This window comes from Luteibacter sp. SG786 (assembly GCF_011759605.1).
Classification (GTDB): Bacteria; Pseudomonadota; Gammaproteobacteria; order Xanthomonadales; family Rhodanobacteraceae; genus Luteibacter.
On the sequence record NZ_JAAOYX010000001.1, the window covers coordinates 2253379 to 2308312 of the forward strand.

Consider the following 54934-nt stretch of genomic DNA (forward strand, 5'->3'; position numbering starts at 1 on the left):
GCGGCCTTTTTTTGTCGTGCATGTTGACGGATTGACCTGGCCATTACATGTACCCGGAGAGGATGCGGCCCATGGCCCATAGTCCCAAGCTCGTCGTTTACGCCGCGCTCGCCGCGAATGTCGGCATCGCGATCGCCAAATTCGTGGCCGCGGCCATCAGCGGCAGCTCGGCCATGCTTTCCGAGGGCGTGCATTCGCTGGTGGACAGCGTCAACGAGGTGCTGCTGCTCCACGGCCTGCGGCGCTCGCAACTGCCGCCGAACCGGGAGAACCCCCTGGGTTACGGGCGCGAGCTCTACTTCTGGAGCTTCATCGTGGCCTTGCTGGTGCTGGCACTCGGCGCGGGCTTTTCCCTCTACGAGGGTGTCAGCCATATCCGTTCGCCCGAGCCGCTGCGCGATCCCACCTTGAACTACATCGTGCTCGCTGTGGGCGTGTTGTTCGAGGGCACGTCGTGGTGGCTGTCGCTGAAGAGCGTGCAGCGGAAGAAGGGCAGGCTGGGCTATTTTGAGGCGTTCCGCAGCACCAGGGATCCAACCACGTTCACCGTGCTGTTCGAGGACACCGCGGCACTGCTGGGCCTCGCCATCGCCGCGCTTGGCATCTACCTGTCGCACGCCACCGGCGACGCGCGCATCGACGGCTGGGCCTCGATCGGTATTGCCGTGGTGCTTGCGCTGGCGTCGGCGATGCTGGCGCGAGAGAGCAAGGCCCTGCTCATCGGCGAACCGGCGACGCCGAACCTGCTGGCGAAGGTGTGCGGCATTGCCGGGCGCGTCGAGGGCGTGGAGGCGGTGAACGGGGTACTCACCTTGCAGGTGGGCCCGGACCACGTGCTGGTGGCGATTTCCGCGGCTTTCGACGACCGCCTGACGACCGTGGAGATCGAGGAAGTGGTGCGCATCATCGAGGCGCGCACCAAGGAAGCCGGCCTGCCCATCGTGGCGCTGTTCATCAAGCCGCAGACGCCCGAACGATGGCGCGAGCGTCTGCGGGAACTGGACGGCAACTGACTGCTTCAGGGGGCCGGCTCTGTGTTGGAACCGGTTCTGTGTGAATGCGGGCTTTGTGTGGGAGCCGCTTCAGCGGCGATGGGTGCTCGCGGCAGGGTGGCCCGCTGCCGCGGGATCGCCGGCAAAGCCGGCTCCCACACAAAGCCTGCTCTCACAAGGAACAAGGCTCCTACAAAGGAACAAGGCTCCTACAAAGGAACAAGGCTCCTACAAAAGCCAGGCTCCCACAAAGAGCCCGGCTGCCCGATATGCCCTCAGGAGTGCTCGCCTTCCTTCGGCGGCTTGCCACGGCCTTCGATATGCCCGCCGAAGCCCATGCGCATCGCGGAGAGCAGGCGCTCTGCGTACGTGTGGTCCTGGCGCGAGCGGAAGCGGGCGAAGAGGGCGGAAGTGAGCACCTCGGCCGGCACCGCCTGTTCGATGGCAGCGTTGACCGTCCAGCGGCCTTCGCCGGAATCGTCGACGTAGCCGGAGTAGTTGTCGAGTTCCGGTCCCTTCGCCAGGGCGCTGGCGGTAAGGTCGAGCAACCAGGAGGACACCACGCTGCCACGGCGCCAGACCTCGGCGATGTCGGCCATGTCCAGTTCGTAGCGCTCGCGTTCCGGAAGGTGTGCGGCGTTGCGGTTCTTCAGGATGTCGAAGCCTTCCGCGAACGACTGCATCATGCCGTACTCGATGCCGTTGTGGATCATCTTGACGAAGTGACCCGCACCGGCCGGACCGGCGTGCATGTAGCCGTTCTCGACGCGCGGATCGCGGCCCTCGCGGCCTTCCGTGCGCGGGATGTCGCCGGCACCGGGGGCCAGCGTCTTGAAGATCGGGTCGAGGTAATCGACCGTGGGCTTGTCGCCGCCGATCATCATGCAGTAGCCGCGCTCCAGGCCCCACACGCCGCCCGAGGTACCTACGTCGACATAGTGCTGGCCCTTGGCGGCAAGGGTTTCGGCACGGCGTGCGTCGTCCTTGTAGAAGGTGTTGCCACCGTCGATGACGATATCGTCCTTGCCCATCAGGTCGCTGAGCTTCGCGATCGTGGTTTCGGTGATCTCACCCGCGGGAAGCATGACCCAGACCACGCGCGGCGACGGGAGCGCCTGCACCAGGGCCTCGAGCGAGTCGACCGCCTCACCGCCATCCTTCGCCAGCGATTCGCGCGCGGCGGGGTTGTTGTCGTAGACCACGGTCTGATGACCGTCCCTCATCAGGCGGCGAGCGATGTTGCCGCCCATGCGGCCGAGTCCGATCAAACCGATTTTCATGCGTGGGGTCCTCGATGTATGAACGTGGGGAATATGCGGATACCCCGGCCGTATGCAAGGTATACGTTGGGATGCACTCGCCAATAGTGCGTTCTGCGGCGCGCGAAGTCGACCTCGAATGCCTCGCCGTGCACCGGGCCGCAAGGCTCGGAGGGGCGATGTGAGGGCGGCGTCGTTCCGTGGCATCCCGCGCTTGACGAGCCCTTGAGCGGCGGGATGGGACGGTGTGGCTCATCTCTCACAGGAGCACTGCCATGGCCGATACCCGCCAGGACGAACTGGATCGCATCTGGTCCCTCATCAAGGATGCCCGGGTCGCGATGCTGACCAGCGAACGCGACGGCAGGCTCTACAGCCGCCCCATGGTCGCTTCGCAAAAGGGCTTCGACGGAAGCCTGTGGTTTTTCACGCGGAAGAGCTCGCCCAAGGTCGCAGAAGTGGAAGGCCACCGCGAGGTGAACGTCGCTTATGCCAGCGCCGCCGACAACAGCTTCGTGTCGCTCTCCGGGAGGGCCGTGATCGTGGAAGATCGCGCGGCCGTCGAGGCCCACTGGAATGCCTGGGTGAAAGCCTGGTTTCCCGACGGCAAGGACGATCCGGACCTGGCGTTGCTTCGTGTGGACGTGGACACCGCGGAATACTGGGACGCGCCCTCGTCGAAGATGGTGCTTGCCTTCGATTATCTGAAGGCCAGGGTCACCGGCGGGAAGCCCGAGGTGGGAGAGAACCGCAAGGTCGACCTTCGTTGACCTGACTTCCGGCACGCTGGAGTCCGAAATCGGCTGCCGGTTACGCTCAAGGGTCGTCCCCCCGAGAGTAGCCGATGAAATTCCTCGCCCGTGCCTGTCTCGCCGTGGCCGCCTTCGTCGGCGCCTGCGGCGCGATGGCTGCCGACTTCGACCCGCGCGAGACCTTCGCGCCGTTCTCGTATCCCCAGCCGGTGAACGCCTATCGTTCCGGCAGCGGCATGCCCGGGCCGATGTTCTGGCAGAACCGCGCCGACTACGAGTTGGCGGCAACGCTGGACCCGGTCAGGAACACCTTGAGCGGCAAGGCGATCATCCGCTATACGAATAACAGCCCCGACGCGTTGGACGTGCTCTGGCTGCAGTTGGACGAGAACCGTTTCACCGCCGACGCCCGCGGCAATTTCACCTCGGACAAGACCGAGAAGAGGCATACCGACGGCTACCGTATCGCTTCGGTGACCGTCGACGGTCGCAAGGCCGAGTACGTCGTCAGCGATACGCGGATGCAGGTGCGGCTGCCCGCGCCGCTGGCGGGGAAGGGCGGCAAGATTTCGCTGACCATCGTTTATTCCTACGATCTTCCGGGCGACTTCGGCGGACGCACAGGGTTCGCCCCGTCGAAGAACGGCAACATCTACGAGATGGCGCAGTGGTATCCGCGCATGTGCGTCTACGACGACCTGCGCGGATGGGACACCGCGCCTTATCTCAATAGTGAGTTCTATCTCGAGTACGGCGATTTCGATTATGCGATCACCGTGCCTTCCAACATGATCGTCGCCGGCTCGGGCGAACTGGTGAACCCCGACGACGTGCTGACGGCCACGCAGCGCGAGCGCCTGGCCAAGGCAAGACAGAGCGACAGCACGGTGATGATCCGCACGCCGGCGGAGGTCGCCGATCCGGCCAGCCGTCCAAAACAGGGCGGCACGCTCACCTGGAAATTCCGGATGAAGAACACGCGCGACGTCGCCTTCGGCGCGTCCACCGCGTATGTGTGGGACGCGGCGCGCATCAACTTGCCTGAGGGCAAGACGGCGCTGGCGATGTCGGTCTATCCGGTGGAAAGCGTGGGCCAGGACCGCTGGGGCCGCTCGACCGAATACCTGAAGGCCGCGGTGGAGCACTTCTCCAGCAAGTGGTATCCGTACCCCTACCCGGTGGCGATCAACGAGGCGGGCACCGCAGCGAGCGGCATGGAATACCCGGGCATCGTCTTCGATCCCATGGAGGCGCCGGCGAAGCCCTTGCACATGGTCACCGCCCACGAGATCGGCCACACGTGGTTCCCGATGATCGTCGGCAGCGACGAGCGCCGTAACGCGTGGATGGACGAAGGCTTCAATACCTTCATCGACGTATACGAGGCCGATGCCTTCAACCATGGCGAGTTCGCGCCGAAGCGCGACAGTGAATATGCGCCGAAAGGCGGCAATCCCGTGGACGAGATTCTGCCCCTGCTGGCCGACCGGGACGCGCCCTCGCTGCTGATCGGCGCCGACATGGTCAAGGAGAAGTATCGCCATCCCGCCACCTACTTCAAGGCAGCGCTGGGGCTCGTGCTGTTGCGCGAGCAGATCATCGGGCCGGAGCGCTTCGATCCCGCGTTCCGCAAGTACATCGCCACCTGGGCCTACAGGCACCCCTCGCCATCGGACTTCTTCCGCCTGATGGAAAGCGAAGCGGGCGAGGATCTTTCCTGGTTCTGGCGCGGTTGGTTCGAACGGAACTGGCAGCTGGACATGGCGGTGGAAAAGGTCGATGGATCGGTGGTCACCCTATCGAACCTGGACCAACTGGTGATGCCGGCCACGCTGCGCGTGACGCTGGACGACAAATCCACGCGCGACATCCGCGTGCCCGTGGAGACCTGGCAGCAGCACAAGCGCTTCGATATCGAAGTGCCTGGCGGGCGCAAGATCGTTCGTGCCGAAATCGACCCGGACCACAAGATTCCGGACCGCGATCGCGGCAATAATAGGTGGCCCCGCTGACGGACCGCTCCATGTCGCCCCGAACCGCCGCCGTCTCCGACCTGTTCGCCATCATCGTCGCGGCGGTGGCCTGGCCTGCGCTCGTATTGCAATACTGGCTGATCGTCTGGTCCGGTTCGCTGGGCGCGGTGACGGTGCGTTACTTCAGCTTCTTCACCATCCTCTCCAACCTGCTGGTGGCGCTGGTCGCCGCATCCGCGGCGACGGGCGGCAACTGGGCGCCGCTGCGCATCCTGCGCACACCGCGCATGCGCGGCCTCGCAGCGCTGTGCATCGCGGTGACCGCCCTGGTGTACGTCACCGTGCTGCGCTCCCTGTGGCATCCGCTGGGCCCGCAACTCATCGCCGACCGGTCCCTGCATTACGTGGTACCCGCGCTCTACCTCCTCTGGTGGTTCGCCCTGCTGCCGCACGGCACCCTCGTGTGGCGCGACGCGGCGCGCTGGCTCTGGTTTCCCCTGGTGTTTGCCCTGTGGACCTTCGCTCGCGGGGCCATCGTCGACGAATACCCGTATCCGTTCCTCGACGTGGGCCGCCTCGGTTACCCCGCGGCCCTGCTCAACGTAGCGGTGGTGGCGGTGCTGTTTGTGGCGCTCGGGCTGGGCCTGGTGGCTGCTGACAAGGCGCTCGCTCCCGGACACGCGGCCCCCTGATTTCGCCTGGACCAGCGTTCATGGCCGCCACGGTGGCGGGGAAGGACTAGAATGCGCGGATGATCTTTCGCTGGTTCGAATCCCTTATCGACATCTTCCGCGAGGCGCCCGATCGGGTGCCGCCGAAGGGCGTCGTTCGCTTCTACGCCTACTACCTGCGTCAGGTGTGGAAAATTTTCGTGGCCACCCTAGTGGTGGGCCTCGCGGTAGCGCTGGTCGAAGTGGCCTTGTTCGACTTCCTCGGCCGCGTCGTGGACATGGCGCAGAAGACGCCGGCGGCGGTGTTCTTCCAGACGCACTGGCGCACGCTCGCCTGGATGGGCTTCGTGGTGGTGCTTCTGCGCCCCCTGGCCATGGGGCTGCACGATCTGCTGGTGAACCAGGCACTGAACCCGGGCATGACCACCATGGTGCGCTGGCAGCACCACCGTTATGTGCTGAAACAGAGCCTGTCGTTCTTCCAGAACGACTTCGCCGGGCGCATCGCCAACCGCATCATGCAGACGGCGCCGTCGCTGCGCCAATCCGCGGTGCAGGTGGTGGACGCCCTGTGGTACGTCACCGTATACGCCGGCACCTCGGTCTACCTGTTCGCCAGGGCGGACGTCAGGCTGGCGTTGCCTCTGGTGGCGTGGATCGCCTGCTACATCGGCATGCTGGTGTTCTTCGTGCCGAGGGTGAAGGAGCGCTCCTGGCGCGCGTCCGAGGCGCGTTCGAAGCTGATGGGCCGCATCGTGGACGGCTACAGCAACATCATGACGCTGAAGCTTTTCGCGCACACCCATCGCGAAGAAGCATATGCGCAGGAGGCCATGCGCGAACAGACCGACAAGGTGCGGTCGTCCAGCCGCATGGTCACCGGCATGGATGTGTCCATTACCTCGCTCAATGGCCTCCTGATCGCGGGCACGAGCGCCCTGGCGCTCTGGCTGTGGGTGCGGGGCGCCGTCTCCACCGGCCAGGTGGCGCTGGCAGTGGGCCTGGTGATCCGCATCAACAACATGTCCGGCTGGATCATGTGGGTGGTCAACGGCATCTTCGAGGACGTGGGTACCGTGCAGGACGGCATCACCACGATTTCGCAGGAACGCACTGTGCTCGACCGCGACGACGCCGTGCCGCTGCGGGTCACGCGCGGCGAGGTGCGTTTCGACAACATCCATTTCCACTACGGCAAGGCGGGCGGCGTCATCGCCGGGCTCGATCTCATCGTGCGCCCGGGCGAGAAGATCGGCCTCGTCGGGCCCTCCGGTGCGGGCAAGACCACGCTGGTCAATGTGCTGCTGCGCCTCTACGACCTGGAGGAAGGGCGCATCGCCATCGATGGCCAGGACATCGCCAAGGTGACCCAGGAATCGCTGCGCTCGCACATCGGCGTGGTGACCCAGGACACCTCCCTGCTGCACCGGTCGATTCGCGACAACCTGTTGTACGGCCGTCCCGATGCGACCGAGGCCGAACTGCTCGCGGCCGTGCGGCAGGCGCGCGCCGACGAGTTCATTCCCGGGCTTTCCGATGGGGACGGGCGCACGGGCTTCGATGCGCACGCGGGGGAGCGCGGTGTCAAACTTTCCGGCGGCCAGCGCCAGCGCATCGCCATCGCGCGGGTGCTGTTGAAAGACGCCCCCATCCTGGTGCTCGACGAAGCCACGTCGGCGCTCGACTCCGAAGCCGAAGCCGCGATCCAGGAAAGCCTGGAGGTCCTCATGCGCGGCAAGACGGTGATCGCCATCGCCCACCGATTGTCCACCATCGCGAAAATGGACCGCCTGGTGGTCATGGAGCGGGGCGCCATCGTGGAGACAGGCACGCATGCCGAGCTGATCGCCCGGGGCGGCCTGTACGCCCGGTTGTGGGCCCACCAGACCGGCGGCTTCGTCGGGGTCGAATAGGCCCCCACCCGCAGGGATGAATCGGATGAGAGGCTGCCTTGCAAACGTTGCGCTTGTCGGGCGCTCCGTTCCGGCGACAATACGTGTCAAACATTCTTGAGGTTCCGTATGTCGTCCGTCGCAGAGACCCCAGCCGATTCGCTTGTCGCCACGGGTCCCCGAGACTGGCGCACGCCGGCCGAACTCGTGGCCCTCGGTGCGATCTGGGGCGGCTCGTTCCTCTTCATGCGCGTTGCGGCGAAGGACTTCGGACCGTTTCCGATGGTGGCGACCCGCCTGGCTTTCGGGTCGGCGATATTGCTGCCCCTTCTGTGGCGGGCGCGCTCCGTCATCCGCGTCGCCCACCTCTGGAAGATGCTGGCGTTGGGCGCGCTCAGCGCGGCCATTCCGTTCACCCTGTTCGCATGGGGCGCGGAACGCGCTCCCGCAGGCATCGGCGCCATTGCCAACAGCATGACCGTGCTCTTCGCCGCCCTGGTCGCCTTCATAGGCTTCGGCGAGAAGATCGGCACGCGTAAGGCCATCGCGCTGGTGGCGGGATTCATCGGCGTGGTGATCCTGGCCAGCGGCCGCACCGCGGGTGAGAACGTGGCCCCCGCCGCGCTCGCCGGCGCCGCCGCGTCGTTCTGTTACGGGCTGGCGGCCAATCTCATCAAGAGGTACCTGTCGGACATCGCGCCGACCGCGGTGGCGGCGGGCTGCCTGCTCGGAGCCACCCTGCTGATGGCGCCGCTGGCCGTGTTCACCTGGCCGGAGGCGCCGATTCCCGCCAGGTCCTGGGTGGCCGTGGTGGCGCTTGGCGTGCTCTCGACGGGCCTCGCCTATGCGTTCTATTTCCGCCTTATCCAGCGTATCGGTGCTCCGCGCGCGGCCACGTCCACGTACCTCGTGCCGCTGTTCGGCGTGGGCTGGGCATGGATGTTCCTGGGCGAAGCATTGACTCCGACCATGGCGATCGCCGGCGCCATCATCCTGGGCAGCGTCATCTTCAGCCAGAAGCGCAAGGCCTGAGCGCTCCCTTTCGCCGGGGGCGCCGCTTCGACTAGTCTCGGCTCTCTCCAGATGCAGGGACTGTCCATGTCGCGCCTTCGCCAATGCCTCGCCTTCGGCGTCGCAAGCTTCGTTTTCGCGCTCGCCGCGCAAGCCCAGGAAGCCGATGCAACCGCTTCCGCCGCCGCTTCCGCCCCCGCCGCCCGGCCGGCGGCTCTCGCCGACTTCGACGCCTACGTCGATGCGACACGCAAGCAGTTCGACGTGCCGGGTATCGGCGTGGCGATCGTGAAGGACGGCAAGACCGTTCTCGAGATGGGCTCCGGTGTCCGCAAGCTGGGCGAACCGGCGAAGGTCGATGCGCATACGCAGTTCGCGATCGCGTCGAACACCAAGGCGTTCACCGCCGCGTCGCTGTCGATCCTGGCCGACGAGAAAAAGCTGGACATGAACGACCGCGTGATCGACCGGTTGCCGTGGTTCCAGATGTCAGACCCGTACGTGACGCGCGAGATGCGTATTCGCGATCTCCTGGCGCACCGCAGCGGGCTCAGTCTCGGCGCCGGCGACCTGTTGTACTGGCCGGCCACCACCTATACCACGCAGGAAGTGGTGCAGCGGCTCCGGCACGTGCCACTCACCAACAGCTTCCGTGCGGAATACGCATACGACAACATCCTCTTCGCCGTGGCCGGTCTCGTCATCGAGCAGGTTTCAGGCAAGCCGTGGGCCGACTTCGTGCGCGAGCGCATCTTCGCGCCGCTGGGCATGACCGAATCGCAGACCCATGCGCCCGACAGCATCGGGCCGAACGACGACATCGCCACCGGGCACGCCAAGTTCGACTTCAAGGACCTGAAGGCGGTAGCGCCCATGTCGTGGAACAACAACCAGGCCGCGGGCGGCATCTACTCCAGCGTGCACGATCTCTCCAAGTGGATGAACATGCAGCTGGCGGGCGGCACCTATACCGATGCCTCGGGCAAGGAACAGCGGCTGTTCAGCGCGAAGCGACAGGCGGAGATGTGGTCGCTGCTCACGCCCATTCGCATCAGCGAACCGAGTGTGCCGGAACTCAAGGCCACCAAGCCCAATTTCTACGGTTACGGCGAAGGCTGGTTCGTTTCGGATTACCGCGGCCACAAGCTCGTATGGCACACCGGCGGCTGGCCGGGCATGGTGTCGCGCGTGACGCTGGTGCCGGACCTCAAGCTTGGCATCGTGGTCCTCACCAACCAGGAATCCGGTGCCGCCTTCCAGGCCGTGACCATGCGTGCGCTCGATGCTTTCATGGACGCGCCGAAAACCGATTGGAACGCGGCCTATGCGGCAAGCGTGAAGAAGGCCGAGGCCAACGCCGACGAGAGCATGAAGAAACACGAGGCGGCGCGCATGAAAGGCGCGAAGCCCTCGCTCCCGCTCGATCGCTATGCCGGCACGTATCGCGATCCCTGGTACGGCGACGTCAAGGTGACGAAGGAGGGCGGGAAGCTGGTGATGAGCTTCGCCAAGACGGCACAGCTCAAGGGCACCCTCGAGCCCTGGCAGCACGACACCTTCATTGCCCACTGGAACGATCGCTCGCTCAACGGCGACGCCTTCGTCAACTTCTCGCTGGATCCGGACGGCAAGGTGCGGGAAGTGCGCATGGAGCCGGTGTCGCCGCTGACCGACTTCAGCTTCGACTTCCAGGACCTGCGCCTGACGCCAGTCACCGACTGACGCAGGCGCATCAGGGCTACGCGTCGGGGTCTGTCGAGGCCTTCGGCGCGTCGGCCCCGGTCGGGCCGACGAGGTCGCCCACGCTGCCGCCCGAGCGCAGCACCAGGTCCTGCGGGCGCAGCAGCGGAATGCCCGCATCGCGCAGGCGCGCGATGATGTCGAACAGCAGGTCGCTTTTCACGCCGCCCGTGTCGCGGGGGCTGCCCACGTAGCAGATGGCCATGAAGGTCATCGCGGCATGGTCCACGTTGTCCAGCATCACCAGCGGCGAGGGAGTCTCCTGCACCGAGGCGTGGTCGTGCATGGCAGCGAGCATGAGTTCGCGTATCGCGAGCGGGTCACTGTCCAGGGGCATCGGCATCTTGAACAGCACGCGTCCCTGCGGGTTCGCCATCGTCATGTTGCGTACGGGCTTGGTGATGAAGGACGAGTTCGGCACGATGATGGTCGAGCGGTCGGCTACCTGGATCTCCGTGGCGCGGACATTGATCCGCCGGATGTCGCCCTCGGCATCGTCAAGCACTACCCAGTCGCCCACCTTGACGGGCCGTTCCGCCAGCAGGATCAAACCGGAAATGAAATTCTGCACGATGGCCTGGAGGCCGAAGCCGATACCGACCGAGAGAGCGGACGCCACCCAGGCCACGTTCTGCACGGAAAGGCCCATGGCGAGCAGGGCGATGGCCACCACGATCACGATGCCGACGTAGCCGAGCAAGGTGGTGAGCGAACTGCGCATACCGGGATCGAGGTTGGTCCGCGGCAGGTATTGCTCCGACATCCAGTTCTTGATCACCCGCACCGCCAGCAGGCCCAGGAAGAACAGAACGATGGCGCTGAGGATCTGGCTGGGTTTGAGTTCGACGTTGTAGATCTTCAGCGATTGCAGCTTGCTGCCAAGCGCGAGGATGTCCGAAGCCCCTGCGCCGAAGCCCGACATCACGGCGGTCAGGCCGAACAGGAACAGCGCCAGGCGTACCACGCCCGACAGGAGCACGCCGGCCTGGTCGAGCAGCTTCGGATGAGTGCCGAATACCGCCTGCGCACGGGCGCTCATCGGGCCCTTCTCGGAGAGAAGGGTTTCGAACAGATCGTCGACGAGGCGCATCGTCAGATAGGTGGCGGCAATGACGATCGCCGTCCATACGACCTGGCCCGCCATGAACGAGGCAAAGGCGATGAAACCCGTGAGCAGCCCGATCCACGAGGCCACGATGGCGATCCACGCGGCCGCGATGAACAGGCTGGCCCAGATCGGCCGCGGGGGCGGCGGCGTGCCGTCGACATCGTGGTGGTGCGTGCGGCTGAGCCGCAGGAGTGCAACGGCCGCGAGCAGCGTCAGCACGATGGCCTGCAGGCTGCTGGTGACCACGGTGGCGGCAAGGCTCGTGCCGATCGTCCGGTTCAGTTCCTTCAGGAAATAGAACAGCACCACCGCGAGCGAGATGAGCATGGGAAACCGGCGCAGCGCCAGCGCCGTTTCGTCCGGTATGGCCGGCAGGCGCCATGAAGGGCGCTTCGCCGAGATGAGCGCGCGGCCGAGGCCGGCGACAAAGGCACCGAAGAACACGATGCGCACGAGTGCGCGGGCCATCTCGTCCGTGTCCTCACTGAAGACGTCGTTCCAGTTGAGGCCCGTGTACAGGAGCTGCGTGCCCAGCCCGGTGGTCAGGGTGGACGTGAGCGCGATGCCCACGATCAGGGCAGAGCGGCGCAACCGCCCCGGCGGCATGCGGTTGGCGGTAAGGCTCCGCACGCGCGATTCGATATAGAAGCGCACCACCGTCATCAGCAGCAGGCCCAGCACCACGCAGGAGATCAGCACCGTGCGGTTGCCGCTGCTCCAACTGGTCGCGACATCGCTCTTCACGGTGTCGGAGAACGCACGCAGGTTCGCCAGGTCGCGCGGGAACGCGGCCGCCGGTTCGGACCAGAAGGGGCGCGACAGCGGTGAGTTCGTGCGCTGCGAAATGGTTTCCTGGAATCGGGTACGGCGCAGGTTGATCAGCTGGTTGGCGGTCTGCTGGGCCTCGAGCGCGATGCCGTCGGCCGTCTTGATGCGCGCATCGACCGTGTCGAAGGCCTTCTGTGCGTCCCTTCGGGTGGCCGCCAGCTCCGGCGCTTCCTTTGTACCGGCCGCCGGGGGCGGGCCCAGCTGATCCAGGCGTGCCTTCGCCGCGTCGCGGTCCGGTTGCAGGGAGCTCGACACCTTTTGGGCAGCGTCCGCCACGTCCGAGACTTTTCCGCGGAGGCTGTCGAGGTCCTGGTTGGAAGCCTTGTCGTCCTTCATCGCCTTCTCGATCGCGTCGAGCTGGCTGCGAAGGGCGTCGATCTGCTGAGCCGGGGTGGCCGGGGACCCTTCGTCCGTCTGCGCCAGCGCGCCGCCGGAGCAGACCAGGAGGAGGGCGATAAAGAAAATTCGTAAGGTGCGCATGGGGCGATGATCGAAGCCGGTATCCATCAGGTCAAATGCCCGACCGATGCGTTACGCTCCGTGAACGGGCCCCCGGACCCTCCATGCGGCAATGCAGCTTTGCCCGGGAGGGGGCCGCCGCTATCCTGCCGCCCCTTTGCCCACGCCTGGAAGCTCCCATGCGCAAGAAGCTGGTCGCCGGTAACTGGAAGATGCATGGCTCACGCAGCATGGCCGACGCGCTTGTGCGCGAGATCGTCGAGAACCGTCCCGACGGCGTGGACATCCTGGTTTTCCCGCCGGACGTGTACCTGGCGGAGCTGACCAAGCGCTACGGCGACCGGGGCCTTGAATTCGGTGGGCAGGATCTTTCCGAGCATCACGTGCCTGGCGCCTACACCGGTGAGGTGTCCGGCGGCATGCTCGCGGATGTCGGGGCCACGTGGGTCCTGGTCGGGCACTCGGAGCGCCGCCAGTACCAGCACGAAAGCGACGACCTGCTGACGAAGAAATTCGCCGCGGCACGCAAGGCCGGGTTGAAACCCATCCTGTGCGTGGGAGAAACCCTGGAGGAACACGAAGCAGGGCAGGCGGAGGCGGTGATCCAGCGTCAGCTGGGGGCCGTGCTCGACAGCTGCGGGGTGGAGTGTTTCCGCGAAGCGGCCATTGCCTACGAGCCGGTCTGGGCCATCGGCACCGGGCTCACGGCCACGCCCGAGAAGGCGCAGAAAATTCATGCCGCCATCCGTAGCCAACTGGCAAAAAAGGATGCTAATATCTCGCTCCTGACCCGGGTGCTTTACGGCGGAAGCGTCAAGCCGGCCAATGCGGCCGAACTTTTCGCCCAGCCGGATGTGGACGGGGGACTCATCGGCGGTGCTGCACTTGTGGCCTCCGATTTCCTGGATATATGCGCCGCGGCGCGTCGATAATCGCGACACGGCAAACCAAGAAGACATGTTCATTCTCTTCAGCGTTTTCTATATCCTGATCGCCGCGGCGATGATCGTGCTGATTCTCATGCAGCGCGGTGCCGGCGCGGAGGCAGGTTCCGGCTTCGGCGGCGGCGCGTCCGCCACGGTGTTCGGTGCACGTGGCTCGTCGAGCTTCATGACGCGCGCCACGGCGGTGCTCGCCACCCTGTTTTTCCTGCTCAGCCTCGGCATGGGCATTTACCTCGGCCGTACGGGCAATCCCCAGCCGGCCGCGGATCTTGGTGTGATGTCGGGTGTCACCACCCCGGCCGCTCCCGCCAACAACGCTCCGGTAGCCCCGGCCGCGTCGGACGTGCCCAGCGCACCCGCCGCCACGGCGCCCGCAGCGAACAACGATGTTCCGGCCCCGAAGCAGGAAGCCACGCAGGCTCCCGCCGAACCGGCCAAGAAGTAATCGCAACACGCAGTAAAAGTTATGCCCAGGTGGCGGAATTGGTAGACGCACTACCTTGAGGTGGTAGCGGCTTAGGTCGTGGGGGTTCGAGTCCCCCCTTGGGCACCAACGCAAGATCCGGACAACCTCAACCGGATCGCAATGAAACCCGCGAAAGCGGGTTTTTTTGTGCGCGCTTTCCGCTTGCCCTAATCTCCTGTGCTCTTACTCGTTTCGAAGCGGTGCGATGAAAACGCCAGTACTTATCGTGCTACGCGGTAACGCAGGGTCGGGCAAGAGCACGGTCGCACGACTGCTCTGCGATCGATGGCGGCCACACAGCGCTTGGATTGCCCAGGATCATGTGCGGCGCACGATCCTGGGCGAGAAGGACACGGCGCTCCGCGACACTCCCGAATTGATGTCCCTCATGGCTCGTTACTGCCTGGAAGCAGGGCGGCACACCATCGTGGAGGGAATTTTGCATGCCGGACGGTACGCGCCGATGCTTGAAACCCTGCGCAACCAGCACCGCGGTCCAAGCCTGTTTTACAGCTTCGACCTGTCGTTCGAGGAAACGCTTGCGCGCCACACGACCCGCCATTCGCCGGACATAGACGAAGAAATGATGAGGCGGTGGTACGTCGGTTGGCAGCCGTTGCCGTTCTGTTCGGAAGAGCGAATTCTGGCCGACGAAACGCTCGACGCAATCTTGGACCGCATCGAGTCCGACGTGAATCGCCTGGCGAGCCGGCCCTGGATCGCATAGAGCGTTTCTTTGCGTCCGAGGGGATGGAAGGCGGACCGGTACCCAGGATGGCAGCAAGAGGCCTCCAGGGCGCTGCTGCATCTGATCGTCGGGACATTCGCGGACGGTCGAGCAGGAGCGAAGCCGATGGCGTACGATGGCCGGTCTGTCGCCCTTGGGAAGCTTTCGATGGAAGAGACGCAGAATCCGGTAAACCGCCTGTTCGGTTTCATGGTCGAGTTCGCCGAGCAGATGCTGGCCAAGAGTGGCGAATTCTTCCCGTTCGGGGGATCGATCACGGAGGCGGGGGAAATCGCCGCGGCCGCTGGCGAGCCTGACGACTCGGAGCATCCGGAAGCGCAGGCGGTGTATCAGCTGGTGGCGAAAGGCCTCGCTTCCATGGCGTCGAGCGGCAATGTGGCGGCGGTGGCGCTCGTCGCCGACGTCGTCATTCCCGAAGAACTCGCGCCTACCGCAGAGAACGGCATCCGCGTCCACGTGGAAGCGCCCGGATTCGCGCGCATGGTGTACGTGCCCTACGAACTCCGTACCGGCGAAGAACAGCCCGTGCGTCTGCACGAGCCGTTGGCCGTCGAGATCGACGCCCAGTTCTTCGGCTGACGATACGGATTGTCGCTAGCGGTTCTGTGCGCGCAACAACACGCGTTGCCAGTTCGGGGGAACGCGGTCCTCGGGCCCCGGTGTCGTCTGGGTCGTCGGATGGCTGTGCGGCGGCGCGAGCTGCGGCCCATCGAACCCTTCGCCGGTACGGTAATCGTAAAACCAGTCCTCACCCGGCTCGAAGCTCTGGATGATCGGGTGGCCCGTTTCTTTCGCGTGCTTCGTGGCGTGCTTCGACAGCGAGTCGTCGCAGCAGCCAATGTGGCCGCATTGCGCACAGCGGCGAAGGTGTAACCACCAGCCCCCATCCTGCTCGCATTCGACGCAGCCGGTGCCGCTGGGTGGCACCGAAGGGTCGATGCCGTCACTCTGCTTGGTCATGGAAGCTCCCGGTAGCCGATGCTTCGGGGCAGCGTAAGGCAAGAACCGGCACCGTGCATCCCCCGGATGAGGCGAGGTCGACGTCCGCCCATCTGGGTGAAGGTCACCGGGCAGGAGCGTCGCATTCCCGGGATAGCGTTCCCACCGACTTCGTCAGAGTACGAAGGGCGATCCGCAGTTCCATGGCATTCGGATGGCCGTCGGCCAGCAGGGCTTCGATTTTCTCGGCGGCGTCGGCGACATTGAGGTAGTCGTACTGGAGCGCGCAGCGAGCCATGTGGTTGGCGCGCAATTGCGCTTCCGCGTAGTCGCGGTACCGCAGCGCCTGGAGCAGCCCGAGGGCCTCCAGGGAGATCTCCTGGGTTGGGAGGTTCCTGCACATCGCGTTAGTAGGGCCGAACGCCGCACGGGATGCAATCGTCCATCCGGCCTAAGGATGATGTCCGGCAGCTTTAACGGCTATCCTTCGCCACCCGGCTCCCTATGCAAGGATTCCGCATGACGCTCGCCGCCAACCTCCTCACCGCGCTGGTGATCCTGATCCACGTCTATATCGTGCTGCTGGAGATGGTTCTCTGGCGCTCCCGCGGGCCGAAGGTGTTCGGCATCAGTGCCGATTTCGCCCGGGACAGCGCGGCGCTCGCGTCCAACCAGGGCCTCTACAACGCGTTCCTGGTAGTCGCCCTCGTGCTTGGCCTGGTGCTTCGGGAGCCTTTCGCCACGGCCTTCGTGTTTTACGGTCTGGGCTGTGTCGTCGTCGCCGGCCTGTGGGGCGCGGTGACCGCCAGCCGCCGCATCCTCTACGTCCAGGCGCTGCCGGCCGCGCTGGCGCTCGCGGCGCAGTGGATGGCCAGATAGCGAAACGCGGCAAGCGTTCGCGTTTCGTAGCCCGCTCGTCGCCGATAATGCATCGACCAACGGCGATGGAGCGGACATGCCCGACACCGATCTGCCCCTGGCGCACCCCGAAATCACGCCGCCGCCGCGGGACAACACCTTCGAGCTGGGCCTTGCGCTTGCCGGGGCGGTATCCGGCGGGGCCTATGCCGCGGGCGTGCTGGACTTCCTCTACGAAGCGCTCGAACACTGGTACGACGCGAAGGCCCGGAAGCTTCCTGTGCCCACGCACGATGTGCTGCTGAGGGACATCTCCGGAGCCTCGGCCGGCAGCATCAACGGGGCGATCTCCGCCGTGGCGCTGCCCTATGCCTTTTCCCACAGGCATATCGCGGAGGTGGACGCGCCGGCCAATCCGTTCTACGACGTGTGGGTGAAGCAGGTCGACATCCGCGGCTTCCTCGGCACGGATGACTTGAAGGACAAGAACGTTCCCATCGCTTCGCTGCTGGACACGCGTTGCCTGGACGAGATTGCCGCGAAGGTGCTCCGTTTCGAGGGCGAACCGACATCCCGGCCTTATGTGGCCAATCCGCTGAAGCTCGTGTTCACGGTGACGAACCTTCGCGGCATACCGTATGCGGTGCCTTTTGCGGGCGGTAGCGCCGATTCCGTGCACAGCATGGTGGCGCATGAGGACTACCTGCGCTTTGCGGTCGACACGGGGCAGGGGCCATACGACCGCGCCTGGCAGTACCCGGACGACCTCTACGTACCGCATCCGAAGATGCTGCCCGACCGGGCGTGGACGTCGCTGATGAACGCCGCGCTCGCGTCGTCGGCGTTTCCCGGAGGGCTGCGCTACCGCGAGGTGGAGCGGCGCTGGAGCGATTACATGCAACGCAGCGTGGTCGTTCCGGACGAGCATGGCATCTCGCGGGTCGTACCGATCGAACCACGCCGCGATGCGTGGGACCGTCATGGCGCAACGTACCGGTTCGTGGGCGTGGACGGTGGCGCGATGGACAACGAGCCGTTCGAACTGGCCCGCACCGAGCTGGCGGGCACCCTCGGCCGCAATCCGCGCCGCGGCGACGAAGTGAACCGCATCGTGCTCATGGTGGATCCGTTTCCCGAGCCCGACGACCTGGGGCCGGAATATGCCGCGTCGATCAACATGTTCGAGGCACTCACGGCGTTGTTCGCGTCGTGGAAGCAGCAGGCCAGGTTCAAGCCCCGCGAGATCGCCCTTGCCATGGACGATGCCGTGTACAGCCGTTTCCTGATCGCGCCGACACGGCCCGCGGCAAGCGGCGCGGAGCGGTGGCTGGGCGGCCGCGCGCTCGCGGCCGGCGCGCTGGGCGGTTTCTCGGGCTTCTTCGCACAGGCTTATCGGCATCACGATTTCCTGCTCGGCCGGCGTAATGCGCAACGTTTCCTGGCGGAGCATTTCCTCGTGCCCGCCAACAACCCCATCGTCGCGGAATGGGCCGCCGATCCCGCGCTGGCGGGATACCTCCGCGAGCGCGACGGCGTGCTGCACGCACCGGTCATTCCGCTGGTCGGGCCTTGCCACCCCGGAGCGCGGGAGGATGGGCTGCCCGATTGGCCGAAAGGTGCCTTCGATCCGCTGACGCTCATGCCTGCGATTCGCAAGCGCCTGGATGCGTTGTACGGCGTGGCCACGGACAAGTGGAAGGACAAGCTGCTGACCTGGCTCGCATGGCATACCTATGCCCGGCGAAAACTGCTGGATTTCGCATCGAGGCGCCTGGTCGACGCGTTACGGAAGCACGACCTTTGGTAAAAAAAACGTCTTGAATCGTGGCAAATGACCCCGTGTTGTCGCATTCGTGAAGCAGTACGAAAAATTCCACGACGAATTTGCTTCGGACGTATGGTCGCCGCGTGAAAACGGGAGTACGTTTGAATTTCGGCGACTGATCGCGGGTTATCCCATGAACATGACAGCCTCTCCCCGGGCCATCGTCTTCGAAGATCATGCCGGTCTGGCATCCGCGCTGACCGACCTCCTCGCCGAGCGTCTCGGCTATGACGTGGCCGCCTGTGCCGGCTGCATCGAGGAGGCGATCCGTGTGGCCCACGTGGAGCGCTGCGACGTCGCCGTGGTCGACCTCGACCTTCAGGGGGTCATGGCGTATCCGGCCCTCGACGAATTGAAACGCCGCGGCATTCCCTATGTGCTGGCCACCGGATCCATGGCGGTGGACATTCCGGGGCGCTATCGGGCGCCCCTGGTCTGCAAGCCCTATAGCGCACATGAGCTTGCCGACGCCATTCGCCAGGCGAGCGCACCCCGGGCGATGTAAAGCACCCCGGGCGGCCCGGAAACGATCCTGCAGCCCAGCCACGGCGTCCTCGGCCAGGTGCTTCATGTAGCGCTGGCGGGCGGGGCGTGTTGCCCTTGCGTCAAGGCCATGGGAAAGTCGGCGAGTTCTTCCCTTTCCGGCCTGCGATGACCCTTTCTCCATGACTCGGCGGAGCTTGCTCGTTCGCGGCGCCGCTGGCCTCCTCGCCGGCCTGCTGCTCGTGCTCTCCGGGGGCTGGGGTGCGTTTGCGCTCGCCATCCGGTTCCCGGCACCGCGCGTGGCAAGGCTCACCGCCGCCGGGCTCTGGATGGTGGGCTGCGGTGCGGCCTGGATCTCGTGGCTGGTATGGCGTTCGCCATGGGCCTTGCCCGCGCTCCTCATCGCGCATGCCGTGCTCCTGGCCTGGTGGGCATCCATCCGCCCGCGCAACGACCGGCCGTGGGCGGACGACGTGGCCCGTGTGCTGCATGGGGAGGTGGAGGGGAATCGCGTGGTGCTCCATGACGTGCGCGATTTCGTGTGGCGTAGCGACGACGATTACGATGTCCGCTGGGAAACGCGGAGCTACGATCTGGATCGTCTTTCGGGTGCGGACGCCATCGTGTCCTATTGGTCCGGAAAGGCGATCGCACACGCCATGCTCGCGTTCGGCTTCGACGACGGGCGCCATGTCGTGTTTTCGGTGGAGATACGGCGCAAGCGCCATGAAGCGTTCTCCGAGGTGGGCGGCTTCTTCCGGCAGTTCGAACTCATCCTCATCGCCGCCGAGGAACGCGATATCGTGCGCGTCCGCACCAACGTCCGCGGCGAGGACGCCTATATCTTCCCGTTGCGCATGACGCCCGAGGCCATGCGCTCGCTCTTCATCTCGTACGTGCGGGAAGCGAACGCCCTGTCGCATGCGGCCCGGTTCTACAACACCGTCACGTCGAACTGCACGACGATCGTCTACCGGATGGCGAAACGGATCGACGGAGCGCTGCCGCTCGATCTTCGCCTGTTGCTGACGGGTTACCTTCCAGAGTACCTGCGCGATGCGGGTGCGCTGGACCGGCGCCTGAGTATCGACGAGTGGCGGGCAAGGGGGCGGATCACGGCGCGCGCACTCGCCGCCGGTGCCGACGAGGATTTTTCGGCGGCCATCCGGCGAGGCGTACCCCCGGCTCAGTCCGGATCGTCGGGCGAAGCCACGGCGTAGCCTTTTGCGCGAAGGGCCTCGAGGTAGCCGTTGTCGCCCAGGAGGTCGTCGATCGGCACGATGGCCACGGCCTGTGCATGGCTGGCCATGGTGGCGTCGACGGTGGCGAGCCACGTTTCGCGCACCGCCTTCGGCACGTCGGCAAGGCCGATGCGCTGCGCCACGCCGCCTTCGGTCACCGCGTTCATGCAGGTAGCGCGCTGGCGCGCGCTGCGCTCGTCGCGCAGCGCGGCGATGTCGCCCGTCGCCCACGCGTTCGCGCGCCGGGCCATGTCCGCGAGTTGTGCATCGATGTTGTCGACGCTCTGCGCGAAGCACGAGACGTCGTCGAGGGTGGAACGCTTGAACGAGCGGATGGCTGCACGCGGGTCGTCCACGAGCAGCGTGTACTCCACGGGAACCTCCTTCACGCCATGCTTGCGCGCAAGGTCGCTCACGGTGCGGACGATCTCGCCCGATTTGCCGAGACCGGCCTTTTTTACGGCCGACTTGTACAACTCCAGCACGGCGAAGATGGGGCGATAGCGTTCCACCCCACGATCGTTGCCGATGTATCTGGCCTTCACGGCGAGCCAGCGCGCGTAGACGTCCGGCGGTACCGTGTCCTTCAGCGTCGCTCCATCCGGCGCATTGCGCACGCCGATCAGAAAGGGCAGCAGTGCAAGGCGTCCGAAGAAGCCGGTATTGGGCTTGATCCGGACGCTCGGCGACGAAATGAGGGCCCCCGAATGCGCGAGGGCCGCGTCGATTTCGTCGGTATTCCAGGTCATGTTCTTCGGCAGGGGTGCCAGGCTGCCCAGGATGAAGAGGGTGCGCCCGTCGCGGGTGGCCCGCCACAGTCCCGGCCCAGGCTGTTCGCCTTGCACCGTCACCGTTTCCAGTGTCGGTACGTTCGCCGCAGGAGGCGCCTGCTGCGCTGCGGCCGGCGGCAGCCACGGAAGCCAGGAAAGGAAGAGGGCGACGAGGACACGGGCAGGGGCGGACATGGCGGCGATTCTGCCAGGATGCGGGCGAGACGGCTCACCGTTCGCTCGCCCTGCGTTCACGCACGGCGGCGAAGATGGCAGGAGTCGTCTCGCGGAGATCGTTTGCATGAAGATAGGTATCGTCGGAGCAGGGAATATCGGTCGTACGCTGGCCCGCCGCTTTCGCGAGGTGGGACACGAGGTTCTCATCGCCAATTCGCGGGGGCCCGAAACCCTCACCGATATCGAGCGCGAGACCGGCGCCGTGGCGGTCACGGCGCACGAAGCGGTGCGCGGTGTCGACCTGGTGGTCGTGACCATTCCGGAATCGAAGGTGCCGCAATTGCCGCCCGACCTTTTCGAAGGCGTGCCCGCGGAAACGGTCGTGGTGGATACGGGCAACTATTACCCGCGGCAACGCGACGGGCGCATCGACGCCATCGAGGACGGCATGCCCGAAAGCCAGTGGGTGTCCGAGCGCATCGGGCGGCCGGTGATCAAGGCATTCAACAACATCTTCGCGGAGCACCTGGGGACGCGGGGCAAGCCGTCGAGCGCGGAGTCGCGGATCGCGTTGCCCGTGGCCGGCGACGATGCCAACGCCAAGGCCACGGTGCTGAAGCTCGTGGACGAGATCGGCTTCGATGGCGTGGATGCGGGGCCCCTTGCGGAGTCCTGGCGCCAGCAGCCGGGATCGCCCGTGTATACGTCCGATCGCGACTTCGAAGGCGTGCGTCAGGGCTTGCTGGACGCCAGTCGGGAAAGGCAACCGGAATGGCGTGCCACGGATCGCAGTCCGGGTACCTACGATGACCCGCGCTAGTCGTGATCCCGGCGTGAAGGAACGGCATACGTTTCTTCCGTTGTAGGCGTGGTATGGAAAGGATAATCTTGCGCCTCTGTCGGTCCGGCCGTCCCCTCCGGCTTACGCCCCGCGAGGTTATCCAATTCCTTCCATGGCCATGGTGATCTACGACATTCCGTTCCACCCGGACATGGCGGGTCTGTGGCACGTGCAGATGAACGGCGTGCCGACGCAGAACTTCGAGACGCGGGTGGCCGCCATCGCCTACGCGGTGCAGCAGTCGAAGCTTCTTGGCGCGCAGAACGGTCTGCAGGTGCTCGTGTCCGTGGAAGGTGCGGACGGTATCTGGCGCGAGTTCGAGTCGAACGCGAAGCGTCCGGTGAGCGGCCTGCAATAGCACTGCACATCGTCTTGATGCGCGATGCATAGGATGGGGGGAGAGAAGGAGGATCACCCCACTCATGACGCATCGAAAGATCGGTTACTTCGACGTTGAAGCCTCGTGTTACGTCGCCAAGCCCGGCCGCTGGCGCGGCAAATATGTCATCAGCGAAGACGGCGAAGAAATCCAGGAAAAGCTCTGCACGACACTGCACGAACGGGAAGAGGATGCCTGCGAGGAGGGGATGCGCCTCGGCATCAAGGCTGCGCGAACGTTGATGAAGGAACGCGAGGGTTTCGATCCCGGCGAAGACGAGTGAGCGCGCCCCGCCTCTGACCTCTGAACGTGCATAGGGCGTGCCACACGCGCCCTTTTTCTTGTGCCGCAATATATTCCGAATGGCCGATGGTACGCCCCGTTCACGCGGCGTAAGTTTTCCTTGCGTGCCTGTGAATGATGCGTTTTCTTCGGCCCATTCCCGGAGCCGCGAAGTCCCAGCCCCACTCCCCTAAGGCTTCGGAGACTCACAATGAAACCGACATCCCAAAAGGCGCTTCGGCGTCACGGCCTCGCTTTGTCCATCGCCACCGCCCTGGTTTGCGGCCAGGCTGCCGCACAAGACACCCAGCCTGCACCGCCTGCCGCGCCACCGCCGGCGCAGTCCACACAACAGCAGACGACGGAACTGGCCACGGTGACCGTCACCGGGTCGGCCTTGCCGCGCATCGACGTGGAAACGCCGTCGCCGGTGACCACCATCACGGCCGATCAGATCCAGAAGAGCGGTCTCACCACCGTGTCTGACGTGGTGCGGGCGGTGTCGGCCGATAACAGCGGGTCCATACCCGCATCGTTCACCGCCGGCTTCGCCGCAGGCTCGTCTGGCGTCGCCCTGCGTGGGCTCACGGTCAATTCCACGCTGGTGCTCATCGACGGCCGGCGAGCCGCGAGCTATCCACTGGCCGACGACGGCCAGCGATCCTTCGTCGACCTCAACACGATCCCGTCCAATGCCATCGAACGCATCGAAGTGCTGAAGGACGGCGCGTCGTCTCTCTACGGCGCGGACGCGATCGCGGGCGTGGTGAACATCATCCTGAGGCCGGACTACCAGGGCACGGAATTCAGTGCCGAAGTCGGCACATCCCAACACGGCGGCGGCACGTCCAAACGCGCCACGGTGCTGTTCGGCGGCGGAGACCTGCAAAAGGACGGATGGAACGCCTACCTCAGCGCCGAATACGAAAGGGACGAGGACATCCTCACCCGGCAACGTGGGTATCCGTACAACACCGCGGACATCCGGCGCAGCGGCGGCAACAACCTTATCGGAGGCCAGCCCTCGCAGAACTCCGGTTCGATCTACGGTTCGGTGACGCCCGGCACGCTTTCGCGACCCGGAGACGTTACCTCGGGCGTCGCGGATCCCGGTGCGGAGGCCCAGCCGCTGGCCGCCTGCGGTCCGCGGTCCACGCTGGTGACCGACGATCCCGCCAATCCGGGAAGCTACTGCGCACAGAACTTCGCCCGATACGCCGCCATCCAGCCCACCACCGATCGTCGCGGGCTGTACGGACGCTTCACCTTGAAGGTGGGCGAGCGTTCGAAGGCCTATGTGTCTGCGAGCTACTACGAAGTGAAAACGTCGTTCCCCGGCCCGCCGGCGCAGATCCAGGCCGGCACGCCGCGCAATACGAACTCGATCGCCTTGCCGGCCACCTTGCCGGACGGCTCGCTCAATCCCAACAACCCGTTCGCGGCGGAAGGGAAGGCGGCGCTCATCAACTTCGGGTTTCCCAGTGCGCTGGGCAGCGGCGAAAGCGACAACCACAACCTGCGCATCGTGGGCGGGCTCACCGGCTACTGGGGCGACTGGGGTTACGACACGGCGCTGGTGTTCAATCATTCGTCGCTCGACACGCGACTCAACGGATTCCTCAACTACGATCGCCTGATCGACGTCGTCACGAACGGCACCTACAACTTCCTCGATCCGGGAGCGAACTCGCCGGCGCTGCTGGCTTCCCTGTCGCCGCAGCTGCGGAAGACGTCCACGAGCGACCTGCAACAGTTCGATTTTCGCGTGAACCGGCCGCTGGCCGACCTCGGTGGCGGTGCGCTGGGCCTGGCCGCCGGTATCGACATACGTCACGAGGAACAGGACGATCCGGACCTCAATCCCGGCCTTCGCGCGCAGGGGTTGGGTATCGCCCACGTCAAGGGCGACCGTACCGTGTCGGGCGCCTATGTCGAACTCGACGCACCTTTCCTCGAGTCGCTGGAAGTGAATGTCTCGGGGCGTTTCGATCACTACTCGGACTTCGGCAACAATTTCTCACCGAAGATCGGCATCAAATGGAAGCCGATCGACGAGTTGGCCTTCCGCGGCACGTTCTCGAAGGGCTTCCGAGCCCCGAGCTTCGCCGAGAACGGATCGAGCGAGGCACAGGGCTTTGCCACGTACACACCGCCGGCGGACTTCCAGGCTGCGCACAACAACAGTGGTTATGTGCAGCCCTACGGTCTTGCGTTCCTCACCCGGGCCAATCCTGACGTGAAGCCGGAGAAGTCCAAGAGCTGGACGTTCGGCGTGCTGTACCAGCCCACGCAGGACTTCAGCGCTTCGCTCGACTATTACCGGATCAAGAAAACCGGCGTGATCGCGCAGCAGAGTCCGAGCGCGGTGCTCGACGCCTATTACGCGGGCGAGCCGTTGCCGGAAGCATCCGCCATCGTGGCCGACGTACCCGATCCGGCGGCACCGGCCGCGCTGCCGCGTCCCTTGATCGTTGCCGCGCCCTATGTGAACCAGGACGCGCTGGAGACGAAAGGGTTGGATCTGAACCTCAAGGCTGGACACGACTTCAGCGAGAACGTTCGCTTTACCAGCGAGCTCAACCTCACGAAGATCATCAGCTGGCGGCTCACCCTGGAGGACGGCACCAAACTGCAGTTCGTCGGCACGCACGGTCCGTACGGCGTCTCCTCGGGAGCGGGTACGCCGCGCTACCGCGGCTCCTGGGCGAACAGCATCCAGTTCGGCCGGACGACCATCACGGGTACGCTGTATTACACCAGCGGCATCAAGCTCACCGCGCCCGACATCACCACCGGGTGTTTCTCGACCAACACCGACACGGGCGCGAACGTACCTGGCGACTGCCGCGTGGCGTCGTTCACCGACTTCGATCTGACCGGACGCTACGACCTCACCGACAAGGTGGCGATCACCGGTTCGGTGATGAACGTCTTCGACAAGAAGGCGCCGTTCGATCCGCTGAACTACGCCGCCTTGAACTACAACCCCACCTACGCGCAGAACGGCGTGATAGGGCGCTTCTACAGGCTCGGGGTGCGGGTGAAGCTGTAGCCGGGGTGTGCCTGGGGCGACCCCGGGGAATTGACTGGCCCGGGGTTTTGCTTTAGTACGGCTCCTTGGGGGAATACCAACAGGGGGCCGTCAAGGCCATGGCAAGTCGATTCACGCTCGTCCGCTCGATCGAAGTTCAGTCCCAGCCGGAATCCGCCGCATGGCCGGATGGCTTCATGCCCGGAACGGTGGCGCCGTTCGTCATGCGCTATGGCACCGATTTCCTGGTGGCGATGCAGCGCGCTGCTGCCTCGCACGATGCCGCGCGGCCACCGGCGCGAACCGAGGCCGAACCGGCCTAGCGCTCGGCGGCAGGCCGCGCGGAAGGCGCTCGCTCGCCGTCGTCGGGCACGTCGCCCGCGGGGCCGCCGCGGTGGATGGCGCCGACCACGAAGATGGCCACCAGCGCGACGATCAGAGCGATCAAGGCGTAATAACGCGAACGATTCATCGGGCGCTCCATGGTTCCCTGGAGTCTCGGGGCCGGTCGGTCAAGGGAATGGATGGCCGGCGTTAGGGATTCGTGCCGTCGATCAGGTCGGCCACGGCCCCCACGAGGGCGTGCAGCGAGAACGGCTTGCCGAGGATCGCGCAGCCGGGAGGCAGGCGTGGAGCGTCCGCAAAGGCCTCCCACGCGTAGCCTGTGATGAACAACACGGGCAGATCCGGCAGGGCCTCGCGTGCGGACTGCGCCAATTGCCGTCCGTCCATGCCAGGCAGTCCGATATCGGTCACGAGAATGTCCGGCGCCGATGAGTCGTGCAAGCTGCGAAGCGCCGCGGCCGCATCGGCGTGATCGTCCACGGTGTACCCGGCTTCCTCGAGCACCTCGCGTGCAAGGGAGCGGAGCATGTGCTCGTCTTCGACCAGAAGCACCCGCCGGCCGCCGCCATGGTGCGGCCCACGATCGATGTGCGCGTGCGGCGCCTCCTCCTTGCTTATATGCCGGGGCAGCCACAGGCTCACCGTGCTTCCCTTGCCGGGCTCCGATTCGATGAGGGCCCGGCCACCCGTTTGCCGGGCGAATCCGTCGACCATGGAGAGGCCCAGCCCCGTGCCCTGGCCGATCGACTTGGTGGTGAAGAAGGGATCGAACGCCTTTTCGATCACGGCGCGCGACATGCCCGTGCCGGTGTCCGCGACCGAGATCACCACGTAGTCGGCGGGGCCCGCGCCGATGTTCCTCGCCGGCTCGTTTCGCGTGGAGATACACAAGGCGCCGCCCGCGGGCATGGCGTCGCGGCCGTTGATCGCGAGGTTCAGAATGGCGCTTTCGAGTTGGCTCGCATCCGACAACGTGCGCCAAAGGTCGGGCTGCATGCGCAGGTCCAGCACCACCTGTTCGCCCAGGAGAGGGCGAAGGAGCAGATCCAGGCCCCGGACGATGGCGTTCGCATCCACGTCGGTGAGCGACAGGGCCTGCTGGCGGGCATAGGCGAGCAGGCGGTGGGTGAGGCCGGCGGCGCGGTTCACCGCGCCGTGCGCGGCATCGAGCAGGCGACGCGTGTTTTCCAGGCGGCCGCTCTCGATCCGCTCGCTCACGATCTCGATGGCGCCGCCGATGCCGCCCAGGATGTTGTTGAAGTCGTGCGCGATGCCGCCCGTGAGCCGTCCGAGGGCCTCGAGTTTCTGCGCGTGCCGCAACTGGTCTTCCATGTCGCGCCGGCGTTGTACGTCGCGGCCCATGCCGTAGACGAGCTCGCCATCGGGCACGCACGTCCAGGCGAACCAGCGGTAGCTGCCGTCCTTGGCGCGCAGGCGGACTTCCAGGTCTTCTACCGTGTCGCCTTCGAGCAACTGGGCCATCGCATCGCGCGCGCGGTCGAGGTCGTCGGGATGAACCAGTTCGCCGAAGGCCATGCTCCCGAGGTCGCTCTCCTCGTAGCCCAGGTCACGCTGCCAGGCCGGGTTGATGTTGCGGTACCGTCCGTCGCGAGCCATCACGATGTAGAGGTCGGGCGAGACCGCCCAGATCTGGTCGCGCTCGCGCGTGCGTGCGCCGATCTCCCGTTCGAGCGACGCGTTCAGTTCGCGCAGGGTCATGCCGGAACGCACGGCGCTGGTCGTCTCGTGCGTGAAGGCGTACACGCCGATCACGCTTCCGCGTTCGTCGCGCAGCGGTGCGAACGAGAGGGTCCACCACGTGTTCTCGACGAAGCCGTGGCGCGTCATCGTCAGCGGAAGGTCGCGGCGCGTGCTGCCTTCGCCGGCCATCGCACGTGTCACATGTCCGGAGATGTCGTCCCACACGTCGCCCCATACCTCGTCGAGGCGCCCACCGACGGCGCCCGAGACGCGCCTGCCGAGGAGGGCCCGGCAAGCATCGTTGAAGAAAAAAATCCCGCCCGGTTCCGCGGAAACGAACATGGGCTGCGGGGAGTCGAACATCGTGGCGAGCATGGCGCGGAGTGCCGGCGGCCATGCCTCCACTGGCCCGAGCGGCGACCGCGCCCAGTCGAACACGCGGATCTCGTCCGCCGTAGGCGAATCGTCCGGGAGGAAGGCGAAGGGATCGGGCAATCGGTTCGACATGTTCCGGGCCGTTGTTCTGGTTTGGAAATAATCCTCCATCCGCGAAGGCGGCGTCGTTGCGAAACATGCCGTGGCGCGCTTGTCACATACAGTCCACGTCCTGCAATGGAACGTTCGTCACCCTATCCACCAGGAGCGACACGCATGAACGACGACATCACGCCGCAGCCCGGCAAGCAGAAAGGCGGCATCGGTTATGTGCTGCTGTGGATCCTCGGGGTGCCCATTCCGGTGCTGATCCTCATCGCGCTCGTGCGCGGCTGCAGCTGAGATACCCACCCGCATCCTTCGCCGGGGCCCGAGCAGGGCCCCGGCCCCCGCGGTTCCGATATGCTTCCCCATCGTCCGGGGAAGGCACCATGTCCGAATCGACTCTCCCGCGCAGCGCCGGCATCGACATGCTGCGTGGCGCGAGCATCCTGCTGGTGGTTATCCACCACCTTGGCCTGCGCATCCCGTTGCACAAGACCCAGGCGGCCAGCCTGCTGCCGATACCCTTGCTCAAGGGGCTGGTCTACAACGGCTACGAAGCGGTTTTCATCTTCTTCGTGATCTCCGGTTTCCTCATCGCCCGCCACACGATTCAGCGCGACGGCACCCTCGACGCGATCGACTGGCGGGCGTTCTATGTCCGCCGTGCCGCCCGCATTCTTCCGTGCCTCCTGGCGCTCGTGACCGTGCTTCTGGTCCTCCACGCGCTGGCCGTGCCGAACTATGTGATCCAAAGGAGCGGCCAGTCCGCGCTGGGCGCGACGGTTTCCGCGCTTACCTTCACGCTCAATCTCTACGAAGGACGTACGGGCTGGCTGCCGGGAGGCTGGGACGTTCTCTGGTCGCTGTCGATCGAAGAAGTGTTTTACGCGGCCTTTCCCCTGGTGTGCCTGTCCCTGGGGCGCACGCGCTGGCTGGTTCCGTTGCTGGTCGTACTGGTGGTGTCGGTTCCGTTCACCCGTGCCGCGATCGTGGATAACGAAATCTGGCAGGAGAAGGCGTACCTCCCAGGGATGGGGGCCATTGCGGCAGGCGTGCTCGCGGCATGGGTGGTGACACGCGGGCCGCGCGCCGGCCAGACGGGCAGGGTGGAAAGGCTGTGGCTCAGGAGGGTGCTGGGGGTGTCGGGGTTGGCCGCGACAGGCATGGTGATGTTCTACGGCGCACCGCTCTGGCATGTGGTCGGCGAGGGGTACCTGCTGGTGCTTATCCTGGGCGCCGTGTGCCTTGTGCTGGCCTCCCCGGAGGGTGGGCAAACGTGGCGGGGCTTCGGCTGGCTCGGCGCGATGGGAAGGGCCAGCTACGAGATCTACCTTACCCACATGTTCGTCGTGTTCACCCTCGTGGCCCTGGCGCGATTCTCCGCGACCGACCAGGCTTGGGGCTGGATTTGGTACGTGCCGGCCGTGCTTCTTTCCTGGGCGTTGGGCTGGCTCGTGGCCCGTGGATTTTCGGAACCCGCCAACCGGTGGCTGCGAAGCCGGATGAACGCATGGCGCGCGGTGGGCGCGGCGGCCTGAAAACGGACGCGGGAGCCGACGGCTCCCGCGTGCGCGACCTGAAAGGTGCGATCAGTGGTGGCGATCCTTGTCGCGTGCGTGGTCGGCAGCCTTACCGACTTCGCGCTGCACCTTGCCCGCGTTCTTTTCGATATTGCCGGCCGCTTCCTTCACGTGGTTGCCCGTGATCTTGCCGGCGGCTTCTTTCATGCTGCCCTTGATCTCGTGCTTCATGCCTTCGGTACGGTTCTTGTCCATGGTGCACTCCTCACGACGCTGCGCCATTCGCAGTGCGGACTGTTTAACCCCCGACGTACTTATCGATGCGTGAAGCACCCGTGCGCTTCCGTTCACTCTCGCAAGTGATTGCGGCTTCGCTGTCGACGTGCGAGCGGGGTTCGTCTGTGGTCCGCTGACGCGGGCGATACATGCGGATCACAAATCGCCGCGCAGTCTCGTGCATCGACGACACCCGTCACTCCCTCATAGGAGATCCGAGTCATGCCTGAGAAAAAAACCACTGCCAGGGCACGAAAGGACAAGCGCGAAGGGAAGTCGGCTTCGACCCAGGCCGGAGAATACGTACGCGAGGAAATTGAGCACGTTCGCGAAGGCAAGCACGGCGCGCGCTCCGCCAAGCAGGCCATCGCCATCGGCCTTTCCAAGGCGCGGCGCGACGGCGTCAAGGCCAAGCCGTCGAAGTCGGCGAGCAAGTCCACAAAGAAGAAGGCGGCGCAGGATTCGCGCGCCTCCACCCGGAAGCGCTCCTCGGGAACCGCGGCCAAGAAGACGGCCAGTCGCAAGCGGGCCACCGGAACGGCGGCCCGGAAGTCATCCGCACGGAAGTCCACGGCCAAGAAGACGACAGCCAGGAAATCGACAGCCCGGTCGAAGGCGAGCACGGCAGCGTTGAAGCGGGAAGGCCGATCGGCCGCGTCGAAACGGGCTCTGTCGGCACAAGGGCACAAGGCCGCCGCCAAGCGGAGCGCGTCCAGCCGCTCTGCGTCCGCGAAGAAGGCGGCACGCACGAAAGGCACGACGGGAAGGAAAACGGCCGCCAAGAAGGCGGCGCGAACCAGGGCCCGGAAGGCGTCCTGACAAAAGGAAGGCCCGCCATTGAAGGCGGGCCTTCCGTTATGGGATGTGCGGGTGCGTCTTAGACGGCGTCGCCGCTCAGGCGGCTGGCGACTTCGCCAAGCCAGTCATAGCCGTCCATCTCGCCACCGAAGAGGTCGAAGCTGCCGTCGCTGTTGGCGCCGGCGGCGAATTCGTAGGTCGAGATACCGTATTCGTTGCGCAGTTCATTCATGTGATGTCTCCCAGTCAGTACCGACCGGATGTCTCTATAGCTCTGTCGCCAACGCCGCCGGTCTCTGGCGTGGCGGGAACCTTACGCCTCCGGCGAGCTTCCCGAGAAGTCGCGCGGCGGCACTGGTCCGTTTCGTTTGGTGAACAATCCGTTCGTTAGGCTTTCGTCACAGCGTTTTCGTGCCGAATTTCTGAACTAACGAGTTTTCTATGCCCCCTTTCTATGGGCGGCCCCAGCGTTTACAAGGGCTTCCAGGCATCGAAAGGTTGGACAGCGGTTGTAAGCAAAAGGTTCAAGAAATCCCTCGCCGAGAACCGTTTCCTGTATCTACGGAGCCCTTACCCGAGGCTTTCGTTCGCCGCGCGGGCCGTATCCGTTAACCCCAGTTTAACTCAATCGGGCCCTCCATACCACCCCGGATGTTTGCGTCCCTTCACGTAGGTGCACGAGGAGGGGTGGCCGGGGCGACGTGCAGCTAGAATCCGGGGTCAACGTCATTGAGGAAAAGCACCATGAAGTCTCGCGCCGCCGTCGCCTGGGAAGCAGGAAAGCCGCTGTCCATCGAGGAGATCGACGTCCAGGGCCCCAAGGCCGGCGAAGTACTGGTGCGCATCGTCGCTACCGGTGTCTGCCATACGGATGCCTACACTCTTTCGGGAGACGACCCGGAAGGCGCCTTCCCGGTCATCCTCGGCCATGAGGGGGGCGGAATCGTCGAGGAGGTGGGCGAGGGCGTCACCTCGCTGAAGCCGGGGGACCACGTCATTCCGCTGTATACCCCGGAATGCGGCGAGTGCAAGTTCTGCCGCTCGGGCAAGACCAACCTGTGCCAGAAGATCCGGGTTACCCAGGGCAAGGGCCTCATGCCGGACGGCACCTCGCGTTTTTCGCTGAACGGCAAGCCGTTGCTCCATTACATGGGTACCAGCACCTTCAGCGAATACACGGTGCTGCCGGAGATTTCGCTGGCAAAGATCAACAAGGACGCTCCGCTGGAGAAGGTGTGCCTGCTCGGCTGCGGCATCACTACCGGCATCGGCGCGGTGCTTAACACCGCCAAGGTGGAGCCGGGCGCCACGGTGGCCGTGTTCGGCCTGGGCGGCATCGGCCTGTCGGTGGTGCAGGGCGCGGTGATGGCGAAGGCGGGACGCATCGTCGTGGTCGACACGAATCCGTCGAAGTTCGAGATGGCGAGGATGCTTGGCGCCACCGACTGCGTGAACCCGCGCGACTACCCGGATACGCCCATCCAGCAGGTGATCGTCGACCTCACCGATGGCGGGGTCGACTATTCCTTCGAATGCATCGGTAACGTGGACGTGATGCGGGCCGCGCTGGAGTGCTGCCACAAGGGCTGGGGCGAGTCGATCATCATTGGCGTGGCCGGCGCGGGCCAGGAGATCCGCACGCGTCCGTTCCAGCTGGTGACGGGCCGCGTGTGGCGCGGCTCGGCGTTCGGCGGCGTGAAGGGCCGCAGCCAGTTGCCGGGCTACGTGGAGCGCTACATGGGCGGCGAGATCAAGATCGACCCGATGATCACGTATACGATGGGGCTGGAAGACATCAATCGCGCCTTCGACCTGATGCACGAGGGCAAGTCCATCCGCTCGGTCATCGTTTACTGAGGCCGGCGGACATGGCATTTCACGAGTTCCGCCTCGAAGGCGATTACGTCGAACTAAACCTGCTGCTGAAGCTGGTCGGCATCGCCGCCAGCGGCGGCGAAGGCAAGCGCCTGGTCGCCGATGGCCTCGTTGCCGTCGACGGCGTGCAGGAATTGCGCAAGACGTACAAGGTGCGCGCCGGTCAGGTGGTGACTATCGGCGATGAGGAAATCAGCGTGCTTCCGGAAGTGGACTGACTTTTTCCGTTGAAGTCGCTGGGTGCCTGCCTTCGCAGGCACGACGTGAGGTGTACCGTCGCCCCTGCGCAGGCAGGAGCCCAGCGACTTCGTTCCCAGGATTACATGCCCGAAGTGGACGACTTCGCCGGCTCGGACGTGGCGCCTTCCTTCTTCATCTTGTGCTTCTTGTGGGTGGACTTCATGGCGCCGCCTTCTTCCGACTTCATCGAGCCGTCGCTCTTCTTCATGGAGTCGTGCTCGCTTTGCATGTGCGTGGCGGCGGTGGACGACGGCGAGGGAGCGGTCTGCGGTGCAGCGCTCTGGGCCAACGCGGCACCGCTCACGGCCATACAGCCGGCAAGCATGGCGACGATCAGTTTCGTATTGCGCATGACGGATCTCCTGGAACAGATGGCGCCTTTGGGAAAGATCGCGATGCCCGGCGCAGTGGACATCGCTCACCGGTAAGACCGGACATGGAGCGGTGTGCAGACGCTATCCCCTTTGGACCCACTTTGGTCTTCGCAAAGCAGCAATTCTTAGGTGACCATTCAGGAGAAAATTAGGCAGCGTTAAGCGACGGCGGCGGTGTGGCACATCGTTGAAACGCTCAATGGAAGTCGCGGGAGACCGAGCCGAGTTCCGGCAGTAGCTCGCTGAAGTCGTGGAGACGGTGGGCGACAAGGTGACGTACGCCATCGATGGCCTGCCACTGCCCGTCGACAGCCAGCAATACCGCATCGAGCAGGGCATGGCGGCAGGCTTCGGCTACCTTTGGGCGAACAATGACGTTGACCTGGCCGGTTTCGTCTTCCAGCGTGACGAAGGTGATGCCGCTGGCGGTTTGCGGGCGTTGGCGCACGGTGACCAGGCCGGCATGACGCAGCCAGGTGCCGTTGCGTTCGTTCTGGAGGTCGCAGGCGCGCCACGCGCGTCGGGCCAGCAAGTTCTTGCGAATGAGCCGCAGGGGATGCGAGGCCAACGACAGGCCGTGGGTGGCGTAGTCGGCGAACACATTTTCGGCAAGCGTCGGCGGTCGAAGGGCGGGACGTGTTTCCGCGACGGCGTCGATCAAGGGCAAGCTGCGTTCGATGCCCGAGCTTTCCCAGCGGGCGCGATGGCGGTGGCCGCTGAGCACGCGAAGCGCGCCGGCGTCGGCGAGTCGTTCCCGCTCGAAACGGGTGAGGCCGGCGCGGCGGGAAAGATCGGCAAGGTCGCGGAAGGGGGCTTCTGCGCGCGCGGTGACGATGCGCTCGCCCAGGCCGGCGGACAGGCCCTTGACGAGGCGCAGTCCGAGCCGCAGGGCATGCTTGCCGGGATGCCCTTCGATGGGCTCGAGTGTGCAATCCCAATGACTGGCCGTGACGTCCGGTGGCCGTACCTGCACGCCGTGCCGGCGTGCGTCGGCCACGAGTTGCGCGGGTGCATAGAAGCCCATGGGCTGGCTGTTGAGCAGCGCGCAGGTGAAGATTTCCGGGTAGTGGCATTTCAGATAGGACGACGCATACGCGATGAGCGCGAAGCCTGCCGCGTGCGATTCGGGAAAGCCGTAACTGCCGAAGCCTTTGATCTGGTCGATGATCTGCTGGATGAACTCGGACGAGTAACCGTTCTTCGCCATGTTCCGGCGGATCTTCCCGTCGAATTTCTCCAGCCCGCCGCGCCGTTTCCATGCGGCCATGGAGCGGCGCAGGTGGTCCGCTTCGTCCGCGCTGAAGTCCGCCACCTTTTGCAGGAGCGCCATGACCTGCTCCTGGAAGATGGGCACGCCAAGGGTGCGCCCCAGTACTTCCTTCACGTTTTTCTCGTAGACGATCTCGTGTGGGGGCAGCTTGCGCCGCTCCAGGTAGGGATGAACCATGCCGCCCTGGATGGGGCCGGGGCGAACGATCGCCACCTGGATCACCAGGTCGTAATACTCCCTGGGTTTGAGGCGAGGCAGCATGGACATCTGCGCGCGCGATTCGATCTGGAACACGCCGACGGTGTCCGCCTCCTGGATCATCGCGTAGGTGGCATCGTCGTTGTCGGGAATATCGGCCAGCCGCCGGTAATCCGGTCCGCCCTGCGCGCGCAGCAGGTCGATCGCCTTGCGCATGCACGTGAGCATGCCCAGGGCGAGGCAGTCGACCTTGAGCAGTTTCATGGTTTCCAGATCGTCCTTGTCCCACTGGATGATGGTGCGGTTTTCCATCGCGGCGTTTTCCACTGGTACCAGATGGTGCAACGGCGTGTCGGAAATGACGAAGCCGCCGACATGCTGCGAGAGATGCCGTGGCATGCCCACCAGTTCGTCCACCAGGAACATGAGCTGGCGTATGGTGCGGCTGCCGACATCGAAGCCGTGCTCGCTCAGGCGCTCGACGATGGAAACATCGCCATGGGCATGCGAATAGGCGCGGCTGAGCTGGTCGAGCTGGTCTTCCGAAAGCCCCAGCGCACGGCCGACGTCGCGCGCCGCGCTCTTGCTGCGATAGCTGATGACCGTGGCGGCGAGGGCGGCGCGCTCTCGCCCGTATTTGTCGAACACGTACTGGAGGACTTCCTCGCGGCGTTCGTGCTCGAAGTCGACATCGATATCCGGCGGCTCGTCGCGTTCGATGGAAATGAAGCGCTCGAACAGGGTGGAGACGCGGGCAGGGTCCACTTCGGTGATGCCCAGGCAGAAGCAGACCACCGAGTTGGCGGCCGAGCCGCGCCCCTGGCAAAGGATCTGCTTTGAACGCGCGAAGCGGACGATGTCGTGCACGGTGAGGAAGAAGGCTTCGTACGCCTTGTGCGCTATGAGAGCCAGTTCCTTTTCAATGCGCTCGGCGATGGCATGGTCGAGGCCTTCGGGCCAGCGCGTTGCGGCGCCTTCATAGGTCAGGCGGCGCAGGTGGGCGGCATGGTCGAGGCCTTCCGGCACCAGTTCCCGCGGATAGACGTAATGGATCCTGCGGATATCGAAACCGGTGCAGCGTGCGGCCACGACGAGGGTTTCCTCCACGAGGTCGCGCGGATAGATGCGGGCGATCGTTTCGCGCTTGCGCAGGTGCCGTTCGCCGTTGGGAAAGAGGGCATGCCCCGCTTCGGACAATGGCTTGCCGATGCGGATCGCCGTCATCACGTCTTGCAGGGCGCGACGGTTCCGCTGGTGCATGTGGACATCGCCCGCGGCCACGCAGGGCAGGCCATGACGCTCGCCGATCTGGCGCAGCGCGGCCAGATCGGCGCCGTCGTGCTGACCGCGGTGCAATTCCACGGCGAGCCACGCACGCCCCGCGAAATGCGTCGCCACCCAGGCGGCGCGCGCTTCATGCGTCGTCGCCTCCGTGGCGGTGTAAGGGCCTGGGGCCCATAGCAGGCATACGCCCGGTCCAAGCGCCTCGAGATCGCTGCGATGAAGTTCGTAACGGCCCTTGGCCGCACGCCGCCGGCCGAGCGTGATCAGCCGGCACAGTTCCGTGTACCCGGCCTCGTCTTCCACCAGCAGGACCACCACGGTGCCGTCGGAAAGGCGTAACTCGCTGCCGACGATCATCGGAAGACCGGTTTCCAGCGAGGCTTCCAGCCCGCGCACGATGCCGGAAAGCGAACACTCGTCGGTCACGGCCAGCGCGGAGTAGCCGATGGCTTTTGCCCGTTCGAACAGTTCCCGCGCGCTGGACGCGCCGCGCTGGAAGCTGAAGTCGCTGAGCGCGTGCAGCTCCGCATAGGCGGGGACATGGGTGTCCTCGTCGTTGGCGGGAAGCCGTTGGGTCGCGTTGATGAGCGGCATGGAGAGCAAATGTGGGAGCCGCTTCAGCGGCGATGGGAGCTTGCCGTGTTCTGGCCCGCTGGCGCGGGATCGCCGCTGAAGCGGCTCCCACAGGAAGCTTCTGTTCGAAAACACGACATCTCACGCAAACCAGCCGTGCAGCATCCAGCCGTCGAGCGTGCCGGGCGGCAGGTATGCCCATGCGTGCTGTCCTTGCGCGGTGCGCACGATGTAGTAGTCGCGGCGCGTGTCGCCGCCGTCCCACCAGCCGCTTTCGATACGTTCGGGGCCGGCGAGCACGGCGGCCGGTTCCGGTCGCATCGGTTGCGGCCGCCGCAGCAGCCAGAGAGGCCGGCGCTGGCGCGGCGACGACACCGTGTCGGTGGGCTTGCCATAGCGGGAGGCATATTCGGGACGGTGATCGGCGACCAGCGCGATCTGGCGCAGCGCCGCGTCGCCAAGGCGCGCGCGCAGGCGTTCGTCGAGGGTGGGCCAGTCCAGGCCGTCGCCCCGCACCGGCTCGAACAGGTCGCGCACGGGCGGCCGGAACACCGGCAGTTCGGCGGCTTCCAGTTCGATAGCCCGCGCGGGAGCGGGCAGGGACGCGCGCTCCAGGCGCGTGCGGGCCAGTTCGAACAGGCGCTCGGCATCGCGCTGCGGCGCGGCCATGGCCACGACGACGTGCGTGGTTTCGCCCCGGGCATGTTCGAGGGCGAGCGTGAAGCGCTGCACGCCGCCGTCGCGCGCGGCAAGCAGGTTGGCGAGCGAGCGGGTGAGGCGGCGCAATGGAAAGAGCAGTGGTTGACTGCCGTCCAGTTCGGCGTCGAATTCGATCTTCTGCCGGAAGCTGGCCGGCGGCTGCCAAGCGGGCAATACGTCGGAGGCATGCCCTTGCACGCGGTCGAGCCAGTTCACGCCCTCGCGCCCGATGCGCCGGGTGAGTTCGGGACGCGGCAGGCGGATCACCTCGGCAAGACGGCGGAAGCCCATCGCCTGCAGCGACGTCACGGTCGCGACGGGCAGCCCGCTCTGTGCCAGCGGCAAGGCGCCGAGCATGCGTCGCACGCCTTCGTGGTCGGGCAACACCATGCCGTCCGCGCTGGCGGCGAAAACCCAGGAGGCGGCGGCGAACGGCGTTGCCGCCAGCGTGTGCGCGTGGCCTTGCCCGACGAGGCCGCTACGCAATCTTTCGGCCAGCACGGGCCAGCCGTCGAACAGACGCAGGCTGGCTCCGACTTCCATCAGGAGCGCATTCGGCGGCACGAGGCTCACATGTCCACTGAACTGGTAGCACCAGGCGGCCAGTTCGGTGAGCAGGCGTTCTTCCGCGTCGGGATCGCGGGGGCGTACTTCGAGAGCGGGACACAAGGCGCGCGCAGCGGCGAGGCTTTGTCCGCGACGAACGCCGAGTGATGAGGCCTCGGCGTTCGTCGCGGCAATCAGGCGCTGGCGCGCCTTGTGGTCCAGCAGGGCGGAGGGGCCTGCCTCCGGGGTCGCGGCAAAGGCGGCGGAGAACGCCAGGCCGGGAAAACGGAGACAGGCCCAAAGCATGGCTGCGTAAGGAAGGCGACGACGGTGCGTCCGTCATGACGGCGTGGATGAGGCGGCGTCATGAAGGCTTCCATCAGGCCCGCATGCGCAGCAGCGGAGCGGTGGTGGTCAGCAGACCCCGTGACTTGAGCACGTCCACGTAGGTGGCTTCGTCGCTGTTGCTGACCTTGAGGCGAAGCGCGGCCGGACTGTTCTGTGCGGCGTGCTCGGCGGACCGGAAGAGCATGGCGCAGGCGTCGCCGCTTTCGGCGGCCAGCTGCAGCCGACGCAGGCTGCGGTAGTCGATGTCGGGCAACCAGCCGACCACCGCGCCGCAGCAGCCCGAACGCAGGCACTGTTCCATGCTCCATGCGGCCTCGGTGCTGCCGGCGTGGATTTCATGCAGGAAGCGCAGGTCGACGCCGGCCGCCGCGAGGGCGGGCGCATAGGGCAGATAAGGCGGTGCCACGAAGATCACCCGGCGATGTTCCTGGGTAAGCGCGGCCAGCGCGGGCATGACCAGATCCAGTTCGCCCAGGCCATCGTGTTCGTACAGGATTTCGCTCAGCGCGCCCTGCGGCCAGCCGCCGCCGGGAAGCTTGGCGTCCAGCGAGGTCCAGCCCGTAGCCAGGGCGCGCACGCGCGGCTGGCGATCGGCTGACCGGCGCCAGATACCGGGATGGTCGAGCACCTGGGCGAGAGTCGGTGAGGCGATGGCGTTCATGGTCAGGTCCTGCGGATGATGCCGACGTAACGCCCTTCGATGGCGAACGCATGGCGGCGAGGGTCGACTTCGATGGGATCGAAGTCGGGGTTTTCGGGAAGCAGAAGGAGGCGGTCGCGCTCGTGCTTCAGGCGCTTCACGGTCACTTCGTCGTCGAGGCGGGCGACGACGATCTGGCCGTCGTTCGCCGTGGCCGTCTTGTGCACGGCGAGCAGGTCGCCGTCGAGGATGCCGGCGTCGCGCATGCTGAGGCCCACCACGCGAAGCAGGTAGTCGGCGCGCGGGCGGAACAGCGCGGGATCGACTTCGAGCTGCGCCTCGATGTTCTCTTCGGCGAGGATGGGCGAACCCGCGGCCACACGGCCGACCAGCGGCAGGTCGTTGGCGGCGGCGATTCCCCGATAACCGGTGTCGCCCGCAGGCAGGCGCAGGCCGCGGTGCTGCGGCGAGCGTTCCAGCACACCCTTCCTGACCAGCGACTCCACACAGGCCTGGGCGGAGCTGTGGCTGGAGAAGCCCAGAGCCTCCGCGATTTCCCGCAGCGTGGGTGGGAGGCCCTGGCTCTGCAGGTATTCCCGCAGGAAGGCGAGGGTCTTTTGCTGACGCTCTGTAAGGGTAGGTGTCGACATGCGTACATTTGTACAGATGTACGAGGCGCGGTGCAAGTGGAAAATTGTTTGCACGTTGTTGCACGATTACGTACAGTGATGCGCATTCGTTCCACGAAGGAAACCTATGCGTCCCGCCCGCGCCACCCGACTCATCTTCTTGCTCTCCGGCATCGGCATGGCCAGTTGGGCGCCCATGGTTCCTTATGCGAAAGCCAGGCTGGGCCTGGACGAAGCCACGCTCGGCCTCGTGCTGCTGTGCATGGGCTTCGGCGCGGTGATGGCCATGCCCCTGGCGGGCTTCCTCACCCACCGCTATGGCAATCGCGACGTGATCGGCGTCAGCGCCTTGCTGGTTTGCGTGGCGTTGCCGTTGCTGACGATGGCGCCGGATGCGTATTGGCTGGGTGCGGCGCTGTGGTTCTTCGGTGCGTCGCTGGGCGTGGTCGACGTCGCCATGAACGCGCATGCGGTGGATGTGGAGAAACATGCCGGCAAGCCGATGATGTCGGGCTTCCATGGCCTCTTCAGCGTGGGCGGCCTGGTCGGTTCGGCCGGCATGGCGGCCTTGCTGAAAGCCGGCATGCCGCTTACCAGCGGCGCGCTCGCCGTATCCGGCGGCTTGCTGGCGATCGTCGCCACGCAATGGCGGCACTTCATCGTCCGCCTGCACGACACGGACGAAAAGCATTCCATCTTCCGCCTTCCTTCCGCCGCGGTGCTCCTGCTTGGCTTCCTCTGCCTCGTGGTGTTCCTCGCCGAAGGGGCGATGCTGGACTGGAGCGCGGTGTTCCTGCGTTATTCGCGCGGCTTCGATCCCTCGCTCGCCGGCCTGGGGTACGCCGCTTTCTCCATCGCCATGGCATGCGGACGCCTCCTGGGTGATCGCATCACCGCCTGGGTGGGGCCGGTGACGATCGTCCGTGCCGGCGCCTTCCTCGCCGCGCTGGGTTTCTTCCTCGCCACGATGCTGCCGTGGGGGCCTGCGGCGCTCCTGGGTTTCGTGCTGGTCGGCATGGGCGCGTCGAACATCGTCCCCGTGCTGTTCAGCGCGGCGGGCCGTCAGCCGCGTACCTCGCCGGGCATCGCCATCGCCACCGTCACCTCGCTGGGTTATGCAGGCATGCTTGCCGGCCCTGCGGCCATCGGATTCGTCGCCCAGCACAGCAGCCTCTCCGCCGCCCTTGCCGGCGTGGCCGTGCTGCTCGTCGTCGTCTCGGCCTGCGCGTCCATCGCGCGGCGCTGACGCTTTCTAGGAGCCAACCATGCACAACAAACGCGATGTCGTGATCTTCGATTTCGGCGGAGTCCTCATCGACTGGAACCCGCGCTACCTCTACCGCAAGCTGTTCGGCGACGACGAGGCAGCCATGGAGGCATTCCTCGCCGAAGTCACCACGCCGGAATGGAACCTGCAACAGGATGCGGGCCGTTCCTGGGACGAAGCGGTTCGCCTCCTCACCGAAGAGCATCCGACCAAGGCCGAGCTCATCGCGGCCTATCAGCATCGTTGGGAAGAAACACTCGGTGGCGCCATCGACGACAGCCTGCATATCCTGCGCGAGCTCAAGGAAGCGGGGCATCCGCTCTACGGCCTCACGAACTGGTCGCAGGAAACCTTCCCCATGGCGATCGAGCGCTTCGACTTCCTCTCGTTGTTCGACGGCATCGTCGTATCGGGTGAGGAAGGCATGGTGAAGCCCGACCCAAAGCTCTATAAGACCCTGCTCGAACGCTACGACGTCGATCCCACGCGTGCCATCTTCATCGACGACAACAAGGCGAACGTGGAGGCCGCGGAAGCCCTCGGTATCCATGGCATCCACTTCCATACCCCGGCCCAGCTGCGTGCCGAGCTGGTGGAGCTGGGTTTCCTTCCGCGATGAACGCGACGCCCGAAACCACGCTTCCGCGCGAGCGGCAGCAGTTGATCCTCGAGCGGTTGGGGCGCGACGGCAAGGTCGTGGCCGCCGACCTGGCACACGAATTCCGTGTCTCGGAAGATTCCATACGCCGCGACCTGCGCGATCTGGCTTCGCAGGGTCTGTGCCGCCGTGTGTATGGCGGTGCCTTGCTCATGCAGCATGTGGCACCCCTGGACGAGCGGCATCGCGAGCGTTCGGAACTGAAGCGTGCCCTCGCGCGCGTGGCGGCGGGGCTGGTCGGGGAAGGGCAGATCCTGTTCGTCGACGCCGGTTCCACCAACACCGCGCTGGCCAAGGCGCTGCCCGACAACCGTGGTCTCACGGTGGTGACCAATGCGCCGGATGTTGCGCTGGCCGTGCTCGGACGACCCGGCTTCGAGGTGATCCTGCTGGGTGGACGTGTGGATGCGCGCATAGGCGGCGCGATCGGATCGCGCACGGTGCGGCATGCGCAGGACATTCGCGCCGACCTCTGCTTCCCCGGCGTATGCGCGATCGATCCCGAACGGGGGCTGTGGACCTACGACGAGGAGGAAACCGTGTTCAAGCAGGCGATCATCGAAGCCAGCGGGGAAACGGTGGCGATCGCCACGCCCGACAAGCTGGTGGCTTCGGCCACGCATCACACGGCCCCGGTGACCGCGATCGCGCATCTGGTGGTGTCCGCCGATACGGACGCGGCGGTGGTGGCGCGCTATCGCGCGGCAGGTGTCGCGGTGCACATGTAAAGAGGCCCTGTCGTAAACAGGGCCTTTGCTTCATGTGGGAGCCGCTTCAGCGGCGATGGGTGCTTGCGGCAAGTTTGCCCGCTGCCGCGGGATCGCCGGCATAGCCGGCTCCCACAGGGAAGGCCCTTTTCAGTGGGCCTCCCAACAAGGAAGGCTCTTTCTCAGCCCGCCTTTTTCTTCGCCAGCCGCAGCCAGGTATCGACCACCGTGTCCGGATTCAGCGACATCGATTCGATGCCCTGTTCCATCAGCCATTCGGCAAGGTCCGGATGATCCGACGGGCCCTGGCCGCAGATGCCCACGTACTTGCCCTTTTCGCGCGCCGTGCTGATCGCCATGGCGAGCAGCTTCTTCACCGCGGCGTCGCGCTCGTCGAACAGGTGGGCGACGATGCTGGAATCGCGGTCGAGGCCGAGGGTGAGCTGGGTCAGATCGTTCGAGCCGATCGAGAAGCCGTCGAAGATGTCGAGGAATTCGTCGGCCAGCAGGGCGTTCGAAGGCACCTCGCACATCATGATGACCTTCAGGTCGTGCTCGCCCTGGACCAGGCCGTTCTGGCGCAGCACCTCGATGACCTTGCGGCCTTCGTCGAGCGTGCGCACGAACGGGATCATCACCCAGACGTTGGTGAGACCCATCGTCTCGCGCACGTACTTCACCGCCTTGCATTCGAGCGCGAACGACTCGGCGAAGCCCGGATCGACGTAACGGCTGGCGCCGCGATAGCCGATCATCGGGTTTTCTTCGTGCGGCTCGTAGCGCGAGCCGCCGAGCAGGCCGGCGTATTCGTTCGACTTGAAATCGGACAGGCGCACGATCACCGGCTTCGGATGGACCGAGGCGGCGATGGTGGCGATGCCTTCGCCGAGACGGTCGACGTAGAACGACACCGGGTCCTTGTAGCCCGCGATGCGCGCATCGATGCGGGCCTTGGTTTCCGCGTCCTGCTTCGCGTATTCGAGCAGTGCCTTGGGATGCACGCCGATATGGCTGGCGATGATCATCTCCAGGCGCGCAAGGCCGATACCGGCATTCGGCAGCATGCCGAAGTCGAACGCGCGCTCCGGGTTCGCCACGTTCATCATGATCTTCAACGGGGCTTCCGGCATGGCCCCCAGGTCGGCCGTGATGCGGTCGAACTTCAGGGTGCCTTCGTAGATGGTGCCGGTGTCGCCTTCGGCGCAGGAAACCGTGACGTCGGCACCGTCGGGAATGGCCTCCAGCGCGTTACCGCAACCGACCACCGCCGGCACGCCGAGTTCGCGCGCGATGATGGCGGCATGGCAGGTACGGCCGCCGCGGTTGGTGACGATGGCCGAGGCGCGCTTCATCACCGGCTCCCAGTCGGGGTCGGTCATGTCGGCCACCAGCACGTCGCCGGGCTGCACCTTGTTCATGTCGGACAGCGAACGGATGACGCGTGCCTTGCCGGCACCGATCTTCTGGCCGATGGCGCGGCCTTCCGTGAGCACCTTGCCCTTTTCACCCAACTGGAAGCGCTCCAGCGTGGTGGCGTGCGAGCGCGACTTCACCGTTTCGGGGCGGGCCTGCACGATGTACAGCTTGCCGGTGTGGCCGTCTTTCGCCCACTCGATGTCCATGGGGCGGCCGTAGTGCTTCTCGATCACCAGGGCCTGGCGCGACAGTTCTTCCACGTCGGCATCGTCGATGCAGAAACGGTGGCGATCCTGCGCGGGGGTTTCCTCGATGCGCACGCGCTCGCCCGGCTGGTCGGAATAGACCATGCGCTGCTGCTTCGCGCCGAGGCTGCGGCGGAGCACCGCCGGCTTGCCCTCGCGCAGGGTGGGTTTGAAGACGTAGAACTCGTCGGGGTTCACGGCGCCCTGGACGACCATTTCGCCGAGGCCATAGGAGCCGGTAACGAACACCACATCACGGAAACCGGATTCGGTGTCCAGGGTGAACAGCACGCCGGAGGCGCCGACGTCGGAGCGGATCATCAACTGCACGCCCGCGGAAAGGAATACGTCCTCGTGCTTGAAGCCCTGGTGCACGCGATAGGCGATGGCGCGGTCGTTGTACAGCGAGGCGAAGACTTCCTTCACCTTGTGCAGCACGTCGTCGATGCCGACCACGTTGAGGAAGGTTTCCTGCTGACCGGCGAACGAGGCGTCCGGCAGGTCTTCCGCGGTGGCGGACGAACGCACGGCCACGGCGATGTCGCTGGCGCCGGCATCCTTGCAGAGCTTGGCGTAAGCCTCGCGAATGGCCTGTTCGAGGTCGGCGGGCAGGGCGGTGTCGACGATCCAGCCGCGGATCTCCTTGCCCCCGCGGGTGAGTTCGTCCACGTCGTCCACGTCGAGGGTGGCCAGGCGCTCGGCGATGCGCTTCGCGAGGCCGCTCTTCTCGAGGTAGGACTGGAAGGCGTCGGCCGTGGTGGCGAAACCGCCCGGCACGGAGACACCCAGTTTCGCCAGGTTGCCGATCATCTCGCCAAGGGAGGCATTCTTGCCGCCCACCTTGCCCAGGTCGGTCATGCGTAGCGCGTCGAGCCAAAGTACCAGGTCGCTCAAAGGGAAATCCTCACATCGGTTCGTCGGATCGGCGGCGGGCCGCGCTGGAAAATCCGCCTATTGTCGTGGCCGGATCGGCAGCGAAACAAGGCGCGATGCACAAACGTTCAGCGAGCATGGGGGGTAGATTGTCATTGCGGCGTCTTGAGCTAAGGTGGCTTCCATGGACCACCCGCAGGGAAAACGCCCGATGCGCCGCACCGTGTTCTTCATCTCCGACTCCACCGGCATCACGGCCGAAACCATCGGCAACAGCATGCTGGCCCAGTTCGAGGGGGTGCAGTTCGATACCCACCGGCTCCCCTTCATCGACAACCCGTCGAAGGCCGAGGCCGCCTGCCTGCGGATCAAGACCAAGTACGCCCAGGACGGCCAGCGCCCCATCGTGGTCAACACCATGACGTCCCGGTCCCTGTGCGACATCGTGGCGGGAAGCGGTGCGCTGATGCTGGATGTGTTCGCCCCCTTCATCGAACCGCTGGAAGCCGAACTGGGCGCCAAGCAGTCGGGGGCGGTGAACCGCTCCCACGGCCTGGTGGATTTCGAACGCTACGAGGCCAGGATCGAGGCGACCAACTACGCCCTGGCCCACGACGACGGCCTGGATGTGGATTACAACCAGGCCGACGTGGTGCTGGTGGGGGTGTCCCGTTCCGGCAAGACCCCCACCTGCCTCTACATGGCCTTGCATTACGGTGTCTGTGCCGCCAATTACCCCCTCACGGACGACGACCTCGACAAGCTGGAACTGCCGACGCGCCTCCGCCCTTATCGCAGTCGGCTGTTCGGGCTCACCATCGACCCCGTTCGCCTGGCGCAGATACGCGAGCAGCGCCGTCCCGGCAGCCGCTACGCCACGTTGAAACAATGCCGTTGGGAACTGGAGCAGGCCGACCGGCTGATGCGACGGGAAAACATACCGGTCCTCAACACCACGCACACGTCGATCGAGGAAATTTCGAGCAAGATCTTCGAATACCTCGGTATCGAGCGCCACATGTATTAACGAGCATCCTACGGAGCCTTCGCCTTACTCATGACTGCCGTCGTCGAACGCCCAACCGCCCTCATTCCGGGACGTTTCGAGTTCCTGATGGGGCTCTATGCCGAGAACTACCACCGCCTGGCGCGATTGTTCGCTCCGCAGCGGCTGGCGCCGGGGCGTTATGTGTCGGACGTGGACGATGGCCTGAAGGTCCTGCTCGAGATCCAGGAAAAACACCCTTACACGCTGGAACTCGAGCTCACCTACGACTTCCTCGACGAGACGACGGGTCAGCCCTCGCCGTCGGCCCAGTTGCGCATGTACACCGACGCGCACGTGGCGGAGGCGATGCATTGCCATCCCGGGCGCAAGCTCACGCATGTGCTGGGGCCGTTCCCGCCGGCGCACACCGTGTTCCAGCATCGCCTGCGCATGAATGGCTTCCTCAGCCGCTGGCTGGAATACCTGGCGGAGCAGGGGCATTCGATCGGGACGCTGTCGCGGGCGGAAAAATAGCCGTGAACTGTGGGGGCCGCTTACCGACAGCCGCTTCATGTGGGAGCCGCTTCAGCGGCGATCCCGCGGCAGCGGGCAACCTTGCCACGAGCACCCATCGCCGCTGAAGCGGCTCCCACATAGAGCGGGCTTGGGCAAACTCCAGGCAAAAAAAATCCGCCGGACGGCGGATTCTTCTTTGGAAGTAATGGCGGAGCGGACGGGACTCGAACCCGCGACCTCCGGCGTGACAGGCCAGCATTCTAACCGACTGAACTACCGCTCCACACTTACGTTCCAACTTCCCAACAACAACCAACTTCCTTAGTCCTTTACACTCTCCGGCGGGCCGGAAAGTGGCGTCCCCACGGGGATTCGAACCCCGGTCGCCACCGTGAAAGGGTGATGTCCTAGGCCTCTAGACGATGGGGACGTACTAGAAGTTGGTGGAGCCAGCCGGGATCGAACCGGCGACCTCCTGCATGCCATGCAGGCGCTCTCCCAGCTGAGCTATGGCCCCCTTGGGAGCCGCAAAGATTACGGCCGGGGCGGGATTCCGTCAAGCATTCATTACACTTTTTTTGAATTTTTTTTCGACGCTTCGGGAATGCCGAGGCCCGGCGAGCACTTGCATGGGACCTCGTTTTTCGCGTCGTTCGCCGATGCACGCCGCGAACGAGCGCGCACGGGTTAACCTGTTCGCATACATCTACAGGGAACCGCATGCACGGCATCGTCTTCATCCAGGACCTCGCCACCGTGATGCTCGTGGCCGGGCTTACCACGGTGCTTTTCCAGCGCCTCAGGCAACCTGTCGTGCTTGGCTACATCATCGCCGGCTTGCTCGTCGGGCCACACACGTTGCCGGTGATCTTCATCCACGACGAAGAGACCATCCGCACGCTGTCGGAGCTGGGCATGATCCTGCTCCTCTTCGCACTGGGTCTGGAATTCAGTCTCAAGAAGCTGCGCGCAGTGGGTGGCGCCGCCCTGGTGGCGGCCTTCGCCGAGATCGTGCTGATGGTGTGGATCGGGTACGAGATCGGCCGCTTCTTCGGCTGGTCGGCCATGGACTCGCTGTTCCTGGGCGCGATGCTTTCCATCTCCTCGACCACCATCATCATGAAGGCGCTCGAGGATCTGGGGCTGAAGCGCGAACGCTTCGCGCAGCTGATGTTCGGCATCCTCGTCGTCGAAGACCTGCTGGCCATCGTGCTGATGGCGCTGCTGACGGGTATCGCGAGCACGGGCGGCGTCGCGGCCGGCGAGGCCCTGGCGGCGGTCGGCAGGCTCGGCCTGTTCATGGCGGTGTCGCTGGTGGTCGGCCTGCTCCTGGTGCCGCGTGTGGTCGACTACATCGCAAAGGTGAGCCGTGACGACGTGCTCCTGGTGGCGGTGCTCGGCATCTGCTTCGGTTTCTGTCTACTCGTGACCGAACTGGGCTACAGCGTGGCGCTGGGTGCCTTCATGATCGGCGCGATCGTGGCCGAGTCGAAGAGTCTGGTGCGCATCGAGCGCATCGTGATGCCCGTGCGCGACATGTTCAGTGCGGTGTTCTTCGTCGCCATCGGCATGCTGATCGATCCGGACCTCCTGCTCGAATATGCGTGGCCGATCACGGTGGTCACCGTCGCCGTGGTGCTGGGCAAGGTGATCACCTGCAGCTTCGGCAGCTTCGTCGCCGGCAACGACGGGCGCACGTCGCTGCGGGTCGGCATGGGCCTGGCGCAGATCGGCGAGTTCTCGTTCGTCATCGCGTCGCTGGGTCTTACCCTCAAGGTGACCAGCGGCTTCCTTTATCCCGTGGCGGTGGCGGTTTCGGCGATCACCACGTTCCTGACGCCTTACCTGATCCGTTCCTCCGACCCTTTGGCCGGCTTCCTGGGGCGGGTGCTGCCGAAACGCGTCACGGGCGTGTTCGGCGCCTATACGGAGTGGATGGGCAACCTGGGCCTGCAAGGGCAGGGCGCTATCGTGATGAAGATGATCCGCCGTCTTGTCTGGCATGTGGTCATCAACACGGCGCTGGTGGTGGCCGTGTTCATCATCGTGGCCTTCGCGTACCGGCGCGGGTTCCTCCATCTCGACCTCCTGACCGACGAGCCCACCGTGCGCCGCAGCCTCGCATGGTCCATGGCGGCCCTCCTGTCCCTGCCGATGATCGTGGCGACCTACCGGAAGGCGGGCGCGCTGGGCATGCTTCTTGCCGAATTGTCCATTCCCGACCGCTTCGGCGCCCGTACTTTCCGGATCCGTTCCGTCCTAGGGCGCATCATTCCGCTGGCCGCCATGGCGGTGATGGGGCTCCTCGTGGCGGCGCTCGCCTCGACCATCCTGCCTCCCCGGGAGGTGGCGCTGGTGCTCATTCTGGTGGGCGTGGGGCTGACCTGGCTCCTCTGGCGGGTGCTGGTCCAGGTTCACGCCCGGCTGCAGGCCGCCATCCGGGACACCCTGGAAAAACCGGGGCAGGACCACCCGGAGTGACGGGTAACCCATTTCTTGAAAGATTCCTGAACTTTTCGTGTGAAAGCCTGTCTCTCGCCCCGTCATTGCAAGCTGGACGCGAACCACCGCACAATGGCGTTTCCGCCTCCACAAGGAGGTGTACCGGCGGCGTCGCCGAATCTTTCCAAGAGAGGGAGTATCGAATGAAGCACTTTTTGCGTCCCACGATGACGGCCGTCGCCCTGGCGGTTGCGCTGGGTACGGCCGCGGGCGCATCCGCCCAGGCCGCCAAGCCGGCTGCCTCCGCGGCACCGGTCGACAAGCAGAAGGCCAGCTATGTCGTGGGTTGGGACCTTGCCAGCTCGCTTCCGCCGCTCGTGGCGAAGGAAGTCGACGCCGCCACGGTCGCCAAGGCACTGCAGGCCGCCCTTTCGGGCCAGAAGCCGACCATGTCGGAAGCCGAAGCCAAGTCCGTTCGCGAAGCGTTCGTCGCCCAGCTGAAGGTCAAGGCCGAAGCCGAGTACAACAAGGTCGCCTCGCAGAACAAGCAGGAAGGCGACGCTTTCCTCGCCAAGAACAAGAGCGCCCCGGGCGTGAAGGTCACGGCGTCGGGTCTGCAGTACCAGGTCGTCCAGGCCGGTACCGGTCAGCGTCCGGGTCCTAACGACACGGTTACCATCAACTACACCGGCACCTTCGTGAACGGCGAGAAGTTCGACTCCTCCGCCGACCACCAGCCGGCCGGCCCGGCGAAGATTCCTCTCGCCGCGGTGATCCCGGGCTTCCGCGAAGGCCTGCAGCTGATGCAGACGGGCGGCAAGTACAAGCTGTTCATCCCGTCGAGCATCGCCTACGGCGCCAAGCCGGAAAACGGCTTCCCGCCGAACGCGACGATCATCTTCGACGTCGAACTGCTCAAGACGGAAGCCACCCCGGCTGGCAAGGCTCCGGCTGACGGCGGCAAGTAAGCACCGGCGTCTTCGGACGTATCGAAAGGGCGCGGAGCGATCCGCGCCCTTTTTTTTGTTTCTCGCCACGAGCGGAGACGCCGGTTTGCTGCCGTCGGGCGGCGGGATACAATTGCCCGTTACGACACGACGTCGAACGCATCGGGAGCTACATGAAAGTCACGATATTCGGCACCGGTTATGTAGGCCTCGTCACGGGCGCCTGCCTTGCCGAAATGGGTAACCACGTGGTCTGCGTCGACGTCGACACGAACAAGGTCGAGCGGCTGAAGGCCGGCGACATCCCCATTTTCGAGCCGGGCCTCGAACCGATGGTGGTGCGCAATCACGCAGAAGGCCGCCTGGCCTTCACCACCGATGCCGCTCCGGCCATCGCCCATGGCGAGGTCGTGTTCATCGCCGTGGGTACGCCCCCCGACGAAGACGGCAGCGCCGATCTTCAATACGTGCTTGCGGTGGCGAAAACCATCGGCGATCACATCGACCGCTACACGGTGGTGGTGAACAAGTCGACGGTTCCGGTCGGCACGGCCGATCGCGTCCGCGCGGCCGTGGCGGATCGACTGAAAGCGCGCGGTGTGGACGTACCTTTCGATGTCGTGTCGAATCCCGAATTCCTGAAGGAAGGCGACGCGGTGGAAGACTGCCTGCGTCCCGACCGCATCATCGTCGGTGCGTCGAGCCAGAAGGCCATCGGCGTGCTGCGCAAGCTGTATGCGCCGTTCAATCGCAACCACGACCGCATGGTGGTGATGGACGAGCGTTCGGCCGAGTTGACCAAGTACGCCGCGAACGCGATGCTGGCGACGAAGATCAGCTTCATGAACGAGATCGCGAACATCGCTGAACACGTCGGGGCCGATGTGGAGCTGGTGCGCCAGGGTATCGGCGCCGATCCGCGTATCGGCTACCACTTCATCTATCCCGGTGCCGGCTACGGCGGCTCGTGCTTCCCGAAAGACGTGCAGGCGCTTGCGCGCACTGCGCATTCCGTCGGGTACGACGCCCGGCTGCTCGGGGCGGTGGAGGCAGTGAACGACGCACAGAAGTCGCGCCTCTTCGCACTGCTCTCGAAGCACTTCGGCGGCAAGCTGAAAGGGCTTACCGTTGCCGTGTGGGGCCTTGCGTTCAAGCCGAACACCGACGACATGCGCGAGGCATCGAGCCGTCGCCTCATGGAGCAGCTGTGGGACGCCGGCGCGCGCGTGCGCGCGTTCGATCCGGAAGCCGCGGACGAGGCCCGCCGCATCTACGGCGAGCGCGACGACCTCGTACTGGTGGAGCGCCCGTATGAAGCCCTGGAAGGTGCGGATGCGCTCGTTATCGTCACGGAATGGAAGGCCTTCCGCAGCCCCGACTTCGCGCGCGTGAAGTCGCTGCTGGCGACGCCCGTGATCGTCGATGGCCGCAACCTCTATGATCCCGCGGCCGTGGAAGAAGCCGGTATCGCCTATTACGGCATCGGCCGCGGCCGTAGCCTGAGCGGACGTGAGCATGTCTGATATAGACGCGCGCCTGACGGAGCTCGAAGTGCGTGTCGCTTTTGTCGACGACACCGTCAATGCGCTTTCGTCGGCCGACGCGGAAATCGCTCGTCGGCTCGATCTGTTGGAGCGGGCCGTGCGCGACCTGCGCTCGGACCTTGTGAACATGCGTGCGGGCCTGGGCAGCGATCCTGCGACCGAGCCTCCGCCGCCGCACTACTGAGTATTTGAACGAGCCCTACCGATGGCAGAGTCACTGCGCGACCAGTTGTTGAAGAGTGGCCTCGTGAAGGAAGTTCACGAGGAGAAAAGGAAGTCCGCGCCACCGTCGCGTCCCGGCAGCGGGGGCTCGGTCAGCGGCCAGCCGTACGCCGGCAACCGGCCGAAGCACGGCAAACCCCAGGGCGGGCGTCCCGGCCAGGGTGGCAAGCCCCAGGGCAGTGGCAACCCGCACGGCAAGGGCGGCCGCCCGCAGCAGGGCGGCAAGGCCGCGCAGGCACCGCGCAAGGACGGCGAGATCGACCTTGCCAAGGCCTATGCCATCCGGGCGCAGAAGGAAGCCACCGAGCGCAAGCAGGCGGAGGCCCAGGCGGCCGAACAGGCTCGTCTGCGCAAGGAACGGAAGCGCAAGGTTGAGGAGCTGCTGAAAGGCAAGGCGCTGAACCTGGCCGATGCCGACCAGGTGCGGCATTTTCCGTATGGAGACAAGATCCGCCGTGTGTACGTCGATGCGAAACAGCTGGCCGCGTTGAACGCGGGCGAGTTGGGCGTCGTGCAGCAGGGCGGGCGTTATCTCGTGGTCGAGAAGACGGTGATCGAGGAACTGCGCGGCATCGCGCCGGAGTTCATCGCGCTGCTGGTCGATCCGAACGCCGTGAACGAGTCCGACGACGGCGTTCCTGACGACCTGATGTGGTGAGGCCCCGTTGCGGGGGCCTCTATTGTGGGAGCGACCAGGTGGGATCCGCCCTTGTGGGAGCCGCTTCAGCGGCGATGGGTGCTTGGGGCAAGCTTGCCCGCTGCCGCGGGATCGCCGCTGAAGCGGCTCCCACATAAAGCTCCCACATAAAACTCTCGCCGCGGGGGTTACGCCGCCGGCGCCGAGAGCTCCGGGTTGTCCCAGCCTTCCTTCCTCGCGAAGCGCGCACCGTGGGCCTGCTCCAGCCTGGCCAGGCGCTCGCGCACCACGGCCACGCCTTCGCTGCGCACGTACTGGATCGGGCCGCCCCGGAACGGCGCGAAGCCCGTGCCGAAGATGACGCCGGCGTCGAGCAGGTCGGCATCGTCCACGACGTTCTCGGCAAGGCAGGCGATGGCTTCGTTGACCATCGGCAGGATCATGCGGTCCTGGATGTCCGCGGGCGCAACGTAATCGGGATCGACTTCCGGCTTGTCCGGCTTGCCGTCCTTCCACACGTACAGGCCTTCGCCGTCCTTCTTGCCGCGCTTGTTGGCGGCGAGTTTTTCTTCCAGGCCTTGCGGAACCTCCAGGCCGAGGAACGGTGCAAGCTCGCGGCCCACGGAAGCGCAGACGTCGAGGCCCACCGTGTCGGCGAGTTCGATCGGCCCCATCGGCATGCCGAACTTCTTGGCCTCGCGATCGAGTACCGGGCCCGGCACACCCTCGTTGTAAAGGCGCATGGCCTCCATCAGGTAGGGCATGAGGATGCGATTGACGAGGAAGCCCGGCGTGCCCTTCACCGGCACCGGCAGCTTGCCGATCGCCTTGCAGAAGGCGAGGGCGCGCTTCTCGATCGCCGGGTCGAGCGCGTCGTGGCGTACCACTTCAACCAGGGGCATCTGCGCCACGGGATTGAAGAAGTGCAGGCCGAGGAAGCGCTGCGGCGCCTTCAGTCCCTGGCGTAGTTCGTCGAGCGGAATGGACGACGTATTGCTGGCCAGGATTTCGTCGGCCTGGAACTGCGGCTCGATGGCTGCGTAGAGGGCGTGTTTCGCCTCGGGATTCTCGAAAATGGCCTCGATGGCGAGATCGGCCTCGGCCACGCCCCTGCCTTCGACGTCGGCACGAAGACGACCCATGGCGGCCTCGACCTTCGCCGGCGCCTTGAGCTTTTTCTCGAACAAGCCGCGTGCGCGTGCGATGGCAGGCTCGACGAATCGCGCCTCGCGATCCTGCAGGGTGACCTGGAAGCCCTTGAGTGCGGACCACGCGGCGATGTCGCCGCCCATCGTGCCCGCGCCGACGACGTGCACGTGCGAGATGCCGTGGTCGACACCGCCGCCCAGGCCTTTCAGGCGTTCCTGCAGGAAGAAGATGCGAATGAGGTTGCGCGCAGTCGGTGTCGTGGCGAGCTTCGCCACCGATTTCGCCTCGAGCCGCAGGCGCTGCTGGATGCTGCCGCCGCCGCGTGCCCAGGTATCGATGAGCGCGAACGGTGCCGGGTAGTGCTCTTTTCGCACCTTGGCGGCAGTCTGCTTGCGCACCATGGGCGCAAGCACGGCACGTGCGAGCAAGGTGTTGGTGGCCCATCCCTTCGCCCGCTGTGCGAACGGACGCGCGACCGGCCGGCGGGCGAGTTCGCGCGCTTCGGCAAGAAGTTCGTCGGGGCGGGCGAGACGGTCGACGAGACCGACGGCCTTGGCTCGCCGTGCGTTGAACGGCTTGCCGGTGAGCATGGCCGGCAGGGCGTCCGGGGCGCCGATGAGCCGCGGGAGACGCGCACTGCCGCCCCAGCCGGGGTGGATGCCGAGCATCACTTCCGGAAGGCCGATCTTCGTGGCGTCGTCGTCGGCCGCAATGCGCAGGCGGCAGGCGAGCGCGAGTTCGGTGCCGCCGCCCATGCAGGCGCCATGGATGGCAGCGACGGTGGGGCAGGGAAGGCGGGCCAGGTTCTCGAACACCCGCTGCCCGTTCTCGATGTTCTCGAGTACGGCGCCAGTCTGCGCGTACTCGACGAACTCGCGGATGTCGGCGCCCACCGCGAAGCCCATCGGCTTGGCGGAATGGATGACGACGCCGCGTGGGGCCTCGATGGCGAGCCTCTCGACGAGGGTGTCCAGTTCGTCCAGCACCTCGCGCGACAGCGCGTTCGCGCTGGAGCCCTCGCGGTCGAGCGTAAGGACGACGATACCGTCGTCGCCCTCGCTGGTCTTCCAGTGCTTGAATCGAAGTCCTTCGAACATGGCGGATCGTGCGGTGGCGAATGAGCGCACCACCTTACCTTTCCGCCGGGCCGAATGCGAGATACCCCGCCGTACGGTCGTCCGGGAGCGCCCGGTTCGCCGCTGGCGCAGGGACCGGCAAAGAGCGGATACTTCGCGCTCGTCAGCCGCCCGACCCCCACATGGATTCCAGCGTAGGAAACGACATCTTCGACCGCATCCTGTCGGCCTCGGGGCCGCTGGTGGCGCTCAAGACGAACGACCCGGGCCTGCTGGTGGAACAGTTCCGCCTGGTGGCGCGGCGCACCGGGCAGGCGGTGTACCTGTGGCGCCACGGCGAGGGGCTGGCGAGCCTGCGCGATGCGCAGATGCGCGTTCCCGGCTGCCAGCGACTCGGCGATGCCCTGCGCTACATCCTGCAAAGCCTCCACTTCGGGGTATACCTGCTCGACATGCCGCAGGGCGTGCCAAGCGCCACCGACGGTGCGCTTTTACGGCAACTTTCGCGCACCCAGACCGGGCATGTGCGCCGTGTGGTGCTGCTTGGCGCGAGTCCGATCCTGTTGGCCACGTTCGAAAACGACGTGGCCACCGTCGACGCCGACTGGCAGGCGCGCGCCGCGGCGCCGCGGCTGCGCGACGGCCGCTGGATCGTCTGAGCGATGGCGGTCACGGTCGAGCCCAACGGCGTACTGATCTTCACGGCGCGACGCGATGTGCGCCGCGCCGTCTTCGACGCCCTGGACAGGGAAGGCGACTTCGTCCTGCTCAGCGCGCGCGAT

53 protein-coding genes and 4 tRNA genes (1 of these 57 cut by a window edge) are annotated in these 54934 nt (G+C 65.5%); 38 read left to right on the plus strand and 19 right to left on the minus strand.

The genetic code is table 11. From position 1 onward, the window contains the following. Positions 1-71 precede the first annotated feature (71 nt). Positions 72-1013 carry a cation diffusion facilitator family transporter gene (locus tag FHS47_RS10310; RefSeq protein ID WP_167026570.1) on the plus strand — a complete coding sequence of 314 codons (942 nt, stop codon included), beginning with the start codon at positions 72-74 and terminating at the stop codon, positions 1011-1013. A gap of 254 nt (positions 1014-1267) precedes the next feature. Here the strand turns inward: FHS47_RS10310 and gnd are convergent, their stop codons facing one another. Further along, the gene (gene gnd / locus FHS47_RS10315) at positions 1268-2272 is read right to left on the minus strand and encodes a phosphogluconate dehydrogenase (NAD(+)-dependent, decarboxylating) (protein WP_247741281.1); all 1005 of its coding nucleotides are present in this window, start codon (positions 2270-2272) and stop codon (positions 1268-1270) included. 254 nt (positions 2273-2526) lie between these two features. Between gnd and FHS47_RS10320 the strand changes: the two genes are divergently transcribed. From FHS47_RS10320 to FHS47_RS10345, 6 genes are all read left to right on the plus strand, one after another. Continuing rightward, positions 2527-3021, plus strand: a complete 495-nt coding sequence (locus FHS47_RS10320; protein WP_167026577.1) for a pyridoxamine 5'-phosphate oxidase family protein — start codon at positions 2527-2529, stop codon at positions 3019-3021. 134 nt (positions 3022-3155) lie between these two features. Then, on the plus strand, positions 3156-5015 hold the full coding sequence (locus tag FHS47_RS10325; RefSeq protein WP_247741431.1) for a M1 family metallopeptidase: 1860 nt from the start codon (positions 3156-3158) through the stop codon (positions 5013-5015). A gap of 11 nt (positions 5016-5026) precedes the next feature. Next, positions 5027-5668, plus strand: coding sequence for a Pr6Pr family membrane protein (locus FHS47_RS10330; RefSeq protein ID WP_167026583.1), 642 nt, complete (start codon positions 5027-5029; stop codon positions 5666-5668). Between the two features lie 59 nt (positions 5669-5727). Beyond that, entirely contained in the window at positions 5728-7560 is a 1833-nt protein-coding gene (locus tag FHS47_RS10335) for an ABC transporter ATP-binding protein (protein WP_208381905.1), read from the plus strand. Between the two features lie 108 nt (positions 7561-7668). After that, positions 7669-8571: a DMT family transporter gene (locus FHS47_RS10340; RefSeq protein ID WP_167026586.1), complete on the plus strand. Its 903-nt coding sequence runs from the start codon at positions 7669-7671 to the stop codon at positions 8569-8571. Between the two features lie 66 nt (positions 8572-8637). Next, on the plus strand, positions 8638-10272 hold the full coding sequence (locus tag FHS47_RS10345) for a serine hydrolase (protein WP_167026589.1): 1635 nt from the start codon (positions 8638-8640) through the stop codon (positions 10270-10272). Between the two features lie 16 nt (positions 10273-10288). Here the strand turns inward: FHS47_RS10345 and FHS47_RS10350 are convergent, their stop codons facing one another. Continuing rightward, entirely contained in the window at positions 10289-12706 is a 2418-nt protein-coding gene (locus FHS47_RS10350) for a DUF3772 domain-containing protein (RefSeq protein WP_167026592.1), read from the minus strand. A gap of 158 nt (positions 12707-12864) precedes the next feature. On the opposite strand from FHS47_RS10350, the gene tpiA reads away from it, so the two are divergent. The 5 genes from tpiA to FHS47_RS10375 all read left to right on the plus strand — a co-directional run bounded on the left by tpiA (position 12865) and on the right by FHS47_RS10375 (position 15422). Continuing rightward, positions 12865-13617 carry a triose-phosphate isomerase gene (gene tpiA, locus FHS47_RS10355; RefSeq protein WP_167026595.1) on the plus strand — a complete coding sequence of 251 codons (753 nt, stop codon included), beginning with the start codon at positions 12865-12867 and terminating at the stop codon, positions 13615-13617. Between the two features lie 25 nt (positions 13618-13642). Then, positions 13643-14074: a preprotein translocase subunit SecG gene (secG, locus tag FHS47_RS10360; RefSeq protein ID WP_166697965.1), complete on the plus strand. Its 432-nt coding sequence runs from the start codon at positions 13643-13645 to the stop codon at positions 14072-14074. A gap of 23 nt (positions 14075-14097) precedes the next feature. Beyond that, a tRNA-Leu gene (locus tag FHS47_RS10365) sits at positions 14098-14182 on the plus strand. Positions 14183-14300: 118 nt separating this feature from the next. Further along, positions 14301-14822: a kinase gene (locus FHS47_RS10370; RefSeq protein WP_167026597.1), complete on the plus strand. Its 522-nt coding sequence runs from the start codon at positions 14301-14303 to the stop codon at positions 14820-14822. 168 nt (positions 14823-14990) lie between these two features. After that, entirely contained in the window at positions 14991-15422 is a 432-nt protein-coding gene (locus tag FHS47_RS10375) for a hypothetical protein (RefSeq protein ID WP_167026599.1), read from the plus strand. 15 nt (positions 15423-15437) lie between these two features. Here the strand turns inward: FHS47_RS10375 and FHS47_RS10380 are convergent, their stop codons facing one another. Continuing rightward, positions 15438-15803, minus strand: coding sequence for a UBP-type zinc finger domain-containing protein (locus FHS47_RS10380; protein ID WP_167026601.1), 366 nt, complete (start codon positions 15801-15803; stop codon positions 15438-15440). Positions 15804-15906: 103 nt separating this feature from the next. Further along, positions 15907-16185, minus strand: coding sequence for a hypothetical protein (locus FHS47_RS10385; protein ID WP_167026604.1), 279 nt, complete (start codon positions 16183-16185; stop codon positions 15907-15909). A gap of 116 nt (positions 16186-16301) precedes the next feature. Here FHS47_RS10385 and FHS47_RS10390 point away from each other — a divergent pair, with 116 nt between their 5' ends. The 4 genes from FHS47_RS10390 to FHS47_RS10405 all read left to right on the plus strand — a co-directional run bounded on the left by FHS47_RS10390 (position 16302) and on the right by FHS47_RS10405 (position 20168). Further along, entirely contained in the window at positions 16302-16661 is a 360-nt protein-coding gene (locus tag FHS47_RS10390) for a DUF1304 family protein (protein ID WP_167026607.1), read from the plus strand. A gap of 76 nt (positions 16662-16737) precedes the next feature. Continuing rightward, a complete protein-coding gene (locus FHS47_RS10395; protein ID WP_167026610.1) occupies positions 16738-18447 on the plus strand; it encodes a patatin-like phospholipase family protein in 1710 nt (569 codons plus the stop codon). Positions 18448-18598: 151 nt separating this feature from the next. Continuing rightward, on the plus strand, positions 18599-18970 hold the full coding sequence (locus tag FHS47_RS10400; protein WP_167026613.1) for a response regulator transcription factor: 372 nt from the start codon (positions 18599-18601) through the stop codon (positions 18968-18970). A 160-nt stretch (positions 18971-19130) separates the two neighbouring features. Further along, entirely contained in the window at positions 19131-20168 is a 1038-nt protein-coding gene (locus FHS47_RS10405; protein ID WP_167026616.1) for a DUF4105 domain-containing protein, read from the plus strand. Here the strand turns inward: FHS47_RS10405 and FHS47_RS10410 are convergent. Beyond that, positions 20135-21154: a TraB/GumN family protein gene (locus FHS47_RS10410; protein WP_167026619.1), complete on the minus strand. Its 1020-nt coding sequence runs from the start codon at positions 21152-21154 to the stop codon at positions 20135-20137. The two genes, FHS47_RS10405 and FHS47_RS10410, sit on opposite strands and share 34 nt — an antisense overlap. On the opposite strand from FHS47_RS10410, the gene FHS47_RS10415 reads away from it, so the two are divergent. The 5 genes from FHS47_RS10415 (at position 21153) to FHS47_RS10435 (ending at position 25992) form a co-directional block, all read left to right on the plus strand. Next, entirely contained in the window at positions 21153-21956 is an 804-nt protein-coding gene (locus FHS47_RS10415; RefSeq protein WP_167026622.1) for an NADPH-dependent F420 reductase, read from the plus strand. The genes FHS47_RS10410 and FHS47_RS10415 overlap by 2 nt on opposite strands. Positions 21957-22089: 133 nt before the next feature. After that, positions 22090-22335, plus strand: coding sequence for a DUF2188 domain-containing protein (locus FHS47_RS10420; RefSeq protein ID WP_167026624.1), 246 nt, complete (start codon positions 22090-22092; stop codon positions 22333-22335). A 64-nt stretch (positions 22336-22399) separates the two neighbouring features. Then, entirely contained in the window at positions 22400-22639 is a 240-nt protein-coding gene (locus FHS47_RS10425) for a hypothetical protein (protein ID WP_167026627.1), read from the plus strand. Between the two features lie 210 nt (positions 22640-22849). Then, a complete protein-coding gene (locus FHS47_RS10430; RefSeq protein ID WP_167026630.1) occupies positions 22850-25690 on the plus strand; it encodes a TonB-dependent receptor in 2841 nt (946 codons plus the stop codon). Positions 25691-25788: 98 nt separating this feature from the next. Continuing rightward, on the plus strand, positions 25789-25992 hold the full coding sequence (locus FHS47_RS10435) for a hypothetical protein (protein WP_167026633.1): 204 nt from the start codon (positions 25789-25791) through the stop codon (positions 25990-25992). Here FHS47_RS10435 and FHS47_RS10440 read toward each other — a convergent pair. Together FHS47_RS10440 and FHS47_RS10445 are read right to left on the minus strand one after the other, a co-directional pair. Continuing rightward, the gene (locus FHS47_RS10440; RefSeq protein WP_167026635.1) at positions 25989-26141 is read right to left on the minus strand and encodes a hypothetical protein; all 153 of its coding nucleotides are present in this window, start codon (positions 26139-26141) and stop codon (positions 25989-25991) included. The two genes, FHS47_RS10435 and FHS47_RS10440, sit on opposite strands and share 4 nt — an antisense overlap. Positions 26142-26203: 62 nt before the next feature. Then, positions 26204-28222 (minus strand): PAS domain-containing sensor histidine kinase, encoded by a 2019-nt coding sequence (locus FHS47_RS10445; protein ID WP_167026638.1) that lies wholly within the window; start codon positions 28220-28222, stop codon positions 26204-26206. Between the two features lie 144 nt (positions 28223-28366). On the opposite strand from FHS47_RS10445, the gene FHS47_RS19925 reads away from it, so the two are divergent. Both FHS47_RS19925 and FHS47_RS10450 read left to right on the plus strand, forming a co-directional pair. Then, positions 28367-28492, plus strand: a complete 126-nt coding sequence (locus tag FHS47_RS19925) for a hypothetical protein (RefSeq protein WP_275690547.1) — start codon at positions 28367-28369, stop codon at positions 28490-28492. 89 nt (positions 28493-28581) lie between these two features. After that, positions 28582-29733, plus strand: coding sequence for an acyltransferase (locus tag FHS47_RS10450; protein ID WP_167026641.1), 1152 nt, complete (start codon positions 28582-28584; stop codon positions 29731-29733). Positions 29734-29784: 51 nt separating this feature from the next. Here the strand turns inward: FHS47_RS10450 and FHS47_RS10455 are convergent, their stop codons facing one another. Further along, entirely contained in the window at positions 29785-29970 is a 186-nt protein-coding gene (locus FHS47_RS10455) for a CsbD family protein (RefSeq protein WP_167026644.1), read from the minus strand. Between the two features lie 243 nt (positions 29971-30213). On the opposite strand from FHS47_RS10455, the gene FHS47_RS10460 reads away from it, so the two are divergent. Next, positions 30214-30810 carry a DUF6496 domain-containing protein gene (locus FHS47_RS10460; protein ID WP_167026647.1) on the plus strand — a complete coding sequence of 199 codons (597 nt, stop codon included), beginning with the start codon at positions 30214-30216 and terminating at the stop codon, positions 30808-30810. Between the two features lie 58 nt (positions 30811-30868). Here the strand turns inward: FHS47_RS10460 and FHS47_RS10465 are convergent, their stop codons facing one another. Then, complete coding sequence (locus FHS47_RS10465) at positions 30869-31021, minus strand: hypothetical protein (protein ID WP_167026650.1); 153 nt, start codon at positions 31019-31021, stop codon at positions 30869-30871. A gap of 512 nt (positions 31022-31533) precedes the next feature. On the opposite strand from FHS47_RS10465, the gene FHS47_RS10470 reads away from it, so the two are divergent. After that, complete coding sequence (locus FHS47_RS10470; protein ID WP_167026653.1) at positions 31534-32646, plus strand: S-(hydroxymethyl)glutathione dehydrogenase/class III alcohol dehydrogenase; 1113 nt, start codon at positions 31534-31536, stop codon at positions 32644-32646. 11 nt (positions 32647-32657) lie between these two features. Further along, on the plus strand, positions 32658-32882 hold the full coding sequence (locus FHS47_RS10475) for an RNA-binding S4 domain-containing protein (protein ID WP_167026656.1): 225 nt from the start codon (positions 32658-32660) through the stop codon (positions 32880-32882). A gap of 101 nt (positions 32883-32983) precedes the next feature. On the opposite strand, the gene FHS47_RS10480 is transcribed toward FHS47_RS10475, so the two are convergent. The 5 genes from FHS47_RS10480 to lexA all read right to left on the minus strand — a co-directional run bounded on the left by FHS47_RS10480 (position 32984) and on the right by lexA (position 39486). Then, a complete protein-coding gene (locus FHS47_RS10480; protein ID WP_167026659.1) occupies positions 32984-33256 on the minus strand; it encodes a hypothetical protein in 273 nt (90 codons plus the stop codon). 218 nt (positions 33257-33474) lie between these two features. Then, the gene (locus FHS47_RS10485) at positions 33475-36624 is read right to left on the minus strand and encodes an error-prone DNA polymerase (protein WP_167026662.1); all 3150 of its coding nucleotides are present in this window, start codon (positions 36622-36624) and stop codon (positions 33475-33477) included. A 120-nt stretch (positions 36625-36744) separates the two neighbouring features. Next, entirely contained in the window at positions 36745-38154 is a 1410-nt protein-coding gene (locus FHS47_RS10490; RefSeq protein ID WP_167026665.1) for a DNA polymerase Y family protein, read from the minus strand. Between the two features lie 73 nt (positions 38155-38227). Beyond that, positions 38228-38857, minus strand: a complete 630-nt coding sequence (gene imuA / locus FHS47_RS10495) for a translesion DNA synthesis-associated protein ImuA (protein ID WP_167026668.1) — start codon at positions 38855-38857, stop codon at positions 38228-38230. Between the two features lie 2 nt (positions 38858-38859). Beyond that, positions 38860-39486 carry a transcriptional repressor LexA gene (gene lexA, locus FHS47_RS10500; protein ID WP_167026671.1) on the minus strand — a complete coding sequence of 209 codons (627 nt, stop codon included), beginning with the start codon at positions 39484-39486 and terminating at the stop codon, positions 38860-38862. Positions 39487-39592: 106 nt separating this feature from the next. On the opposite strand from lexA, the gene FHS47_RS10505 reads away from it, so the two are divergent. The 3 genes from FHS47_RS10505 to FHS47_RS10515 are packed head-to-tail and all read left to right on the plus strand — an operon-like array spanning position 39593 to position 42118. Next, the gene (locus FHS47_RS10505) at positions 39593-40711 is read left to right on the plus strand and encodes an MFS transporter (protein WP_167026674.1); all 1119 of its coding nucleotides are present in this window, start codon (positions 39593-39595) and stop codon (positions 40709-40711) included. A gap of 19 nt (positions 40712-40730) precedes the next feature. Next, on the plus strand, positions 40731-41351 hold the full coding sequence (locus tag FHS47_RS10510) for an HAD family phosphatase (protein WP_167026677.1): 621 nt from the start codon (positions 40731-40733) through the stop codon (positions 41349-41351). After that, the gene (locus FHS47_RS10515; protein ID WP_167026680.1) at positions 41348-42118 is read left to right on the plus strand and encodes a DeoR/GlpR family DNA-binding transcription regulator; all 771 of its coding nucleotides are present in this window, start codon (positions 41348-41350) and stop codon (positions 42116-42118) included. Before FHS47_RS10510 ends, FHS47_RS10515 begins: the two co-directional genes overlap by 4 nt. Before the next feature lie 161 nt (positions 42119-42279). Here FHS47_RS10515 and ppsA read toward each other — a convergent pair whose 3' ends face one another. Then, the gene (ppsA, locus tag FHS47_RS10520) at positions 42280-44652 is read right to left on the minus strand and encodes a phosphoenolpyruvate synthase (RefSeq protein WP_167026683.1); all 2373 of its coding nucleotides are present in this window, start codon (positions 44650-44652) and stop codon (positions 42280-42282) included. Between the two features lie 190 nt (positions 44653-44842). Here ppsA and FHS47_RS10525 point away from each other — a divergent pair, with 190 nt between their 5' ends. Beyond that, positions 44843-45658 carry a pyruvate, water dikinase regulatory protein gene (locus tag FHS47_RS10525; protein ID WP_167027908.1) on the plus strand — a complete coding sequence of 272 codons (816 nt, stop codon included), beginning with the start codon at positions 44843-44845 and terminating at the stop codon, positions 45656-45658. Positions 45659-45688: 30 nt separating this feature from the next. Then, entirely contained in the window at positions 45689-46153 is a 465-nt protein-coding gene (locus tag FHS47_RS10530) for a DUF1249 domain-containing protein (protein ID WP_167026686.1), read from the plus strand. A 188-nt stretch (positions 46154-46341) separates the two neighbouring features. On the opposite strand, the gene FHS47_RS10535 is transcribed toward FHS47_RS10530, so the two are convergent. The 3 genes from FHS47_RS10535 to FHS47_RS10545 form a co-directional block, all read right to left on the minus strand. Continuing rightward, positions 46342-46418: transfer RNA gene (locus FHS47_RS10535), tRNA-Asp, on the minus strand. Positions 46419-46489: 71 nt separating this feature from the next. Then, positions 46490-46565 (minus strand) — tRNA-Glu (locus FHS47_RS10540). Positions 46566-46576: 11 nt separating this feature from the next. Further along, a tRNA-Ala gene (locus FHS47_RS10545) sits at positions 46577-46652 on the minus strand. Positions 46653-46855: 203 nt separating this feature from the next. Between FHS47_RS10545 and FHS47_RS10550 the strand changes: the two genes are divergently transcribed. The 5 genes from FHS47_RS10550 (at position 46856) to FHS47_RS10570 (ending at position 51948) form a co-directional block, all read left to right on the plus strand. Beyond that, on the plus strand, positions 46856-48616 hold the full coding sequence (locus FHS47_RS10550; RefSeq protein ID WP_167026689.1) for a cation:proton antiporter: 1761 nt from the start codon (positions 46856-46858) through the stop codon (positions 48614-48616). 164 nt (positions 48617-48780) lie between these two features. Continuing rightward, complete coding sequence (locus FHS47_RS10555) at positions 48781-49545, plus strand: FKBP-type peptidyl-prolyl cis-trans isomerase (RefSeq protein WP_167026691.1); 765 nt, start codon at positions 48781-48783, stop codon at positions 49543-49545. 152 nt (positions 49546-49697) lie between these two features. After that, entirely contained in the window at positions 49698-51047 is a 1350-nt protein-coding gene (locus FHS47_RS10560; protein WP_167026694.1) for a UDP-glucose/GDP-mannose dehydrogenase family protein, read from the plus strand. Then, positions 51040-51252: a SlyX family protein gene (locus FHS47_RS10565; RefSeq protein WP_167026697.1), complete on the plus strand. Its 213-nt coding sequence runs from the start codon at positions 51040-51042 to the stop codon at positions 51250-51252. The genes FHS47_RS10560 and FHS47_RS10565 overlap by 8 nt, the downstream gene beginning before the upstream one ends. A gap of 21 nt (positions 51253-51273) precedes the next feature. Next, complete coding sequence (locus FHS47_RS10570; protein ID WP_167026700.1) at positions 51274-51948, plus strand: DUF2058 family protein; 675 nt, start codon at positions 51274-51276, stop codon at positions 51946-51948. A 167-nt stretch (positions 51949-52115) separates the two neighbouring features. On the opposite strand, the gene FHS47_RS10575 is transcribed toward FHS47_RS10570, so the two are convergent. Then, positions 52116-54173 carry a 3-hydroxyacyl-CoA dehydrogenase NAD-binding domain-containing protein gene (locus FHS47_RS10575; RefSeq protein WP_167026703.1) on the minus strand — a complete coding sequence of 686 codons (2058 nt, stop codon included), beginning with the start codon at positions 54171-54173 and terminating at the stop codon, positions 52116-52118. Between the two features lie 161 nt (positions 54174-54334). Here FHS47_RS10575 and FHS47_RS10580 point away from each other — a divergent pair, with 161 nt between their 5' ends. Together FHS47_RS10580 and FHS47_RS10585 are read left to right on the plus strand one after the other, a co-directional pair. Beyond that, positions 54335-54811, plus strand: coding sequence for a hypothetical protein (locus FHS47_RS10580; RefSeq protein ID WP_167026706.1), 477 nt, complete (start codon positions 54335-54337; stop codon positions 54809-54811). Positions 54812-54814: 3 nt separating this feature from the next. Beyond that, positions 54815-54934 carry the beginning of an EAL domain-containing protein gene (locus tag FHS47_RS10585; protein ID WP_167026709.1) on the plus strand. Its footprint extends 2412 nt past the window's final position, so the window shows 120 of its 2532 coding nt (coding positions 1-120); the start codon lies at positions 54815-54817; its stop codon lies beyond the right edge, outside the window.

Excerpts from the sequence above, each read along its gene's own strand:
- FHS47_RS10430 (WP_167026630.1), top strand. The coding sequence starts at position 22,850 with ATGAAACCGACATCCCAAAAGGCGCTTCGGCGTCACGGCCTCGCTTTG.
- FHS47_RS10445 (WP_167026638.1), bottom strand. The coding sequence starts at position 28,222 with ATGTCGAACCGATTGCCCGATCCCTTCGCCTTCCTCCCGGACGATTCG.
- FHS47_RS10375 (WP_167026599.1), top strand. The coding sequence starts at position 14,991 with ATGGAAGAGACGCAGAATCCGGTAAACCGCCTGTTCGGTTTCATGGTC.
- FHS47_RS10395 (WP_167026610.1), top strand. The coding sequence starts at position 16,738 with ATGCCCGACACCGATCTGCCCCTGGCGCACCCCGAAATCACGCCGCCG.
- FHS47_RS10435 (WP_167026633.1), top strand. The coding sequence starts at position 25,789 with ATGGCAAGTCGATTCACGCTCGTCCGCTCGATCGAAGTTCAGTCCCAG.
- FHS47_RS10325 (WP_247741431.1), top strand. The coding sequence starts at position 3,156 with ATGGCTGCCGACTTCGACCCGCGCGAGACCTTCGCGCCGTTCTCGTAT.
- FHS47_RS10340 (WP_167026586.1), top strand. The coding sequence starts at position 7,669 with ATGTCGTCCGTCGCAGAGACCCCAGCCGATTCGCTTGTCGCCACGGGT.
- tpiA (WP_167026595.1), top strand. The coding sequence starts at position 12,865 with ATGCGCAAGAAGCTGGTCGCCGGTAACTGGAAGATGCATGGCTCACGC.
- FHS47_RS10425 (WP_167026627.1), top strand. The coding sequence starts at position 22,400 with ATGACGCATCGAAAGATCGGTTACTTCGACGTTGAAGCCTCGTGTTAC.
- FHS47_RS10390 (WP_167026607.1), top strand. The coding sequence starts at position 16,302 with ATGACGCTCGCCGCCAACCTCCTCACCGCGCTGGTGATCCTGATCCAC.
- FHS47_RS10330 (WP_167026583.1), top strand. The coding sequence starts at position 5,027 with ATGTCGCCCCGAACCGCCGCCGTCTCCGACCTGTTCGCCATCATCGTC.
- FHS47_RS10475 (WP_167026656.1), top strand. The coding sequence starts at position 32,658 with ATGGCATTTCACGAGTTCCGCCTCGAAGGCGATTACGTCGAACTAAAC.
- FHS47_RS10490 (WP_167026665.1), bottom strand. The coding sequence starts at position 38,154 with ATGCTTTGGGCCTGTCTCCGTTTTCCCGGCCTGGCGTTCTCCGCCGCC.
- FHS47_RS10335 (WP_208381905.1), top strand. The coding sequence starts at position 5,728 with ATGATCTTTCGCTGGTTCGAATCCCTTATCGACATCTTCCGCGAGGCG.
- FHS47_RS19925 (WP_275690547.1), top strand. The coding sequence starts at position 28,367 with ATGAACGACGACATCACGCCGCAGCCCGGCAAGCAGAAAGGCGGCATC.
- FHS47_RS10510 (WP_167026677.1), top strand. The coding sequence starts at position 40,731 with ATGCACAACAAACGCGATGTCGTGATCTTCGATTTCGGCGGAGTCCTC.
- FHS47_RS10550 (WP_167026689.1), top strand. The coding sequence starts at position 46,856 with ATGCACGGCATCGTCTTCATCCAGGACCTCGCCACCGTGATGCTCGTG.
- FHS47_RS10415 (WP_167026622.1), top strand. The coding sequence starts at position 21,153 with ATGGCGGCGATTCTGCCAGGATGCGGGCGAGACGGCTCACCGTTCGCT.
- FHS47_RS10460 (WP_167026647.1), top strand. The coding sequence starts at position 30,214 with ATGCCTGAGAAAAAAACCACTGCCAGGGCACGAAAGGACAAGCGCGAA.
- FHS47_RS10385 (WP_167026604.1), bottom strand. The coding sequence starts at position 16,185 with ATGTGCAGGAACCTCCCAACCCAGGAGATCTCCCTGGAGGCCCTCGGG.
- lexA (WP_167026671.1), bottom strand. The coding sequence starts at position 39,486 with ATGTCGACACCTACCCTTACAGAGCGTCAGCAAAAGACCCTCGCCTTC.
- FHS47_RS10450 (WP_167026641.1), top strand. The coding sequence starts at position 28,582 with ATGTCCGAATCGACTCTCCCGCGCAGCGCCGGCATCGACATGCTGCGT.
- FHS47_RS10505 (WP_167026674.1), top strand. The coding sequence starts at position 39,593 with ATGCGTCCCGCCCGCGCCACCCGACTCATCTTCTTGCTCTCCGGCATC.
- FHS47_RS10465 (WP_167026650.1), bottom strand. The coding sequence starts at position 31,021 with ATGAATGAACTGCGCAACGAATACGGTATCTCGACCTACGAATTCGCC.
- FHS47_RS10455 (WP_167026644.1), bottom strand. The coding sequence starts at position 29,970 with ATGGACAAGAACCGTACCGAAGGCATGAAGCACGAGATCAAGGGCAGC.
- FHS47_RS10485 (WP_167026662.1), bottom strand. The coding sequence starts at position 36,624 with ATGCCGCTCATCAACGCGACCCAACGGCTTCCCGCCAACGACGAGGAC.
- imuA (WP_167026668.1), bottom strand. The coding sequence starts at position 38,857 with ATGAACGCCATCGCCTCACCGACTCTCGCCCAGGTGCTCGACCATCCC.
- FHS47_RS10525 (WP_167027908.1), top strand. The coding sequence starts at position 44,843 with ATGCGCCGCACCGTGTTCTTCATCTCCGACTCCACCGGCATCACGGCC.
- FHS47_RS10560 (WP_167026694.1), top strand. The coding sequence starts at position 49,698 with ATGAAAGTCACGATATTCGGCACCGGTTATGTAGGCCTCGTCACGGGC.
- gnd (WP_247741281.1), bottom strand. The coding sequence starts at position 2,272 with ATGAAAATCGGTTTGATCGGACTCGGCCGCATGGGCGGCAACATCGCT.
- FHS47_RS10310 (WP_167026570.1), top strand. The coding sequence starts at position 72 with ATGGCCCATAGTCCCAAGCTCGTCGTTTACGCCGCGCTCGCCGCGAAT.
- FHS47_RS10400 (WP_167026613.1), top strand. The coding sequence starts at position 18,599 with ATGAACATGACAGCCTCTCCCCGGGCCATCGTCTTCGAAGATCATGCC.
- FHS47_RS10370 (WP_167026597.1), top strand. The coding sequence starts at position 14,301 with ATGAAAACGCCAGTACTTATCGTGCTACGCGGTAACGCAGGGTCGGGC.
- FHS47_RS10530 (WP_167026686.1), top strand. The coding sequence starts at position 45,689 with ATGACTGCCGTCGTCGAACGCCCAACCGCCCTCATTCCGGGACGTTTC.
- FHS47_RS10555 (WP_167026691.1), top strand. The coding sequence starts at position 48,781 with ATGAAGCACTTTTTGCGTCCCACGATGACGGCCGTCGCCCTGGCGGTT.
- FHS47_RS10515 (WP_167026680.1), top strand. The coding sequence starts at position 41,348 with ATGAACGCGACGCCCGAAACCACGCTTCCGCGCGAGCGGCAGCAGTTG.
- FHS47_RS10320 (WP_167026577.1), top strand. The coding sequence starts at position 2,527 with ATGGCCGATACCCGCCAGGACGAACTGGATCGCATCTGGTCCCTCATC.
- secG (WP_166697965.1), top strand. The coding sequence starts at position 13,643 with ATGTTCATTCTCTTCAGCGTTTTCTATATCCTGATCGCCGCGGCGATG.
- FHS47_RS10345 (WP_167026589.1), top strand. The coding sequence starts at position 8,638 with ATGTCGCGCCTTCGCCAATGCCTCGCCTTCGGCGTCGCAAGCTTCGTT.
- FHS47_RS10350 (WP_167026592.1), bottom strand. The coding sequence starts at position 12,706 with ATGCGCACCTTACGAATTTTCTTTATCGCCCTCCTCCTGGTCTGCTCC.
- FHS47_RS10565 (WP_167026697.1), top strand. The coding sequence starts at position 51,040 with ATGTCTGATATAGACGCGCGCCTGACGGAGCTCGAAGTGCGTGTCGCT.
- FHS47_RS10470 (WP_167026653.1), top strand. The coding sequence starts at position 31,534 with ATGAAGTCTCGCGCCGCCGTCGCCTGGGAAGCAGGAAAGCCGCTGTCC.
- FHS47_RS10410 (WP_167026619.1), bottom strand. The coding sequence starts at position 21,154 with ATGTCCGCCCCTGCCCGTGTCCTCGTCGCCCTCTTCCTTTCCTGGCTT.
- FHS47_RS10575 (WP_167026703.1), bottom strand. The coding sequence starts at position 54,173 with ATGTTCGAAGGACTTCGATTCAAGCACTGGAAGACCAGCGAGGGCGAC.
- FHS47_RS10480 (WP_167026659.1), bottom strand. The coding sequence starts at position 33,256 with ATGCGCAATACGAAACTGATCGTCGCCATGCTTGCCGGCTGTATGGCC.
- FHS47_RS10420 (WP_167026624.1), top strand. The coding sequence starts at position 22,090 with ATGGCCATGGTGATCTACGACATTCCGTTCCACCCGGACATGGCGGGT.
- FHS47_RS10405 (WP_167026616.1), top strand. The coding sequence starts at position 19,131 with ATGACTCGGCGGAGCTTGCTCGTTCGCGGCGCCGCTGGCCTCCTCGCC.
- FHS47_RS10440 (WP_167026635.1), bottom strand. The coding sequence starts at position 26,141 with ATGAATCGTTCGCGTTATTACGCCTTGATCGCTCTGATCGTCGCGCTG.
- FHS47_RS10570 (WP_167026700.1), top strand. The coding sequence starts at position 51,274 with ATGGCAGAGTCACTGCGCGACCAGTTGTTGAAGAGTGGCCTCGTGAAG.
- FHS47_RS10580 (WP_167026706.1), top strand. The coding sequence starts at position 54,335 with ATGGATTCCAGCGTAGGAAACGACATCTTCGACCGCATCCTGTCGGCC.
- FHS47_RS10380 (WP_167026601.1), bottom strand. The coding sequence starts at position 15,803 with ATGACCAAGCAGAGTGACGGCATCGACCCTTCGGTGCCACCCAGCGGC.